Genomic DNA, 50,472 nt, shown 5'->3' with positions numbered 1-50,472 from the left:
TCTACGCCCGCCTCGACGCCAAGGGTTACTCCTCGACCGTCAAGCAGGCCAAGAAGCTGGTTGAAAAGGAAAAGCCTGAGGTTTGGGATATCCTCGACGAGGTCATCCGCGAACATCCGGTTCTCTTGAACCGCGCGCCGACGCTGCACCGTCTGGGTATCCAGGCTTTCGAACCCATGCTGGTTGAAGGCAAGGCCATCCAGCTGCACCCGCTCGTCTGCACGGCCTTCAACGCCGACTTCGACGGTGACCAGATGGCTGTTCACGTTCCGCTTTCACTGGAAGCCCAGCTGGAAGCGCGCGTGCTGATGATGTCGACCAACAACATCCTGCATCCGGCAAACGGCCACCCGATCATCGTTCCTTCGCAGGACATGGTTCTCGGCCTGTATTACCTGTCGATCATGAACCAGAACGAGCCGGGCGAAGGCATGGCCTTCTCCGACATCGGTGAGCTGCATCACGCACTTGAAAACAAGGTCGTGACGCTGCATGCCAAGATCCGTGGTCGCTTCAAGACCGTGGATGCCGATGGCAAGCCGGTTTCGAAGATCCATGAGACGACCCCCGGCCGTATGCTGATTGGCGAACTTCTGCCGAAGAACGTCAACGTGCCTTTCGACGTCTGCAACCAGGAAATGACCAAGAAGAACATCTCCAAGATGATCGACACGGTCTACCGTCATTGCGGCCAGAAAGACACGGTCATCTTCTGTGACCGCATCATGCAGCTCGGCTTTGCCCATGCCTGCCGCGCCGGCATTTCGTTCGGCAAGGACGACATGGTCATTCCTGACAGCAAGGTGAAGATCGTTGGCGACACCGAAGCTCTCGTGAAGGAATACGAACAGCAGTACAATGACGGTCTCATCACCCAGGGCGAAAAGTACAACAAGGTTGTCGACGCTTGGGGCAAGGCAACCGAAAAGGTCGCCGAAGAGATGATGGCACGCATCAAGGCTGTCGAGTTCGATCCGGAAACGGGCCGCCAGAAGCCGATGAACTCCATCTACATGATGTCTCACTCGGGTGCTCGTGGTTCTCCGAACCAGATGCGTCAGCTGGGCGGCATGCGCGGTCTGATGGCGAAGCCATCGGGTGAAATCATCGAGACGCCGATCATCTCGAACTTCAAGGAAGGCCTGACCGTTAACGAGTACTTCAACTCGACCCACGGTGCCCGTAAGGGTCTCGCAGACACCGCCCTGAAAACCGCGAACTCGGGTTACCTGACCCGTCGTCTCGTCGACGTCGCGCAGGATTGCATCGTCAACTCCAGGGATTGCGGCACCGACAAGGGCCTCACCATGACTGCCATCGTTGATGCCGGTCAGGTGGTTGCTTCGCTCGGCGCGCGTATCCTCGGTCGTACGGCTCTCGATGACATCGACAACCCGGTCACCGGCGAGAACATCGTCAAGGCCGGTACGCTGATTGACGAAGCCGACGTGGCTGCCATCGAGAAGGCTGGCATCCAGTCCGTTCGCATCCGCTCGGCGCTCACCTGCGAAGTGCAGGTTGGTGTCTGCGGCGTCTGCTACGGTCGTGACCTTGCACGCGGTACGCCTGTCAACATGGGCGAAGCCGTTGGCGTTATCGCCGCTCAGTCGATCGGTGAACCGGGCACGCAGCTCACCATGCGTACGTTCCACCTTGGTGGCACGGCAAACGTGGTCGACCAGTCGTTCCTCGAAGCGTCTTATGAAGGCACGATCCAGATCAAGAACCGCAACATCCTGCGGAACTCCGAAGGCGTTCTCATCGCCATGGGCCGTAACATGTCCGTTACGATCCTTGATGAGCGCGGCGCGGAACGTTCTACACAGCGTGTGGCTTACGGTTCGAAGATCTTCGTTGATGATGGCGACAAGGTAAAGCGTGGCCAGCGTCTTGCAGAGTGGGACCCCTACACCCGTCCGATGATGACGGAAGTGGAAGGTACCGTTCACTTCGAAGACCTCGTCGACGGTCTCTCCGTTCTGGAAGCAACCGACGAATCCACCGGCATCACCAAGCGTCAGGTCATTGACTGGCGCTCGACGCCGCGCGGTTCGGATCTCAAGCCTGCGATCGTCATCAAGGACGCGTCCGGCGCTGTTGCGAAGCTTGCCCGTGGTGGCGAAGCCCGCTTCCAGCTCTCGGTCGACGCCATCCTGTCGGTCGAGCCGGGTGCGAAGGTCTCCCAGGGTGACGTGCTTGCACGTTCGCCGCTGGAAAGCGCCAAGACGAAGGACATCACCGGTGGTCTGCCGCGCGTTGCGGAACTGTTCGAAGCCCGTCGTCCGAAGGATCACGCCATCATCGCAGAGATCGATGGTACGATCCGCCTCGGCCGCGACTACAAGAACAAGCGCCGCGTGATGATCGAGCCTGCGGAAGACGGCGTCGAGCCGGTCGAATACCTGATCCCGAAGGGCAAGCCCTTCCACCTTCAGGAAGGCGACTATATCGAAAAGGGTGAATACATCCTCGACGGTAACCCGGCGCCGCACGACATTCTGGCGATCAAGGGCGTGGAAGCTCTGGCTTCCTACCTCGTGAACGAAATCCAGGAAGTCTACCGTCTGCAGGGCGTTGTGATCAACGACAAGCACATCGAGGTGATCGTTCGCCAGATGCTGCAGAAGGTTGAAATCACCGATGCTGGCGATAGCCAGTACATCGTGGGTGACAACGTTGATCGCATCGAGCTCGATGACAACAACGACCGCCTGATCGAAGAAGGCAAGAAGCCTGCCTATGGCGAGCCGGTTCTGCTCGGCATCACCAAGGCTTCGCTGCAGACGCCGTCCTTCATCTCGGCCGCATCCTTCCAGGAAACCACCAAGGTTCTCACGGAAGCTGCGATTGCTGGCAAGACGGACACGCTGCAGGGCCTCAAGGAAAACGTCATTGTCGGCCGTCTCATCCCGGCCGGTACCGGCGGCACCATGACGCAGATCCGCCGCATCGCCACCTCGCGCGACGACCTCATTCTCGAGGAACGCCGCAAGGGTACCGGTGCAGGTTCTGCAAACCAGATGCTGCAGGACATGACGGACCAGGCTCCGGCTGCCGAGTAAGGTCAGACGGGGCAGGGGCTTTGCGGAGCCCCCCAAAGTTCGAAGCAAAACGCCCGGAGCAATCCGGGCGTTTTTGTTTGTATGGACAGAGGCCGGGCGCCTCCACCGTCGCCCGGCATTCCTGGATATGCGACAGGGCTAGTCCTGTTTCCGGATGTTGTAGCGGGTCAGGACAGAGAGGCGCCGAACAAGATCGGTCTGGCCTGCGCTGCCGGTCTTGGCATAGATCGACTTTGCGTTGCTGCGCACCGTTTCATGGGAAATCTGCAATTGCTTCGCCACTGCCGGTAGCGAAAGTCCTTTCATGATTTCCAAAGCCACGCGTGCCTCGCCTCTTGTGAGGTCGTATAGCCCCTTCAACAACGCGCTTGCGTCGGCAATGGTGCCGGTGGGCTGCGATATGAGCACGATGGCGTTGCCTTTCGGAGATAAGTCGAGCGCCGTCTTGCGCAGCGGTATGACGTGAAGAATGCAGGGTCTATCTTCACCGGCGGGGAGAGGGAAGGAACCGGCATCGTGCCCGGCCAGCGCTTTGTACAGGAGCCGGTTCACCCTCTCGTCAGCAATGGCAATACTGTCGCGTGTGGGGGCGGCGAAACATTTCTGCAGTGACAGGAAGAGATCGTTGGCCGAGAGAATGAGGCCGTTTGCCTGCAGCACGGCCGCCGGAGCGCCAATGGCATTGAGGCCGAAGGTCATCGCGTCGGCTTTCTGCCGTTGCAGCCGCGTTGCGAGCGCAAGGCTACGGGCGATGTGTGGCCTCAGTCCGGCGAGTGCAGCCATCGTATCAGGCCGGATTATGCCAGCTTCCAGCCTGTGTTCAAACAGTACCGTCATCTCCGGATGGCCGGGCGGCGCGACCTGTGTCGTCGCACCATAGCCCAGGCCGCGGGGCCTGAGGAACTCACGGACGATCGGCAGTTCGGCCCATTCATCAGGGGTGAAGACGTCGAAATCCTGCACGAAGGCGAACCGGCCTTCACGGGCAGTACGCGTAAGGCGATCATTGCGGTGATTCCAGCCTCCCGCCATGTAGTCCTTCATCAGCTCTTGAAAGTTGGGCGTGTGCAGCCAGGCCTGGTCTTCCCCCTTGCCCCAGGTGATGGCGCCGCCCCAAAAACCGAGGCGGCCGCCGGCATTTGCCAGAACCTGCGACCAGCGGTCGGGAAAAAGCGCCGCTTCATAAATGTCATCGATAATGTCAGACGATGATAAAGTATCCAACCCGACCCCGAAATTTTGCGTCGGAAATATTCTAAGCCTATGTTTGCGCGGCATTCAATCTTTTAAGAATCAATACTATTATTCAGACTGTATATTCTATAAGTGACTTAATATATTGACAAGCTTTCCAAAAGGGTCGCGTACGAACAGGCGACGTACGCCCCAGGACTCGACGGTGGGACCGTATTCTATCGGCAGTCCGGCTGCGACGATCCGGTCGCGGACCTCGTCGAAATTGTCGACTTCTATGGAGAAGTCCGGCACATCTGTGCCGGAACCGCCTTCGCGCGCAAAGCTTAGCTGCGCCGGCGCCTCAAGCGGGCTGGCATGGGTGACGATCCAGCCGTGATCCATGGCGACCGGCATGCCGAGGATATCGCCATAAAAGACCTGCGCCCGCGCGGGGTCGGAGGTAGCGATGTTGGCGACGACACGTCTGACCGCCATGGCCGAGGCTCTTCAGGCGAAGCGGATGATGGCGACTTCGCCTTCGAGCGCGCCCTGATAGGCCGAGGCGTGCGGCTCTTCATCGGGAATTTCGGTCAGCATGCCGATCTGGTCGAGATCGGCTTCGATGAAGCCTTCCTCGGAAAGCGCGTTCAGCGTTTCGCGAACGGCTGTGTCGTCATCCGGCGCCCTGAGGATGACGTGAATGTCGATACCCTCGGAGTTGTCGGTTTCGTAAGCCTTGCCGATGACGATGAAGACCATCGGCTCGTCGCGTCCGTTGTCGTTGTCGGGGAGGGTGCTCATGACGCGGTTTCCTTGATCTTTCGTTGCTGTCATCAGGGCAGGGGGAATCGGTTCCGCCCGCGGCGCGGCCATGTCCGGCCAGCCTGAGGGAATCAATAGACGGATTTTATGAAAAGCCAAAGGCCGGAGGTTAAAATCGCTGCCGTTGATGCCGACTTATGGTATAGGGAGGGGGAAATGGCGTTGCGGTGGCGTTCGTGGTCCCGGGCGCGGGCGCAAAATGCGGATTCACCCTTGACGAAAGCTGGCTAAAACAGTAGTACGCCCGCCATCGGAGCCTCTGTGGGTGCTGGCCGTTCGGTAAGCTTTTTCCCGAACATCATCTCAAACGGGTCTCCATTGCACGTAGAAGACACGAATGTTGCACGCAAGACGCCTCATCCGGTGTCCTCTGCTCTTGGTGGTCCATCCGTGAAACCGGATCGGGCCAAGTTTTGCGCATGAGGATATATGCGTGCATCGTCGCCGGCAACGGCATAGCCGCCACCCGTGAGGGTGGCTAAAGTAGTTTTTGCAAGGGATGGTTATATGCCTACCGTAAACCAGCTGATCCGCAAGCCTCGCCAGGCACAGGTAAAGCGCAACAAGGTTCCTGCCCTGCAGGAAAACCCGCAGAAGCGTGGTGTTTGCACCCGCGTTTACACGACGACCCCGAAGAAGCCGAACTCGGCTCTGCGTAAGGTTGCCAAGATCCGCCTCACCAACGGCTTCGAAGTCATCGGCTACATTCCTGGCGAAGGTCACAACCTTCAGGAACACTCTGTCGTCATGATCCGCGGCGGCCGCGTGAAGGACTTGCCGGGCGTTCGTTACCACATCATCCGCGGTGTTCTCGATACCCAGGGCGTCAAGAACCGCAAGCAGCGCCGTTCGAAGTACGGTGCGAAGCGTCCGAAGTAATTTCGGCAACAACAATTCGGCGCTGCGCGAGGTTCTCCGCGTGGTATAGCGTCAATAACATTGAGAGACAAAAAGTATGTCCCGTCGCCATAGTGCAGAAAAGCGTGAGATCAACCCGGATCCGAAGTTCGGTGATCTGGTCGTCACCAAGTTCATGAACGCCATCATGCTTCACGGCAAGAAGTCGGTAGCAGAAAGCATCGTTTACGGCGCGTTCGACGTCGTTCAGGGCAAGACGAAGCAGGAGCCGCTCGCCGTGTTCCATTCGGCCCTCGACAATGTTGCGCCGCATGTTGAAGTGCGTTCGCGCCGCGTTGGTGGTGCGACATACCAGGTTCCGGTTGATGTTCGTCCCGAGCGTCGCCAGGCCCTCGCAATCCGCTGGTTGATCACCGCTGCGCGCAAGCGCAACGAAACGACCATGATCGATCGCCTCTCCGGCGAACTCATGGACGCTGCGAACAACCGCGGCTCCGCCGTCAAGAAGCGTGAAGACACGCACAAGATGGCCGACGCTAACCGCGCATTCTCGCATTACCGCTGGTAATCTTAACCGATCGCATATCGAAAGGCAGTCCATTATGGCTCGCGAATATAAAATCGAAGACTACCGCAATTTCGGTATCATGGCGCATATCGACGCCGGCAAGACGACCACCACCGAGCGTATTCTCTATTACACCGGTAAGTCGCACAAGATCGGCGAAGTTCACGATGGCGCAGCCACGATGGACTGGATGGAGCAGGAGCAGGAGCGTGGTATCACCATCACGTCCGCTGCGACCACGACCTTCTGGAAGGGCCGTGACGGCAAGACCCGTCGCTTCAACATCATCGACACCCCCGGCCACGTTGACTTCACCATCGAAGTCGAGCGTTCGCTGCGCGTTCTCGACGGCGCCATTGCGCTGCTCGACGCCAACGCCGGTGTTGAGCCGCAGACGGAAACCGTCTGGCGTCAGGCTGAGAAGTATCATGTTCCGCGCATGATCTTCTGCAACAAGATGGACAAGACCGGTGCTGACTTCTACCGCTCGGTAGAAATGATCAAGACCCGTCTCGGCGCCACTGCCGTTGTCATGCAGCTGCCGATCGGCGCTGAGACCGAGTTCAAGGGCGTTATCGACCTGATCGAGATGAATGCTCTCGTATGGCGCGACGAGTCGCTCGGCGCCCAGTGGGACGTCGTCGAGATCCCCGAGGACATGAAGGCCAAGGCTGAAGAATATCGCGAAAAGCTGATCGAGACGGTTGTCGAGATCGACGAAGAAGCGATGGAAGCCTACCTCGAAGGCAACTACCCGGACAACGACAAGATTCGTGAACTTGTTCGCCGCGGCACCATCGACGTGAAGTTCCACCCGATGTTCTGCGGTACCGCGTTCAAGAACAAGGGCGTTCAGCCGCTCCTCGACGCCGTTGTCGACTATCTGCCTTCGCCGCTGGACATCCCGGCGATCAAGGGCATCGACGCCAAGACGGAAGCCGAAATCGAGCGTCACGCTGACGATTCCGAGCCGCTTTCCATGCTCGCGTTCAAGATCATGAACGACCCCTTCGTCGGTTCGCTCACGTTCGCACGCATCTACTCGGGCAAGCTCGAAAAGGGCACGTCTGTTATGAACACGGTCAAGGACAAGCGCGAGCGCGTCGGCCGTATGCTGCAGATGCACTCCAACAGCCGTGAAGACATCGAAGAAGCCTATGCAGGCGACATCGTTGCTCTGGCTGGCCTCAAGGAAACCACCACTGGCGATACGCTCTGCGATCCGCTGAAGCCGGTTATCCTCGAGCGCATGGAATTCCCCGAGCCGGTCATCCAGATCGCGATCGAGCCGAAGACCAAGGGCGACCAGGAAAAGATGGGCCTCGCGCTCAACCGTCTGGCTGCAGAAGATCCGTCCTTCCGCGTCAAGACCGACGACGAATCCGGCCAGACCATCATTGCCGGCATGGGCGAACTTCACCTCGACATCATCGTTGACCGTATGCGTCGCGAGTTCAAGGTTGAAGCAACCGTCGGTGCTCCGCAGGTTGCCTACCGCGAAACGATCACGCGTCAGCACGAAGAAGACTACACGCACAAGAAGCAGTCCGGTGGTACCGGTCAGTTCGCTCGCGTGAAGATCATCTTCGAACCGAACCCCGAAGGCGAAGACTTCAAGTTCGAGTCGAAGATCGTCGGTGGTGCTGTTCCGAAGGAATACATCCCGGGCGTTCAGAAGGGTATCGAAAGCGTTCTGTCTTCCGGTCCGCTGGCTGGCTTCCCGATGCTCGGCGTCAAGGCGACGCTGGTCGACGGTGCATTCCACGATGTTGACTCGTCGGTTCTCGCCTTCGAAATCGCATCGCGTGCCTGCTTCCGTGAAGCAGCCAAGAAGGCTGGTGCACAGCTTCTCGAGCCGATGATGAAGGTCGAAGTCGTAACGCCGGAAGACTATGTCGGCGACGTTATCGGCGACCTGAACTCCCGTCGTGGTCAGATTCAGGGCCAGGAAAGCCGTGGTATCGCCGTCGTCATCAACGCGCATGTTCCGCTCGCGAACATGTTCAAGTACGTCGATAACCTGCGCTCCATGTCGCAGGGTCGCGCTCAGTACTCGATGACGTTCGATCACTATTCGCCGGTTCCGTCGAACGTGGCGCAGGAAATCCAGGCAAAGTACTCCGGTCAGAAGTGATCGGGGTACGCCCCACCGAATTTTGAAGATTATTCCCGTCACGGGACAAGAATGGAGAGCCACTAATGGCAAAGAGCAAGTTTGAGCGGACGAAGCCGCACGTCAACATTGGCACGATCGGTCACGTTGACCATGGCAAGACGTCGCTGACGGCAGCAATCACGAAGTTCTTCGGCGAGTTCAAGGCGTATGACCAGATCGACGCGGCTCCTGAAGAGAAGGCTCGTGGTATCACGATCTCGACGGCACACGTTGAGTACGAGACGGCCAACCGTCACTACGCTCACGTTGACTGCCCCGGCCACGCCGACTACGTGAAGAACATGATCACCGGTGCTGCCCAGATGGACGGCGCGATCCTGGTTTGCTCCGCCGCTGACGGCCCGATGCCGCAGACGCGCGAGCACATCCTGCTTGCCCGTCAGGTTGGCGTTCCGGCCATCGTCGTGTTCCTCAACAAGGTCGACCAGGTTGACGACGCCGAGCTTCTCGAGCTCGTTGAGCTTGAAGTTCGCGAACTTCTGTCGTCCTACGACTTCCCGGGCGACGATATTCCGATCATCAAGGGTTCGCGCTTGCTGCTCTTGAAGATTCCGACAAGAAGATCGGTGAAGACGCGATCCGCGAGCTGATGGCTGCGGTTGACGCCTACATCCCGACGCCTGAGCGTCCGATTGACCAGCCGTTCCTGATGCCGATCGAAGACGTGTTCTCGATCTCGGGCCGTGGTACGGTTGTGACGGGTCGCGTTGAGCGCGGTATCGTCAAGGTTGGTGAAGAAGTCGAAATCGTCGGCATCCGTCCGACCTCGAAGACGACTGTTACCGGCGTTGAAATGTTCCGCAAGCTGCTCGACCAGGGCCAGGCTGGCGACAACATCGGTGCACTGGTTCGCGGTGTTAACCGTGACGGCGTCGAGCGTGGTCAGATCCTGTGCAAGCCGGGTTCGGTAAAGCCGCACAAGAAGTTCAAGGCAGAAGCCTACATCCTGACGAAGGAAGAAGGCGGCCGTCATACGCCGTTCTTCACGAACTACCGTCCGCAGTTCTACTTCCGCACGACGGACGTTACGGGCATCGTTACGCTTCCGGAAGGCACGGAAATGGTTATGCCTGGCGACAACGTCACGGTTGACGTCGAGCTGATCGTTCCGATCGCGATGGAAGAAAAGCTGCGCTTCGCTATCCGCGAAGGCGGCCGTACCGTCGGCGCCGGCATCGTTGCCTCGATCGTCGAGTAATCTCGACCGTTGAAATTCAGGCTGGCGGCGGTGTGAACAGCACCGCCGCCGGACTTTTGGTAAAAAGCCTGGCGGCGTTGCATTTTTAGTGCTTGAAAAATTCGGTGAAAGCGCGTAAACGCGCACTCACATTCACCGCTGGATTCGCAAGCGATTGCGGAACGCGGTGTTTTTAGCAATACAGACTACTGAAATGATTGGGGTGCGACGCGCATTCCTCTCGATTTTTGAAAATCTGCGGCGCCACGATCAATAGAAGTTCATGTGTTTCCGCGTGCGGAAACGAATAACAAAGAACAAGGACAAGACGAATGAACGGCCAGAATATCCGTATCCGCCTCAAGGCGTTCGATCACCGGATCCTCGATGCCTCTACCCGTGAAATCGTGTCGACCGCAAAGCGCACCGGCGCCAGCGTTCGCGGCCCGGTTCCGCTCCCCACCCGCATCGAAAAGTTTACTGTCAACCGCTCTCCCCACGTTGACAAGAAGAGCCGTGAACAGTTCGAAATGCGGACGCACAAGCGTCTTCTCGATATCGTTGACCCCACCCCGCAGACTGTCGATGCCCTTATGAAGCTCGACCTCGCTGCTGGCGTTGACGTGGAAATCAAGCTCTAAGACCCGGCCCGAACCATTCAAGGTAAGGGCTGAAATAACAAGGAAGGTACGTGGAGCAATCCAACGACTTCCAAACCGGAGACCGGAAACATCGTGAGATGTCGAAGGGCACTCCTTAACAAAGGCCAGAGAGGGTTTTCCCTTCAAGGCTCGCAAGAGGATGAACCAATGCGTTCAGGTGTGATTGCACAGAAAGTGGGTATGACACGCGTCTATAACGACGCAGGTGAACATATCCCTGTAACAGTATTGCGACTGGATAACGTACAAGTCGTTGCCCAGCGCACGGAAGACAAGAATGGCTACACCGCAGTTCAGCTCGGTGCCGGCCAGTCCAAGGTCAAGAACACGACGAAGGCGCTTCGCGGTCACTTTGCCGCTGCCAATGTCGAACCGAAGGCAAAGCTCGTCGAGTTCCGGGTTTCCCCCGAGAACCTGATCGACATCGGTGCAACACTGACCGCAAATCATTTTCAAACCGGCCAGCTGGTCGATGTCACCGGAACCACGATCGGTAAGGGTTTCGCCGGTGCTATGAAGCGTCACAACTTCGGTGGTGGCCGCGCTTCGCACGGTAACTCGATCTCGCACCGTGCACACGGTTCGACTGGTTCCAACCAGGATCCGGGTCGCGTCTGGAAGGGCAAGCGCATGGCTGGTCATATGGGCCAGACCCGCGTTACGACCCAGAACCTCGAAGTCGTTTCGACTGATGAAGACCGTGGCCTCATCCTCGTGAAGGGTGCAGTTCCCGGCTCGAAGGGTTCCTGGATCATCGTCCGCGACGCCGTCAAGTCGGCTGCGAAGTAAGGGAGCCTTATCATGGAATTGAACGTCAAGACCCTCGAGGGAAAAGACGCCGGCAAGGTTTCTCTGTCGGATGAGATCTTTGGCCTCGACCCCCGCCAGGACATTCTGGCCCGCATGGTTCGCTGGCAGCTTGCAAAGAAGCAGCAGGGAACCCACAAGTCCAAGAACCGGTCGGAAGTTTCCCGCACCGGTGCGAAGATGTACAAGCAGAAGGGTACGGGCCGCGCTCGTCACCATTCGGCTCGCGCACCGCAGTTCCGCGGCGGCGGCAAGGCCCACGGCCCGGTCGTTCGCAGCCACGCCCATGACCTTCCCAAGAAGGTTCGTGCGCTCGCTCTGCGTCACGCCCTGTCTGCAAAGCTGAAGGCTGAAGAACTGATCATCGTCGATCAGCTCGTCGCGTCCGAAGCAAAGACCAAGGCTCTGCTGGGCAGCTTCGCTTCGCTTGGCCTGACCAACGCTCTCGTTATCGGCGGCGCCGAACTTGATGGCAACTTCAAGCTCGCTGCTCAGAACATCCCGAACGTGGACGTTCTGCCGGTACAGGGCATCAATGTTTACGACATCCTGCGCCGTGGCAAGCTGGTGCTTTCCAAGGCTGCTGTAGAGGCTCTGGAGGAGCGGTTCAAATGACGGATCTTCGCCACTACGATGTGATCGTATCTCCTTCGATCACGGAAAAGTCGACGCTGGTATCCGAACAGAACCAGGTCGTATTCAACGTCGCCAAGAATGCTTCCAAGCCTGAAATCAAGGCTGCCGTGGAAGCTCTCTTCGGCGTCAAAGTCACGGCTGTGAACACGCTTATCCGCAAGGGTAAGACCCGTCGTTTCCGTGGGTTCGCCGGTAAGCTGAAGGACGTCAAGAAAGCCGTCGTCACGCTCGCCGAAGGTCAATCCATCGACGTGTCCACCGGACTCTAAAGGTTAGGCCCAAGCGGGCAAAGACCCAAAAGGGAACAATAAAATGGCATTGAAAAGTTTCAATCCGACCACGCCGAGCCAGCGCCAGCTGGTTATCGTGGACCGCGCTTCGCTCTACAAGGGCAAGCCGGTAAAGGCTCTCACCCAGGGCCTCAGCTCCAAGGGTGGCCGTAACAACCAGGGCCGGATCACCGTCCGTTTCCAGGGTGGCGGTCACAAGCGGACCTACCGTCTGGTTGACTTCAAGCGTCGCAAGTTCGACGTTGAAGGCACCGTTGAACGTCTGGAATACGACCCCAACCGCACCGCGTTCATCGCGCTGGTTACGTATACCGACGGCGAACAGGCTTACATTCTCGCGCCACAGCGTCTCGCTGCTGGTGACAAGGTGATCGCCTCCGACAAGGCAGTGGACGTGAAGCCCGGCAACACCATGCCGCTTCAGTACATTCCGGTCGGTTCGATCATCCACAACGTCGAGATGAAGCCGGGCAAGGGCGGTCAGATCGCTCGCTCCGCCGGTACGTATGTCCAGCTCGTCGGCCGCGATGCCGGCATGGCCATCCTGCGTCTCAACTCGGGCGAACAGCGTCTGGTGCACGGCTCCTGCCTCGCATCGATCGGCGCTGTTTCGAACTCTGACCACGCCAACATCAACGACGGCAAGGCCGGTCGTTCCCGTTGGCGCGGCAAGCGTCCGCACGTTCGCGGCGTCGTCATGAACCCGGTCGACCACCCGCACGGTGGTGGTGAAGGTCGCACGTCGGGTGGTCGCCACCCGGTTACTCCGTGGGGCAAGCCCACGAAGGGCAAGCGCACCCGTTCGAACAAGTCGACCGACAAGTTCATCATGCGCTCGCGCCATCAGCGTAAGAAGTAAGAGAGGTAGTCACTAATGGCTCGTTCAGTATGGAAAGGTCCGTTTGTTGACGGCTATCTTCTCACCAAGGCTGAGAAGGTGCGCGAGAGCGGACGTAACGAAGTAATCAAGATCTGGAGCCGTCGCTCCACGATCCTGCCGCAGTTCGTTGGTCTGACCTTCGGCGTCTACAACGGCAGCAAGCATGTGCCCGTCTCCGTTAACGAAGACATGGTCGGACACAAGTTCGGTGAATTCTCTCCGACCCGTACCTATTACGGTCACGGCGCGGACAAGAAGGCAAAGAGGAAGTAATCATGGCGAAGGCTAAGACCGAACGCCGGCTGAAGGACAACGAGGCTCAGGCCGTTGCCCGTACGCTCCGCGTCAGCCCCCAGAAACTGAACCTGGTTGCCGCTCTTATCCGTGGCAAGAAGGTTGATCGCGCTCTCGCCGAGCTCGAATTCTCCCGCAAGCGCATTGCAGGCACCGTCAAGAAGACGCTGGAATCTGCAATTGCCAATGCGGAAAACAACCACGACCTCGACGTCGACGCTCTCGTCGTCGCCGAGGCCTATGTTGGCAAGTCCATCACCATGAAGCGTTTCCACGCTCGTGGCCGTGGTCGTGCTTCCCGCATTGAAAAGCCGTTCGCTCACCTCACGATCGTTGTTCGTGAAGTCGAGGAAAAAGGGGAGGCCGCATAATGGGTCAGAAAATCAATCCGATCGGCTTCCGCCTCGGCATCAACCGTACCTGGGATAGCCGCTGGTACGCTGACACCGCAGAATACGGCAAGCTGCTGCATGAAGACCTGAAGATCCGGGCTTACCTGATCAAGGAACTCAAGCAGGCCGGTATCGCAAAGGTCGTCATCGAGCGTCCGCACAAGAAGTGCCGCGTCACGATCCACTCGGCTCGTCCGGGTCTGATCATCGGCAAGAAGGGTGCAGACATCGAGAAGCTTCGCAAGAAGCTTTCCGAGATGACCAACTCCGAAACGCACCTCAACATCGTTGAAGTGCGCAAGCCGGAAATCGACGCGACGCTGGTTGCCCAGTCGATCGCTCAGCAGCTCGAGCGCCGCGTGGCTTTCCGCCGTGCGATGAAGCGTGCTGTTCAGTCCGCAATGCGTCTTGGCGCCGAAGGCATCAAGATCACCTGCGGCGGCCGTCTTGGCGGTGCTGAAATCGCTCGTACCGAATGGTACCGCGAAGGTCGCGTTCCGTTGCACACGCTGCGTGCGGACATCGACTACGGCACGGCTGAAGCTGAAACCGCATTCGGCATCTGCGGCATCAAGGTCTGGATCTTCAAGGGCGAAATCCTTGAGCACGATCCGATGGCTTCTGAGCGTCGCGGTCTCGAAGGCGACGCACAGGGCCCTGCAAGCCGTGAGCGTGGCGATCGTGGCGATCGTCGTCGCGAAAACGCTTGATTGACGCTGGCGAAAGATAAGCTCGGAGAAGTAAGAAAATGTTGCAGCCAAAGCGTACTAAGTACCGTAAGCAGTTCAAGGGACGCATCAAGGGCGTCGCCAAGGGCGGCTTTGACCTGGCATTCGGTGAATTCGGCTTGAAGTCGCAGGAACCGAACCGCGTGAATGCACGCGAGATCGAAGCGGCCCGCCGCGCGATCACGCGTTACATGAAGCGCGCAGGTCGCGTGTGGATCCGCGTATTCCCCGACGTTCCGGTTACGGCAAAGCCGACCGAAGTTCGTATGGGTAAGGGCAAGGGTTCGGTCGATTACTGGGCATGCAAGGTCAAGCCCGGTCGTATGATGTTCGAGATCGACGGTGTGTCCGAGGAGATCGCCCGTGAGGCGCTTCGTCTCGGCGCTGCCAAGCTCTCGGTCAAGACGCGCTTCGTACAGCGCATCGCAGAGTAAGGAGCAAGGCACATGAAAGCCGATGAAGTTCGCGGCCTCAGCGCCGACCAGCTCAAGGACAAGCTCGCCGATCTGAAGAAGGAGCAGTTCAACCTGCGCTTCCAGAAGGCAACTGGTCAGCTGGAGAAGTCCTCGCGCATCAACGAAGTCCGCAAGGATATCGCCCGCGTTAAAACCATTGCCCGCCAGAAGGCGGCAGAAGCCAAGGCCTAAGGAAGAATAATATGCCGAAACGCATTCTGCAGGGCGTCGTTGTGTCCGACAAGAACGAGAAGACTGTCGTAGTTCGTGTTGAGCGTCGATTCGCTCACCCGCTGCTTCAGAAGACCGTTCGTCGTTCGAAGAAGTACAAGGCACACGACGAAAACAATCAGTATAAGGTCGGCGATGTCGTTTCCATCGAGGAATGCGCACCGATCTCCAAGGACAAGCGCTGGACGGTCGTTTCCGCCCAGGCTTAATTTCATCAGAATCGCGCCAGGTGTCTTGCACTTGGCGCGAATTCCTGTATGAAGCAGCGCAAGGACGCTCGTGACCCGAGCGTCTTTTGCTTTGATGCGCACGGAAGGTCCTTCGGGAAACCACCCTGTCACGATTTTTCCGCGCAAAAAAAGAGATATTCATAAGCTGGAGCAGGGGGCTCGCTCGGGAGAGTTTGCCCAACCGTTCCGGTAACAACAAGAAGGCGACCTGACATGATTCAGATGCAAACAAACCTCGACGTGGCGGATAATTCCGGCGCACGTCGTGTCATGTGCATCAAGGTGCTGGGCGGCTCGAAGCGCAAATATGCTTCTGTTGGCGACATTATTGTCGTTTCCATCAAGGAAGCTATTCCGCGCGGCCGCGTCAAGAAGGGCGACGTGATGAAGGCGGTTGTCGTGCGCACCGCCAAGGACATCCGCCGCGCTGACGGCAGCGTCATCCGTTTCGATAACAACGCAGCCGTTCTTATCGACAACAAGAAAGAGCCCATCGGCACCCGTATCTTCGGACCGGTTCCGCGCGAACTTCGCGCCAAGAACCACATGAAGATCATCTCGCTGGCTCCGGAAGTACTGTAAGGAGCGTATGCGATGCAGAAAATTCGTAAAGGCGACAAGGTTGTCGTATTGACCGGTAAGGACAAGGGCCGTACCGGCGAAGTAATCCAGGTTTTGCCGAAGGAAGACCGGGCCGTTGTGCGTGGCGTAAACATGGTGAAGCGTCACCAGCGCCAGACCCAGGCCCAGGAAGCCGGCATCATCAACAAGGAAGCATCCTTGCACATCTCCAACATCGCCATCGTCGACAAGGATGGCAAGCCGACCCGCGTTGGCTTCTCGGTTGTGGATGGCAAGAAGGTCCGCGTGGCCAAGCGTTCGGGAGAAGTGATCGATGGCTGATAAGTACGAGCCGCGTCTCAAGACGGAATACGTTTCCCGTATCCGTGGCGCCATGCAGGAGAAGTTCTCCTACGCAAACGTCATGATGATCCCGAAGCTTGAAAAGATCGTGATCAACATGGGCGTTGGCGAAGCGACTGCCGACTCCAAGAAGCCCACGATCGCTGCCGGTGATCTGGCTGCGATTGCCGGCCAGAAGCCGGTCGTTACCCGCGCTCGCAACTCGATCGCTGGTTTCAAGGTTCGCGAAGGCATGCCGATCGGTGCGAAGGTTACCCTTCGTGGCGCCCGCATGTACGAATTCCTTGATCGTCTGGTCAACATCGCGCTGCCGCGCGTTCGCGACTTCCGGGGCCTGAACCCGAAGAGCTTTGACGGCCGTGGCAACTTCGCCATGGGCATCAAGGAACACATTGTGTTCCCTGAGATCAACTACGATAAGGTTGATCAGATGTGGGGCATGGACATCATCGTTTGCACGACGGCGACGTCGGACGACGAAGCTCGGGCTCTGCTGACAGAGTTCAACTTCCCGTTCCGTCACTAACCGTAACGACGAGCGTAGAAAAGGAACTCCGATATGGCGAAAACAAGCGCAGTTGAAAAGAACAAGCGCCGCCGCAAGTCGGTCGCCCAGCAGGCCAGCAAGCGCGCGGCCCTCAAGGCGATCGTGATGAACCAGTCCCTTCCGATCGAAGAGCGGTTCAAGGCCACCCTGAAGCTCGCTTCGCTGCCGCGTGACGGCTCGAAGACGCGTATCCGCAACCGCTGCGAAGTAACGGGCCGTCCGCGCGCGTTCTATCGCAAGCTCAAGATGTCGCGTATCGCGCTTCGTGAGCTGGGCAATTCCGGCAAGGTGCCGGGCATTGTCAAGTCGAGCTGGTAAGGAGACGGGCACATGACCATGACTGATCCTTTGGGTGATATGCTCACCCGCATCCGCAATGGTGCTGCTCGCCGTAAGTCTTCGGTAAGCACGCCTGCTTCCAGCCTCCGCGCACGCGTTCTCGACGTGCTGCAGTCTGAAGGCTACATTCGCGGTTATTCCAAGGTCGATTTCGAAAACGGCAAGTCCGAATTCACCATCGAGCTGAAGTACTACGAAGGCGCGTCCGTGATCCGTGAGATCGGCCGCGTTTCCAAGCCGGGCCGCCGGGTTTATGTCTCGGTAAAGTCCATTCCGCAGGTCGCGAACGGCCTCGGCATCACCATCCTTTCGACCCCGAAGGGCGTGATGGCCGATCACCAGGCTCGCGAACAGAACGTTGGTGGCGAGGTTCTTTGCTCGGTCTTCTAAGACCCGAGCAAGGATCTCCATAACGAACAGACAGGATTGAATAATGTCTCGTATCGGTAAAAAGCCCGTTCCGGTTCCCGCAGGTGTGACGGCCAATGTCGACGGCCAGAAGGTTACTGCTAAGGGCCCGAAGGGTGAACTGTTTTTCGTCGCTAACGACGACATTCAGCTGAAGCTCGAAGATAACGGCGTTTCCGTAACGCCGGCTAACGGCACCAAGGAAGCTCGTTCGAAGTGGGGCATGTCCCGCACGATGATCGAGAACATCTTCAAGGGTGTTAAGGACGGCTATGAGCGCAAGCTCGAAATCAACGGCGTTGGTTACCGTGCCGCCATGCAGGGCAAGAACCTGCAGCTGGCTCTCGGTTTCAGCCACGACGTTGTGTACGAGCCTCCGGTCGGCATCACCATTGCCGTTCCGAAGCCGACGGAAATCATCGTTTCCGGCATCAACAAGCAGCAGGTTGGCCAGGTTGCCGCGGAAATCCGCGAATACCGCGGTCCCGAGCCCTACAAGGGCAAGGGCGTAAAGTACGCTGAAGAGCGTATTGTACGCAAAGAAGGCAAGAAGAAGTAAGGATCACGCGAAATGGCTAGCAGGAAAGAAGCACTTGCACGTCGCGCGAGCCGTGTGCGCCGCCAGATCAAGGCGGTTGCCAACGGCCGCCCGCGCCTGTCGGTTCATCGCTCGTCGAAGAACATCTACGCCCAGATCATCGATGACGTTGCTGGCAAGACGCTTGCGTCTGCCTCCACGCTCGAAGCCGATCTGCGCGGCTCGCTCAAGACTGGCGCCGACGTTGCAGCAGCAGCTGTTGTCGGCAAGCTGGTTGCCGAGCGCGGCGTCAAGGCTGGCGTCAAGGATGTTGTATTCGACCGTGGCGCGTTCATCTATCACGGCCGTATCAAGGCTCTGGCAGATGCAGCCCGCGAAAGCGGCCTGAACTTCTGATTTTTTTCCGCCCGGACATCGATCCGGGCGGAATTTCACCGGACCATGCGGATCTCGTCTTCGGGGCCGCTGGTCTTTTCGTTTGCCGTTCCACCCGTAAAAGAAAAAGGACAAGGACAATGGCACAGGATAAAAGAGGTTCCCGCGAAGAGCGTCAGAACCGCGAAGAGCGCGATAGCGAATTCGTCGACAAGCTGGTCGCGATCAACCGCGTTGCAAAGGTTGTTAAGGGCGGCCGTCGTTTCGGCTTCGCCGCTCTCGTCGTCGTTGGCGACCAGAAGGGCCGCGTTGGTTTCGGTCACGGCAAGGCTCGTGAAGTTCCGGAAGCGATCCGCAAGGCAACTGAAAGCGCAAAGCGCGATCTGATCTTCGTTCCGCTGCGCGATGGCCGCACGCTGCATCACGACGTCAATGGCCGTCACGGCGCAGGCAAGGTTCTGCTGCGTTCGGCCAAGGCCGGTACCGGTATCATCGCCGGTGGTCCGATGCGCGCCGTTTTCGAAACGCTCGGCGTTCATGACGTTGTTGCAAAGTCGACCGGTTCTTCGAACCCGTACAACATGGTTCGCGCGACGTTCGACGCTCTGAAGCATCAGGTTCATCCGAAGGACATCGCTGCACAGCGCGGTCTGAAGTATGCGACCCTTCAGGCTCGTCGTGCCGCTTCCGGCAACGCTTCTGAAGAATAAGGAGCTGGATCATGGCCAAGAAAACTACTGAAGCCAAGAAGACTGTTACGGTCGAACAGATCGGCAGCCCTATTCGCCGCCCGGCAATCCAGCGTCAGACGCTGGTGGGTCTGGGTCTCAACAAGATGCATCGTCAGCGTACCCTGGAAGACACTCCGGCGGTTCGCGGCATGATCCGTGCGGTCCAGCATCTCGTTCGCGTCGTTGACGAGAAGTGAGACGGAGTAACCTATCATGAAACTCAATGAAATCAGAGACAACGAAGGCGCCTCCAAGGATCGTATCCGCGTAGGTCGCGGTATCGGTTCCGGCAAGGGCAAGACCGGTGGTCGCGGTGTGAAGGGTCAGAAGGCTCGTTCGGGCGTCGCCATCAACGGCTTCGAAGGCGGTCAGATGCCCATCTACCGTCGTCTGCCGAAGCGCGGTTTCAACAACATCTTCGCTTCCGAATATGTTGTCGTATCGCTCGGCCGCATTCAGACCGCCATCGACGCCAAGAAGCTTGACGCTTCCGCAACGATCGATGCTGCTGCTCTCAAGGCTGCCGGCGTTATCCGCCGCGCCAAGGACGGCGTTCGTATTCTCGCCGACGGCGAGCTGAAGGCTAAGGTCGCTTTCGAAGTTGCCGGTGCTTCCAAGCCCGCAATCGAAAAGATCGAAAAGGCTGGCGGCTCGATCAAGCTTCTCGCAGTTGCAGCAGAAGCCGCCGAGTAATATATAGACTTCAGGCGCCCGGGGCTTGTCGCTCCGGGCGTTTGCGCTCCCTGGCCACTGTTGCTTTCGATCTAAATCGATTTATAGAGCATCAGGGAAATCTCTTCGCGGTGTGCTTCCTCGGCCCCGCTTGCGGCAGAAAGTGCTGCAGGGAGAGCCTCACAGTTCTTGAACTTCCATAGGGGAGGGGATAGGACATAAAAAACAGGGTGAGGCATGATGGCGGCGCAGAGCCGCGTTTGTCCGAAGCTCGGTTTTGACCAGTATCTTTTAGACCTTTCCGCATCGGCCGGTTGCGCTGGCTGGCAAGGGTCATTCGGAGAAATTTATGGCTTCAGCAGCGGAACAACTGGCTTCGAACCTGAATTTTTCGACCTTCGCTAAGGCGGAGGATCTGAAAAAGCGTCTCTGGTTTACTCTTGCCGCACTTCTCGTCTATCGTCTCGGCACCCATATTCCGCTTCCGGGCCTGAACCCTGAAGCCTATGCGCAGGCCTTCCGTGGCCAGGCCAACGGTATTCTCGGTCTTTTCAACATGTTTGCGGGTGGGGCTGTCGAGCGCATGGCGATTTTCGCCCTCGGCATCATGCCTTACATCTCCGCTTCGATCATCGTGCAGCTTATGACCTCGGTCGTGCCTTCGCTCGAAGCGTTGAAGAAGGAAGGCGAAGCCGGCCGCAAGATCATCAACCAGTACACCCGTTACGGCACGGTGCTGCTCGGCACGCTGCAGGCCTATGGCATTGCGGTCGGCCTCGAAAGCGGTAACGGCCTTGTCGTTGATCCGGGCTGGTTCTTCCGCATTTCCACCGTCATCACGCTGCTTGGCGGCACGATGTTCCTGATGTGGCTCGGCGAACAGATCACCTCGCGCGGTATCGGCAACGGTATTTCGCTGATCATCTTCGCGGGCATTGCCGCCGGTCTGCCCAAGGCCCTGGCCGGCACGCTGGAACTCGGCCGCACCGGTGCGCTTTCGACCCCGCTCATCCTGACGGTCGTCGTCGTTGCAATCGGCGTCATTGCCCTCATCGTCTTCGTGGAGCGTGCGCAGCGCCGTCTGTTGATCCAATATCCGAAGCGACAGGTCGGGAACCGCATGTTCCAAGGCGATACCTCGCACCTGCCGCTGAAGCTTAACACGGCCGGCGTCATTCCTGCGATCTTCGCATCGTCGCTGCTGCTTCTGCCGGCAACGGCTGCAGGCTTTGCGGGTAACACCAACCTGCCGACCTGGGCGACCTCGATCATCGCCTCGCTGCAGCATGGCCAGCCGCTGTTCATGGCGCTTTATGGCCTGCTGATTGCTTTCTTCGCCTTCTTCTACACGGCGATCGTATTCAATCCGAAGGATACGGCTGACAATCTCAAGAAGCATGGCGGCTTCATTCCGGGCATCCGTCCGGGCGAGCGCACTGCGGAGTACATTGATTACGTTCTGACCCGCATCACTGTGGTCGGCGCGATTTATCTGGTCTTCGTCTGTATCCTTCCTGAGACACTTATCGCACGTACGGGCATTCCATTAGCCCTTGGTGGTACTTCGCTTTTGATCGTTGTCAGTGTAACTCTGGATACGGTTGCGCAGATTCAGGGTCACCTGATCGCCCAGCAGTATGAAGGTCTGATCAAGAAGTCGAAGTTGCGTGGAGGAAAGAGGGGACGATGAGACTGATATTTTTGGGTCCGCCGGGTGCGGGCAAGGGAACCCAGGCCAAGCGGCTTACTGACAAGTACGGGATCCCCCAGCTTTCAACCGGTGACATGCTGCGCGCTGCGGTCAGCGCGGGCACCGAAATCGGCAAGCGCGCCAAGGCCGTCATGGACGCCGGCGGGCTGGTATCCGACGATATCGTCAATCAGATCGTTTCCGAACGTATCGAAGCTCCTGACTGTGCCAAGGGCTTCATTCTCGACGGTTATCCGCGCACCGTTCCGCAGGCGAAGGCGCTTGCCGACAACATGCGCAAGAAGAACCTGGTGCTCGACGCCGTCATCGAACTCAAGGTGGACGAAGAGGCTTTGATTCGCCGAATCGAAAATCGCGTGGCTGAAACCATTGCCGCCGGCGGCACTGTTCGCTCTGACGATAATCCGGAAGCTTTCCGCAAGCGCCTGACGGAATATCGCGAAAAGACTGCGCCGCTGTCCGCTTATTACAGCGAACAGGGCGAACTGGTGACGCTGGATGGCATGGCAGATGTCGATGCCGTCACCGAGGCCATCGAGCGCGTTCTCGAGAAAGCCTCTGCCTGATCGAAGGAATGAATGGGCGAGGACTGCGTTCTTGCCCATCTTCCTTTTCGAAAGGCGGCTGATCCCTTGGATCGCAAAAGAATCTTGGCGGAGCCGGTTGCTTTTTTGCGCTGATTCCGTTAAACACCGCGCCAACTCGCGACATCCCAAGCGACTGGCGCGGATTTCCCTTAGGGAAGGGAGATCCGGGTTCGGTCGTTTTGACTTGTCACGGACATCAATTTGAACTGGCGGTCTTGTCGGCCGCTCGAATGGAATCACCACTTGCCGGATGGCAACTGGAACCAAGGAGAAAAGACGTGGCACGTATCGCTGGCGTCAACATCCCGACTGCGAAGCGCGTTGTTATTGCGCTGACCTACATTCACGGGATTGGTCCGAAATTCGCGCAGGAAATCATGGACAAGGTCGGTCTTCCGGCTGACAAGCGCGTTCATCAGCTGACGGATGCTGAAGTTCTTCAGATCCGCGAAGCCATCGACCGCGACTACCAGGTCGAAGGCGACCTGCGTCGCGAAACGTCGATGAACATCAAGCGTCTGATGGACCTCGGTTGCTACCGCGGCCTGCGTCACCGTCGTGGCCTTCCGGTCCGCGGTCAGCGCACGCACACCAACGCCCGCACCCGCAAGGGTCCGGCGAAGGCTATCGCTGGTAAGAAGAAGTAATTTTCCGGTTCTCCGGAAAAGGGAGGCTGGTGCAGTCCGCGCCAGCCTTTCTGAGTTTGGCGAAAAGCTCGGTTACGGGCTGATTGCCGGTGTAGCCGCTGGTGTTACGGCGGTGAAGAGATCAATGAAAGGTATAAAATGGCCAAGGAAGCCGCACGCGTCCGTCGTCGCGAACGCAAAAATATCACGTCTGGCGTCGCGCACGTCAATTCGACCTTCAACAACACGATGATCACCATCACCGACGCACAGGGCAATGCTATTGCCTGGTCGTCCGCTGGTGCCAAGGGCTTCAAGGGTTCGCGTAAGTCGACCCCGTTCGCTGCCCAGATCGCTGCTGAAGATTGCGCGAAGAAGGCTCAGGAACACGGCATGAAGTCGCTTGAAGTTGAAGTTTGCGGTCCGGGTTCCGGCCGTGAATCGGCACTTCGCGCCCTGCAGGCTGCCGGTTTCATGATCACTTCCATTCGCGACGTGACGCCGATCCCGCACAACGGTTGCCGTCCGCGCAAGAAGCGCCGCGTCTGACGCGACCGTGGTTCGGAAATTCCGCCTTACCTCAGGTCTGGCGGAATTTTCGTGTATCTGGCGTGTGCGCGTCGATTTCGATCGGCGGACTTGCGCTCAAGAACCCACCGATGAACCGCTGAATTTGGTTCCTCTCGGTGTTTTCATGCTCGGTCCGTCACGATTGGATGGTGGCGGCGAACGGAAGGTTTAAAGATGATTCAGAAGAACTGGCAGGAACTTATCAAGCCGAACAAGGTCGAGTTCACCTCGTCCAGCCGCACCAAGGCAACGCTCGTTGCCGAGCCGCTGGAGCGTGGTTTCGGTCTTACCCTCGGCAACGCGCTGCGTCGCGTTCTGTTGTCTTCTCTGCGCGGCGCCGCTGTTACGGCCGTGCAGATCGACGGTGTCCTGCACGAATTCTCCTCCATCCCCGGCGTCCGGGAAGATGTGACGGATATCGTGCTCAACATCAAGGAAATCGCCATCAAGATGGATGGCGACGATTCCAAGCGCATGGTCGTGCGCAAGCAGGGCCCGGGTGCCGTAACCGCTGGTGACATCCAGACGGTTGGCGACATCGAGATCCTGAACCCCGACCACGTGATCTGCACGCTCGACGATGGCGCTGAAATCCGCATGGAATTCACCGTCAACAACGGCAAGGGTTACGTACCGGCTGAGCGCAACCGCGCGGAAGATGCCCCGATTGGCCTCATTCCGGTGGACAGCCTCTATTCTCCGGTCAAGAAAGTGTCCTACAAGGTTGAAAACACCCGTGAAGGCCAGGTTCTCGACTATGACAAGCTGATCATGACGATCGAGACCAACGGTTCGGTTTCCGGCGAAGACGCCGTTGCCTTCGCCGCTCGCATTCTTCAGGACCAGCTGGGCGTCTTCGTCAATTTCGACGAGCCGCAGAAGGAAGCAGAAGAAGAATCGGTTACGGAACTCGCGTTCAACCCGGCGCTTCTCAAGAAGGTCGACGAGCTCGAGCTGTCGGTTCGTTCGGCAAACTGCCTGAAGAACGACAACATCGTTTACATCGGCGACCTGATCCAGAAGACCGAAGCCGAAATGCTCCGCACGCCGAACTTTGGTCGCAAGTCGCTGAACGAAATCAAGGAAGTTCTCGCTTCCATGGGTCTGCACCTCGGCATGGAAGTGCCGGCATGGCCGCCTGAGAACATCGAAGATCTCGCAAAGCGTTACGAAGACCAGTACTAACAAACAAGAAGGCAGACCTCAAAGACTGCCTTTCCCCGTCAAACAGCAGGTAAGTCACCTGCATGTGCCAGGAAACGGCAGGCCTTAAAGAAGGAACCTGCGTAGAAGGAGAATAGCAATGCGCCACGGTAATTCAGGCCGCAAGCTCAATAGAACCGCCAGCCACCGCAAGGCAATGTTTGCCAACATGGCTGCTTCGCTCATCACCCATGAGCAGATCGTCACCACGCTTCCGAAGGCGAAGGAAATTCGCCCGATCGTTGAGAAGCTCGTCACTCTCGGCAAGCGCGGCGACCTGCACGCTCGTCGTCAGGCGATTTCGCAGATCAAGGATCAGGACGCTGTTCGCAAGCTGTTCGACGCGATCGCAGCACGTTACGCAAACCGTAACGGCGGCTACCTGCGTATCATGAAGGCAGGCTTCCGCCAGGGCGACAATGCCGCTCTCGCCGTCATCGAATTCGTCGAGCGCGACGTTGACGCCAAGGGCGCAGCCGACAAGGCTCGCGTTGCCGCTGAAGCTGCTGCTGCCGAAGCTGCATAAGGTTTGACGCCGTTCAGGCGTCATGAGTTAAAAAGCCGGGCGAGTGATCGCCCGGCTTTTTTGTTTGCGTTGTTTTCTGTGTTTAAGGCTGGCGATCGGGCGAATATTGGCTGATTTGACGAATAAGATCGGCAAGTGGCGCCATCAGGGCGACACGGTCCGAAGCATGATGGGCCAGCCAAAGCTTTTGCAGGTCTTCTTCATTGATCTCGCCATTCTCAATGTGTTCGAGAAGCTTTGATAGTGCGTTCCGATGACCGCTGTTCATCGTCCGGGCAATATCAGTGGGGGCGAGAGCCATCCCCATTGCCATGATGCTGAAAATCTCTGAAACAGCCGCTTGACTGGAGCCGGCAATTTTAGGGCGTTGCGAGGTTTTCGGGTTTTGGTCCGTCGGTTTCATGTTTTTGACGGGCGTTGCTGTGCATTGCCAACGGCGCGTCTTCCCCGCTTCCGCGCCATGATCGACGGCCGTACCAGCCGATAGCCCAACAGCACCACCATCATGCTGATATAAAACACCGGCTCCAGCGTGATCGATTTTCGTGCCAGCACGAAATGCAGGACGCCGACGATGAGCACGAGATAGACGAGTTTATGCAGCGTGTTCCAGCGGCTGCCGAGTTTGCGGATCGACCAGCGGTTGGAGGTGAGCGCCAGGGGAAGGAGCATGACGAGCCCCGCCATGCCGAACATGATATAGGGCCGTTTCAGGATATCACCGGCAATGGAACTGAAGACGAGGCCACGGTCCAGCACCAGATAGACGGTAAAGTGCGCCAATACGTAATAAAAGGCAATCAGGCCCAGCGCCCGACGATAGGCGATGAGGTTGATGTTGAAGAGATCGCGTAGCGGCGTCACCAGCAGGCCTAGACAGAGGAAGCGAAGCGCCCAGATGCCAAGGAGGTGTTCGAAATCCTTGACCGGGTTGAAGCCGAGGCCTCCGGTTGCGGCGAGGTAGAAATACCAGACGCCGGGAGCAAGGCCGATGACATACAGCGACCAGATGGCCGCCGGTTGGTAACGCTTCGGCAGAGAGGGTAAGGTGAAGGCGAAAGCCATGGTCAATAATTCGCCTTCAGGTCCATGCCGGCGTAGAGGCTCGCTACTTCATCGTAGCCATTGAACATCAGGGTAGGGCGGTTCTGGGTGCCAAAGAAGCCGCCTTCGCCGATGCGCTGCTCCGTCGCTTGGCTCCAGCGGGGATGGTCCACATGTGGATTGACGTTGGAATAGAAGCCGTATTCGCGGGCGTTGGAATTTTTCCAGGTCGTTTCCGGCTGTTTCTCGACAAGCGAAATGCGGACGATGGATTTGATGCCCTTGAAGCCGTACTTCCACGGCACGACAAGCCGGATCGGTGCGCCGTTCTGGTTCGGCAACGTCTCGCCATAAAGGCCGACGGCAAGGATGGTCAGGGGATGGCGGGCTTCATCGAGACGCAAACCTTCGACATAGGGCCATGACAGGGGCTGGAACAGGCCGCTCTGTCCGGGCATTTCCTCTGGCCGCACCACGGTCTCGAAGGAAACATATTTCGCGCTGCCCAGCGGTTCGACCTTGTCGAGCAGGCTTGCAAGTGGGAAGCCGATCCATGGAATGACCATCGACCAGCCTTCGACGCAGCGCATGCGGTAGGTGCGTTCCTCAAGCTGATATTTCATCAGCTCTTCGATGCCGAATTCCTGTGGCTTGGAAACGAGGCCATCCACTTTCACGGTCCAGGGTGTGGGTTTGAACTTGCCGGAATTTTCCTTGGGGTCGGATTTGCCGACGCCGAATTCGTAGAAGTTGTTGTAGCTGGTGACGGCATCAAGCGGCGTGAGTTTTTCATCCAGCTTGTAAGCGCCGGGTTTCGCCGCGAGCGGAGCGGCAACCGCCTCACTGCCCGCAAGCCCTATTGCCGCAAGGCCCGCCGCTGTGCCGAGGAAGCCGCGTCTGGAAAGGTAGATGTTTTTCGGCGTGATTTCGCTTGCCGAAATATGGGGCGGACGATAGGCGGGCATTGGAACCTCCACAAAAGCCGGGTGCATCGGCGATAAATCGATTATGATAGCCAATACGGCCGCTGCACAGATATGTTTCAGTCTGCTGCGGAAAAACAGCGCCGGGCAGACGGAAATCGCGCATTTGTGATAGGCCGTCGTCCGCTCGCCCGCGTTAAGGGAAAGGCGTACCGTACCGAACCGTACTGTTTTGCCCTAAGGTGACAGTGACAGCGCTTGCGGTTTGCGTTAGAAACACCGCAAAATAGGGCAGAGGCAGCTTCCACCGCGTTGCGGGCAGGCGCGCTTCGCCCCGAGATTGAGGAAAACACCATGCCAGCCTATCGCTCAAGAACGACAACCCACGGCCGCAACATGGCGGGCGCGCGCGGCCTTTGGCGCGCCACCGGCATGAAGGATAGCGATTTCGGCAAGCCGATCATCGCTGTCGTCAATTCCTTCACGCAGTTCGTGCCCGGCCACGTCCACCTCAAGGATCTCGGCCAGCTGGTTGCCCGGGAAATCGAGGCGGCCGGCGGTGTTGCCAAGGAATTCAACACCATCGCGGTCGATGACGGCATCGCCATGGGCCATGACGGCATGCTTTATTCGCTGCCCTCGCGCGAGATCATCGCTGACTCGGTCGAATATATGGTCAATGCCCATTGCGCCGATGCCATGGTGTGCATTTCCAACTGCGACAAGATCACCCCCGGCATGTTGAATGCTGCCATGCGCCTCAACATCCCCGCCGTCTTCGTGTCCGGTGGTCCGATGGAAGCGGGCAAGGTTGTCCTGCATGGCAAAACCGTCGCGCTCGATCTGGTCGACGCCATGGTCGCTGCCGCCGATGACAAGATTTCTGACGAGGACGTCAAGGTTATCGAGCGATCGGCCTGCCCGACCTGCGGTTCCTGTTCCGGCATGTTCACCGCCAATTCAATGAACTGTCTGACCGAGGCGCTGGGCCTGTCTCTGCCCGGTAACGGCTCGACGCTTGCCACCCATTCGGATCGCAAGCGACTTTTCGTCGAGGCCGGTCATCTGATCGTCGATCTGGCCCGCCGTTATTACGAGCAGGAAGACGAAACCGTTCTGCCGCGGACCATCGCCAACAAGGCGGCGTTTGAAAACGCCATGTCGCTGGATATCGCCATGGGCGGCTCCACCAATACGGTGCTGCATATTCTGGCTGCCGCGCACGAGGGCGGGGTGGATTTCACCATGGAAGACATCGACCGTCTTTCCCGCAAGGTTCCGTGCCTTTCGAAAGTCGCGCCCGCCAAGCAGGACGTTCACATGGAAGACGTTCACCGCGCGGGTGGCATCATGCGCATTCTTGGCGAGTTGGAGCGCGGCGGTCTGATCAACCGCGATACCCATACGGTGCATGAAGCGACGCTCGGTGACGCCATCGACCGCTGGGACATCACCCGCACCAACAGCGAGACGGTGCGCGAATTCTTCAAGGCGGCCCCCGGCGGCGTGCCGACGCAGGTTGCCTTCAGCCAGTCCTCGCGCTGGGACGATCTGGATACCGACAGCGACAATGGCGTCATTCGCTCGGTCGAGAAACCTTTCTCCAAGGATGGTGGTCTTGCCGTGCTTTACGGCAACATCGCGCTCGACGGCTGTATCGTGAAGACGGCAGGTGTTGATGAGTCCATCCTGAAATTCAACGGCCCGGCGGTCGTTTACGAAAGCCAGGACGCGGCGGTTAAGGGCATTCTGGGCAACGAGGTCAAGGCGGGCGACGTCGTCGTCATCCGTTATGAAGGTCCTAAGGGCGGCCCGGGCATGCAGGAAATGCTCTATCCGACCAGCTACCTGAAATCCAAGGGCCTCGGCAAAGCCTGCGCGCTGATCACCGACGGTCGCTTCTCTGGTGGCACGTCAGGCCTTTCCATCGGCCACGCCTCGCCGGAAGCGGCACAGGGCGGCGCCATCGGCCTCGTGCGTCAGGGTGACCTGATCGAGATCGACATTCCGAACCGCACGATCAACCTGAAGGTTTCCGACGCGGAACTGGCCTCGCGCCGGGCCGAGCAGGAAGAGAAGGGCTGGAAGCCGGAAGCACCGCGCAAGCGCAATGTCACGACGGCGCTGAAGGCCTATGCGGCCTTTGCGTCGAGCGCAGACAAGGGTGCTGTGCGGATATTGCCGGAGTAATCCTATCGCAGAGTGGGTTGGAAGGTTACGCCTGATGCGTCGCTTTCTTCCCGGAGTGCTCGAAGAGCAATACAAGCACGCTTCGTCACCCCGGAACCGATCCGGGGTCCAGCGCGATCAAGTCCTCGATCGCAAGAGACTCTTCTTACGGCGCAGACGCGCCGTGCCTGATGCCGGATCAAGTCCGGCAGGGCTGAGGAGAAAGCTCTCCACCTCCATTTAAATTGAGCCGCTCTCTGAGCGGCTTTTTGCTGTCTGAATTTGGAGTGAATTCGGCTCACAAACAGATTCAATTACTTCGCGGGATGATTCCTGGTATCCTTTCAACGTTTTGTTTTTCCATCGTAAATGTGGAGCTGACTGCAGATTGTTTCTTGCCTGGCGGTCACATTGGAGTGATGTTCGTCCAGCGACCCTTTTCCAGAAAGCAGCGATGCCTAACTTCATCACCATGAAAAGACGAACCGCACTCGCCCTCATGGCATCGCTACCCTTCGCCTCACTTGCCCGTGCCCAGAGCGCCGGGAACAACGTCCGTTCCGATCCGTTGCTGCGGGAGGCGGATGCGCTTTCCAGCCTCAAGACCGTCATCGTCAGCATCGATGGCGAGGAGATCGCTAGCCGCGCCTATCATGGTGCCGGCTTGAACGGCTCCACCAATATCAAATCGGCCTCAAAATCGATCATCTCCGCGTTGGTCGGCATGGCGATCGACCGCAAGGTTCTCCAAGGTGCGGACCAGCCGATCGCGACCATTCTGCGCGGTGAATTTCCGCAAAATCCCGATCCCCGGCTGGAGCGGATCACCGTCGGTAACCTCCTGTCAATGCAATCCGGTCTGGAGCGCATGTCCGGGCCGAATTACGGCCGTTGGGTCGCCAGCCGCAACTGGGTGCGGATGGCCTTGGGGTCGGGTTTCGCCGGAGAGCCGGGTGGCGGCATGCTTTATTCCACGGCGTCGACACATCTGCTGTCGGCGATATTGACGAAGGCATCCGGCCGTTCGACGCTTTCTCTCGCCCGAGACTGGTTTCGGCCCCTGGAAGGGTTTTCCATCGGCGGCTGGGAGCGCGATCCGCAGGGCATCTATCTCGGCGGCAACCAGATGGCGATGACCGCGCGGTCGCTGCTGGCCTTCGGTGAGCTTTACCGCAGGGGCGGCGTGACACCCGGTGGTGAGCGGTTGATTTCGCAGGACTGGATCGAGCAATCATGGCGACAGCGCACCAATTCGGTCTTCAACGGCGACGGTTACGGTTATTGCTGGTTCATCAGGGAGATGGCGGGCGAAACGGTCTATTATGCCTGGGGTTATGGCGGGCAGATGCTGTACATCGTGCCGGCAAAACGACTGTCCGTCGTGATGACCTCCCGTGAAGACGCGCCATCGGCCCGAACCGGTTATCGCGACCAGTTGCATGGCCTCATGGAGAACGTCATCCGCGCGGTGTGATCGGGTCAGAGCGGCCGGTTGATGCTCTGAAACGCCTCTCCGAGACGTTTCATGCGCTCCTCATAGGCGCCGGTAAGGCAGGCAACGTCGGCTGCACATTCCTGGCGCTTCTTCAGCCACTGGCTCTGCTCGTCGCGCAACGTGTCGCGGGCGCCCATGGCCATCAGCTGGGTTAGGATATCGAAGGTGGTGGCCATCTTCACGTCCTGATCGTTCAGGGCGCGGTTGTCGCAGATGGCCTTTTCATCCGCTGCGAGATCGGATTTCGTGCAGTCGAAACTTGCAGCACCGGCCGTTGAGAGGAGCGAGGAAGCAAAAAGGATGCCGCAGGCGAGAAGGGGCTTTTTCAAATGCATGGCTTGTCTCTGTTGAGGACTGCTGGTGCGGATGAAACCAAAATACGCCTTTGCTGGTTCCATCAGCGGAAGCCGCCGTGCCTGAAACCCACGGTCATCATCTTGCCGCTCTTTGCTTTACAGGCTTTGACGTTATAACTCCATCATACTGATGACGATGAGGAATCACATGCGAAGCGTGTTGAAGTATCTGTCCACCGGCTTTCTCGCCGCGCTCATTCTCCTGCCAGCGGGTGCCCGGGCGCAGGACAACAGGACCGTGCCGTCCAGCCACACGGAAATGCAGCTTTCCTTCGCGCCGCTGGTCAAGCGCACCGCCGGCGCGGTGGTGAATGTCTATGCCGAACGCATCGTGCAGCGGCGGTTGTCGCCCTTCGCCGGTGATCCCTTCTTCGAACAGTTTTTCGGGCAGCAAATGCCGAACCGCACGGAAAAGCAGTCGTCGCTCGGTTCAGGCGTCATCGTCACAGCCGGCGGTCTCGTGGTGACCAACAATCATGTCATTGACGGTGCTGACGACATCAAGGTGGCGCTTGCGGATGGGCGCGAATTTTCCTCCAAGGTTCTCATGAAAGATGACCGGGTCGATCTTGCCGTGCTGCAGATCGACGCCAAGGAGCAGTTCCCGGTGCTTCCGCTCGGCAATTCGGACAAGATCGAAGTCGGCGATCTGGTGCTGGCGATCGGTAACCCCTTCGGGGTCGGTCAGACGGTGACGAGCGGCATCGTCTCGGGCCTTGCCCGCAACCAGGTGACGCAGGGCGATTTCGGCTTCTTCATCCAGACCGACGCCTCCATCAACCCGGGCAACTCCGGCGGCGCGCTGATGAATATGGCTGGCGAGCTGATCGGCATCAACACTGCCATCTTCTCCAAGGGCGGCGGCTCGAACGGCATCGGTTTCGCTATTCCGGCCAATCTGGTCCGGGTTTTTGTGGCTGCTGCTGAACGGGGCGATGCGAACTTCCAGCGGCCCTATATTGGCGCGACCTTCGATCCCGTCACTTCGGATGTCGCGGAGGCGCTTGGCCTGCATCGCGCCCGGGGAGCGCTGGTCGTCAGCGTTGTCAAAGGCAGCCCCGCGGAAAAGGCCGGCATAGAGCCGGGCCAGGTGGTGACTGCGGTCAACGGATTGGAGGTGGAGCATCCCGATGCGCTCGGTTACCGCCTGACCACGGCCGGCATAGGCAAATCTGCTGAACTGACCGTCATGGACAAGGGCAAGGAAAAGAAGCTGACGATTGCACTTGACATTGCGCCCGAAACCGCTCCCCGCGACGAACGGCTGATCGAAGGCCGCAATCCGTTCGCCGGCGCGACCGTTGCCAATCTTTCGCCGAAGCTTGCTGACGAATTGCGCATGCCCTCGCAGGTCACGGGTGTCGTCATCACCGATGTGAAGCGTGGCTCGCCGGCTTATCGTGTCGGTTTTCTGCCGAAAGATGTGATCCTTTCATTGAACGGCGCAGATATCGGCTCCACGGCCGCTGTCGAAAAGGCGCTGGATGACAATCCTGGTTTCTGGCGGGTGGAAATCCTGCGTGACGGGCAGCGTATCCGGCAGTTCCTCCGATGAGCGACGATCTCTTCGCCCCGCAAGTGCCGGTGGAGGTCGCCAACCGGCGGCCTCTCGCCGATCGCCTGCGCCCGAAGACGCTGGCGGAAGTAAGCGGGCAGCCGCATCTGACGGGCGAGGAGGGCGTTCTGCGCCGCATGATCGATAGCGGCTCGCTGGGGTCGATGATCTTCTGGGGGCCGCCAGGCACTGGCAAGACGACGGTCGCCCGACTGCTTTCCGGCGAGGCGGGGCTGGCTTTCGAACAGATATCAGCGATCTTTTCCGGCGTCGCCGATCTCAAGAAGGTTTTCGAAGCGGCGCGTGCAAGGCGCATGAACGGTCGCCAGACCCTGCTTTTCGTCGACGAAATTCACCGTTTCAACCGTGCGCAACAGGACAGTTTTCTGCCTGTCATGGAGGACGGCACCATTATTTTGGTGGGTGCGACCACCGAGAATCCCTCGTTCGAACTGAATGCCGCTCTGTTGTCGCGGGCTCGTGTCCTGACATTTCGGTCGCATGACGAGGACAGTCTCAGCGAGCTTCTGAAGCGCGCGGAGGAGGCGGAGCAGAAGCCCCTGCCACTGACGGAGGATGCACGTGCAAGCCTGATCCGCATGGCCGATGGCGACGGTCGCGCGGTGTTGACGCTTGCCGAAGAAGTCTGGCGCGCGGCGCGGAAAGATGAAACCTTCGACACGGAAGGGCTCACGCGCATCGTGCAACGCCGTGCGCCCGTCTACGACAAGAGCCAGGACGGCCACTACAATCTCATTTCCGCGCTGCATAAGTCGGTGCGTGGATCGGACCCGGATGCAGCACTTTATTATCTCGCCCGCATGTTTGATGCCGGCGAGGACCCGCTCTATATCGGCCGGCGGCTGGTGCGCATGGCGGTGGAAGATATCGGCCTTGCAGATCCGCAGGCGCTCGCCGTCTGCAATGCTGCCAAGGATGCCTATGATTATCTTGGTTCACCGGAGGGTGAACTTGCGCTGGCGCAGGCCTGCGTCTACCTCGCCACCGCTCCGAAATCGAATGCCGTCTATACCGCCTTCAAGGCTGCGATGCGCGCCGCGAAGGAAAATGGCTCGCTTGTTCCGCCCAAACACATCCTGAATGCACCGACCAAGCTGATGAAGGGCGAGGGATATGGTGACGGCTACCGTTACGATCATGACGAGCCGGACGCTTTTTCGGGTCAGGATTACTTCCCGGAAAAAATGGGGCGGACCACCTTTTACGATCCACCGGACAGAGGTTTCGAACGCGAAATCCGCAAACGTCTCGACTGGTGGGCGAAACTGCGTCGCGAGCGGGAATCGCGTTAGCCCTCATCTTCACAAAATGATTCAGGCGCTTGCCAAAAAGAGTCGCGAAACTGCGCTATCGCATTGTTTTTTCAAATAAGTCAGGATGCCTTGCGCTGAGGCGCGGCCTGCGGCTGCGCCGGCAGCATCTTGACCGATGATTCCGCCAGGCCGTTATGCCCGTCGGCATCGATCACCAGATGCCAGTGCATCGTTTCGGGGATGGCGATCCGGATTGGCGACTTTTTCGCGACGCCGCCAAGATATTTGAAATCGAGCAATTCGGTGAAGCGCTGGAAATTCGCGCCCGTCATCAACCGGACATTGTTGATGGCCGAGAGAGATACTTCAATGATCGTGCCCGCCCGCAATTCCTTCAGGTCATAATGCGTGTAGCGGAAATTCGGCCGTGCCATCGCGCGCCTCCAAGTACCGGTATTGTGGCAAAAGAGGATAGGGAGGCAGGGTTAACGCTGCCTTTAAATTCGAGCGGTTTTCATCGAATTACTGGCTGTCCCGCCGGCGGCCAATGGCGATGGTGAGTATTTCAGGCCGTGTTCGACGCCCATGAAGATAATACCAACGTATAATGGGCGTATTTAATCATAATAAATTTTTTCCCCTTAGCATCGGCTGGTCGAAGTGCACTCATCGGCGTTGGGGGGAATATGAAAAACGTCACTATATCTATGCGCCTATATGCGCTCGTCGCATTGTTTCTGGCAATCCTGACCGCAGCGCTGACATTCAGCCTGTTCGAAACCTTTGGCGAGATGGAACGCGAGCGCAAAGCCGGGCTTGCGGCGATGAACGAAACGGCCGTCGCTATTCTCGATCAATATTATCGCCTGGAACAAAGCGGCAGCTTGACGCGGGAGGCGGCACAGCAGCAGGCCAAGGTCACAATCGCGGCCATGCGGTATGGCAACGGCAGCGGCTATTTCTGGATCAACGATATGCACCCCAAAATGGTGATGCATCCGATCAAGCCGGAAATGAACGGAACCGATCTTACCGCCAACAAGGACCCGAACGGCAAGGCGCTGTTCGTTGAGTTCGTGAATACGGTCAAGGCGGGCGGTCAGGGCTTTGTCGATTATTACTGGCCGAAACCGGGTGCCCCGGAGCCGGTGGAAAAATTCTCCCATGTCTCCGGTTTCGCACCCTGGGGCTGGATCGTGGGTACGGGCGTTTATGTCGACGACCTCGAAGCGGTGTTCTGGAGCGACGCGTATTTCAACATCGGCCTGTGCATCTTGTCCGGCCTTGTCGTCATTGCCGTGGCCGCCGCCGTCGTGCGTGGCGTCACTCGACCGATCGATCTCATCCGGCAGAGCATGAAGCAGATCGCCGACGGCGACGGCACCGCCGAAATCCGCTTCGCCGATCGCCGGAACGAAATCGGCGCGATTGCCAAGACGTTGCTGGTGCTGCGTGACAGCGTCAATGAGCGCAGCGCCCTGCAGGCGCGTGAGGCCGACCAGCAGCGGGCACTGGAGGAAGCGCGTCGGGGCAACGAGATGGTCCTTCGTTCCGCATCCGAGCGGCAGGCCCATGCCATGGAGCGTCTGGGGGAGGCGCTCGAGGCGCTTGCCAATGGGGATCTGACTGTTTCGCTGACAGATATCGGCGACGACTACGAAAAGCTACGCACGGACTTCAATCGGGCCGTGGGTGCGCTCCATGGCGCCATCGAAGCGATTTCCCGGACCGGTCATGTCGTCAATGACAGTGCTGCAGATATCAGCGGCGCGACCGGCAATCTCTCGCGCCGGACCGAACAGCAGGCGGCGGCGCTGGAGGAAACGGCCGCAGCGCTTGACGAGATTACCGCCACGGTGCGCACCGCATCCGAACGGGCCAATGAGGCGCGGCAGATGGTGCAGGACACGAAAAGCAGCGCCGGCCGCTCAGGCGAGATCGTGCGCAACGCGGTCGATGCCATGGGCCGCATCGAGGAATCGTCAAAGCGGATCGGACAGATCATTTCCGTCATCGACGAGATCGCCTTCCAGACCAACCTGCTGGCGCTGAATGCCGGCGTGGAAGCGGCGCGGGCCGGCGAGGCCGGACGTGGTTTCGCCGTGGTGGCGCAGGAGGTGCGCGAACTGGCGCAACGCTCCGCCAATGCCGCCAAGGAGATCAAGACCCTTATCAATCGCTCGGCGGAGGAGGTCGGCGGCGGCGTCGCACTCGTCCGCTCCACGGGCGATGCACTGGAAGAAATCGTGGCGCTCGTAAACCGGGTCGAAGGTCACGTGAATTCCATCGCCACTGCGGCGCGGGAGCAGGCCACCGGCCTCCAGGAGATCAACACCTCCGTTAATCACATGGACCAGATGACACAGCAAAACGCGGCCATGGTGGAAGAAACGACCGCCGCCAGCCAGACGCTCGCCGAGGAAAGCCGCCAGTTGCGCTCGCTTCTGTCGCGCTTCGAACTTGGACATGATGCCGAGCGCGAGGTTTCGCGGGCGGCCTGACTTCAGGCGTCTCGATCTGATGAAGGGCGCGGTTCCGGCTGCGCCCTTTGTTTTGGGCCATCAGAACCAGCCATTCGTTATTTCCCGCAACCAATAAGGTTTCGTTTACCTCATTTCTTTAAAATTTGACCTGTATTGCCGCGGATAGCGGCCGCTGAAGGTACAGGTTCTCGTATGGCGTATGTTTCCCTTCCGCGTCGTCTTGTGACGTTGCTGATGATTTCCACGGTCATGGTGTCGTGTTCGGCGGAGGGCCTCGTGCCACCGGCGGAGGTGGACGGCACCACACGCGTGAGCGCAATCCGTTCGTCGCGGCAACAGGGCTACAGCGCGCCGGCAGGTGCCTTCCGTCAGGTTGAGCGGGCCGGACAGAGCAACGATTATCCCACGGCCATATCGCAGCCGATGCCGGAGCCTTATGCTTCGCAGGATCCGCTGCTGCAAACGCGCCAGGCAGGGCAGGGTTATTCCACCCTCGATGCACAGCATCAGGCACGCATGGCGGCTGGCGGTCATGGCAATCTGCCGGTGCAGGCGACGCAAAGCCAGGAGATACCCCCGCAGCAAATGGCCAGCAGCCAGATTGCCGAGGGCGAAGGCGGCGTGAACATGGATTCCATGCTCGGCGTGGAGCCGGTGCGGGGACTGGCAGAGGAACAGGATGCCGAGATTGCCGAGGGGGCTTCGGCCCAGCCGGTGGTGGACGGCATCGGCACCGACAATCCGGTTGCGGTTTCTCCGGCGCGGCGCCAGTCCGGGCTCATTCCGCCGCCGCCACCCGGATCGTCCTCCCGCCGCCAGCCGGTGGAAGAGGTGGCCATGCTCATGCCGAATGATCCGACCGTTCGCGGCGGACTTCAGAGCGACCGGTCCCTGCCGCCCGGCATCATGCCGTCTTCGGAGGTTGCCTGCCGCGCCGAGCTTCGCCGTATGGGTGTCGCTTTTCGTGACGTCGCCCGTATTGCCGACGGGCCGACCTGCGGCATCGATTACCCGATCGAACTCAGCGGTCTCGCCAGCGGCGTCGCAGTTCGTCCGGCGGTGAAGCTCAATTGCCAGGTTACGCTTGCCTTTGCGAAATGGGTGAAGTTCGAACTCGTACCGTCCTCGCGTTTCCGCTATCTCTCCGGCGTCGGCCGCATAACGCCGATGGGTGGTTATTCCTGCCGCAAGATGAATTCCCGTTCCAGCAATCCGTGGTCGGAACATGCGCGGGGCAACGCCATCGATATCGGCACCATCACGCTGAAGAACGGCAAGGAAATCGATGTCCGTAAGAAGAGTTTCTTCGCTTTCCGCGAAAAGGCACTGCTGAAGGCCGTCAGATCGGATAGCTGCAAATATTTCTCCACCGTTCTCGGGCCGGGCAGTGATCCCAACCACTGGAACCATTTTCACTTCGACCTGCGTACCCGCAAGTCAGGTTACAGGCATTGCGATTAAGTCGCGCCGTTGGAGGTTGGCGGCTGAGTTTGAAAGCGTCTCCTCCGTCATGCTCGGGCCTGTCCCGAGCATCTGCAACGCCGCTATTGGCGATACGTCGGCAGATCCTCGGCACAAGGCCGAGGATGACGTCGAACACGGAGTGTGGCTTGTCATAGGGCTGCCGCCGATGACATAGGCGAAGGATTTTTGGATATGGTCGGAATGACGAAGCTTGAGGATGTTTCGCTGCCGCTAGCTCGATAATCGCTCGCCACATTCCCACAAAAAAAGACCGGCCCGAAGGCCGGTTGAAGAAGACAGCCTTATCGGGGGGGATATCGGCGTCTTTGCAAGGGCATGAAATGGGAAGCGATCCCACAGAACGGTCCATCCGGCGCGGATTTGCGGCAAAAGACGTCGCGCCGTACTGACCTGCGGCCAACATGGCTTGCCGCCCTTTTCTGATACGCTATGAGCGTCACATGTTTGTGACAACGGCCTTCGGGAGGCTGCCTTCATGCCCCCAGTTTCAGAGATAATGATCTTCGCTGCGGCACTTGCTGCTGCGGGTGTGGTTGCAGGCCTTCTGGCCGGCCTGTTCGGTATCGGCGGCGGCGCGGTGCTGGTGCCGGTTTTTTACCAGGTCTTCGGACTTCTGGATGTGCCTGAGGCGGTGCGCATGCATCTTTCGCTCGGAACGTCTCTCGCCATTATCGTGCCGACGTCCATCCGCTCGTTCCTGACGCATCGCCAGAAGGGCGCCGTCGATATCGAGCTTCTGAAAGGCTGGGTCGTTGCCGTGCCGCTTGGCACCGTTCTCGCCTCTATCGTTGCAGCCTATGCCTCGAGTGTGGCGCTGCGCCTGATCTTTGCCTTCATCGCGCTCGCGCTTGCCTTCCGGATGATCTTCAACCGGGCGAGCTGGCATCTCGGTTCCGATCTGCCGCCAAACCCGGCCCGTTTTCTGGTGGGCACCGGCATCGGGCTGTTTTCCGGGCTGATGGGCGTGGGCGGCGGGGTGATGAACAACACCTTCATGACGCTTTACGGGCGCAGCATTCATCAGGCGGTTGCCACCTCTTCCGGTGTCGGCGTGTTGATTTCGCTGCCGGGGCTTGCGGGTTACATCTGGGCCGGCTGGGGCGATGCGGGGCTGCCGCCATTTTCCACCGGCTTCATCAACTGGATCGCCGTGGTGCTCCTGATCCCCATTACTCTTGTCATCGCACCCTATGGTGCACGGCTGGCGCATGCGCTCAGCAAGAAGCAGCTGGAGCGGGCCTTCGGCGTGTTTCTGGTTTTCGTCGCAGCGCAGTTTTTCTATAGCGTCTACGGCTGATTTTCCGCTCCCGCCGAACGCAGTGTTCAGTCCGCCGGGCTGGCATTTGCAACCTCTGCGGTCTATATGGCGTTCATCTTACTCGGTTTTTCGAAAGAATTCGCCATGAATGCCATTGTTTCGATACGGAATCTGACCAAATCCTACGCAAATGGCTTCCAGGCGCTCAAAGGTGTCAGCCTCGATATCCGGGAGGGGGAGATACTCGCTCTTCTCGGCCCCAATGGCGCCGGCAAGACGACACTGATCTCGATCATCTGCGGTCTCGTCAATCCGGGTGACGGTTCGGTGCTGGTTGGTGGGCACGATGTGGTGAAGGATTTTCGCCAGACCCGCGCCCTCATCGGCCTCGTGCCGCAGGAACTGACGACCGACCAGTTCGAGACGGTTTGGAACACCGTCAGCTTTTCGCGCGGACTACACGGACAGAAGAAGAATCCGGAGCTGATCGAAAGCATCCTCAAATCCCTGTCGCTCTGGAACAAGAAGGACAACATGCTGCGGGAGCTTTCCGGCGGCATGAAGCGGCGTGTGCTGATTGCCAAGGCGCTGGCGCACGAGCCGAAGGTCCTGTTTCTCGATGAGCCGACGGCGGGTGTGGATGTGACCCTGCGCCGCGACATGTGGAATGTGGTCTCCGAGCTGCGCGCCAGGGGTGTCACCATCATTCTCACCACGCATTACATCGAGGAGGCGGAAGAAATCGCCGACCGGGTGGGTGTCATCAATGGTGGCCAATTGCTGCTGGTGGAAGAAAAGACGGCATTGATGAAGAAACTCGGCCGCAAGCAGCTTTTTCTTGAGCTTTCCCAGCCGGTGGAGACTTTGCCGGAAAGTCTCGCGCCCTTCGGCCTCACGCTTTCCGAAGATGGCTGCACCATTACCTATGAAATCGAGGATAATGGCGAGCAGGGCCGCATTGCCGATGTCCTGAGCGCGCTTTTCGCCGCCAACATCCATTTCAAGGATATTTCCACGCGGCAGAGTTCGCTCGAAGATATCTTCGTTTCGCTGGTGGGAGGCCAGAAATGAATTTCGAAGCCATCAAGTCCATCTACCTGTTCGAAATGGCGCGCACCCGCCGCACCCTGCTGCAAAGCGTGGTCTCTCCGGTCATTTCCACCTCGCTCTATTTTATCGTGTTCGGCACAGCGATCGGTTCGCGGATTCAGGAGGTTGGTGGGGTTTCCTATGGCGCTTTCATAACGCCCGGCCTCATCATGCTGACGCTTCTGACGCAGTGCATCGGCAACGGCTCCTTCGGCATCTACTTCCCGAAATTCACCGGCACCATCTATGAAATCCTCTCCGCACCGGTGGCGATGACGGAAATCCTTGTCGGCTATGTCGGAGCGGCGGCGACAAAGGGGCTGATGATCGGTACGATCATCCTGATAACCGCGTCGTTCTTCGTGGATATAAGCATCGCCCATCCGTTCATGATGATCCTGTTTTTTGTGCTGACGGCTGTGAGTTTCAGCCTGTTCGGCTTCATCATCGGCATCTGGGCAACGAATTTCGAGCAGTTGAACCTCATTCCCATGCTGGTGGTGCCGCCGCTGACCTTCCTCGGCGGCAGCTTTTATTCCATCGACATGCTGCCACCCTTCTGGCAGACGGTCAGCCACTTCAATCCGGTGCTTTATCTCATCAGCGGCTTCCGCTGGAGTTTCTACGAGATCGCTGACGTCAATCCCGTCATCAGCCTGGCTATGATCACGCTGTTTCTGACGCTATGCCTCGGTGTTGTCGGCTGGATGTTCAAGACAGGGTATCGGCTGCGCAACTGATCCAGAAACGCTTTCCTGAAAATTGGACGCCCGGTCTGCGCCGGGCGTTCTCGTATTCAAAGCACAACGCGAGCGCAGGTCAGGCCACCTGCTTCTGCGCCACTTCCTCGACAACCTCACCCTCGAGATAGGAAACGAGGTCCTTGATCGTCACGACCAGCAGGCCGTGGCGCTCGGCGAAGACCTCGAGCTGGGGCAGGCGGGCCATGGTGCCGTCGTCATTGGCGATTTCGCATATCGTGCCGGAGGGGAACTTCCCGGCGAGACGGCAGAGATCAACGGCAGCTTCGGTATGGCCCGTGCGTCCGAGAACGCCCTGCGGGTTGGCGCGCAGCGGGAAGATATGGCCCGGGCGAGCGAAATCCTCGGGGCGCGAGCCTTCCGATACCAGCGCGCGCACGGTCTTTGCGCGGTCGGCGGCGGAAATGCCCGTCGTGGTGCCGGGAATGTAATCCACCGACACGGTGAAGGCCGTCTTGAGGGATTCGGTATTGCGCGAAACCATCAGCGGAATGTCTAGCGCGTCGAGGCGCTCTCCGGGCATGGCCACGCAGATCAGCCCGCGTGCATGGTTCATCATGAAGGCGATCTGTTGGGGGGTGATGCTGTCGGAGGCGGCGATGATATCGCCTTCGTTTTCGCGGTCTTCGTCGTCAACCACAATCACCATCTCGCCGCGGGAAATGGCGTTAATGGCGTCTTCAATTCTGGCAACTGTCATTCTATTTCAAGCCTTTCAAGGGTTATGCCGTTTTGCGGCATTTTCGCGCTTCGAGAAGCGCCAAATATCCCTTGGGCGAACAATGCAATACGAAGCCCGCTAACGCGCAGGCGTCCCATGCCTTGTCCTCTTCCATCCGGACTATACCGTCGGCTCCGGCCTCTCACCGGATCTGCTGACCTTCCGGCTTTGGAAACCGGAAGCGCTCGCGGGCTCCGGGAAAGTCCCGATACCGCCGGTGGGGAATTGCGCCCCGCCCTGAGAACAGCAACAACTTAAATTATCAAATGCGAGGGAATCAAGGGGCAATGGCCCGCCGCAGCCCTTGCGCGTGAAAAGAATATCCCGATTGCAGACGCGACGAGGAATTTCCTTTCCGGTACCAAGACGTGAGAAAACTCCCCGAAATGAATCTCGAGGCGGCAGTGCTCACCGATCCCGCAACCGCAATTCGTCGGTCTGCATCTGCAGCGAACCAAGCGTTGACAAAAAGCTCATGCCAAGCAGGCTCTGGCCCAATTGGCCATCCTGGGCGACGAGGGCGGGGATGTTGCGTCGTACGATCGGGCCAATGCTGATTTCCGACAGCGTGACGGGTGCTGCTGCCGTGCGGCCATTGGCGGTCATTACCGGTACGGTATAGCGAAGATTTGTGGTGTCGATGCCGATTGCGGTCGCATCCGCATTTGCGAGCACCACGGAGCTGGCGCCTGTATCGACCAGCATGTGGACTGTCCTGCCCTCAATCCCGACATTCGCTTCGAAGTGGCCGCTCATGGATTTGTGCAGCACGATTTCCTGCTCGCCTGCCGATGTCGTCACCACGACGGCGCGGCCGGGCATCAGACCGCCGAGCAGCCGGTCGCCGAAGGATTGCAGGTCGTAGCGATAGAGATAGAGCGAGACGAGGCCGAGGATGATGACGAGCCAGACGGCGAGCTGCCGGATGACGGTGCCGAAGTTGCCGCGTCTTCCCGCCAGAATGCCGGCCGACAGCAGCCCTGCGATGGGCAGAAGATAAAGGACCTGGGCAAACTGATCATTATCGATGCCGAGCGTTCGGCCACCATTGTGATTAACGACGAGCAGGCCAAGGCCGACGGCCAGCAGAAGGAGAACGATGGTCAGTCTGTTCATGCGGTATGTGTCTCCTTGGCGGACTCGGACAGATTTGCCAATCTTTGCGGCAGCGCGCGCATGATCAAGCGGCGCGTCTCGTCGCTATAACCCGTCCAGCCGCCGATTTCATCCAGCGTGCGGCCGCAGCCGATGCAGAGAGTGTGGGTCGTGTCGAGGCGACAGATCTGGACGCAGGGTGTTTCCATGGTGATCTATATCAGGCCCTCATGCCGCAAGGGCAAGTGCGACGAGAATCACGATCTCCGTGATCTGCTGGCAAGCCCCAATGGTATCCCCGGTATGGCCGCCGATCTTCCTCTCGCACAGCCTGCCGAACAGCATGGCCGCGATGACCGCCACCGCCAGCACAAGCGCGATCTCAAACAGTGGCAGCGCGTGCAGCGTGAACAATATGAAGAGAAGAAGCCCGGCGGCCAGCGCGATGTTGCGCTCGCTTTCTACGGGCTGGCCGGCATTGACGGCGATGCCGGAGGTCTTGGCGGCGGGCAGGGACTGCCAGTGCCACACCATCAGCGCGCGGCTCGTGACAAGCGCTGCAATCAGACAGGCGGCAGCGGTTTTGCCCGGCAGGGTTATGATCAGCGAGGCGAGTGCAGTGGCGCGGAGCGCGAAGGAAAGAACCATGGCAATGGTGCCATAACTGCCGATACGGCTGTCCTTCATGATTTCAAGCATACGCGCCTTGTCCCTGCCGCTGCCGAAGCCATCGGCCGTGTCGGCAAGCCCGTCCTCATGCAGCGCGCCTGTCATGAGCGCCGTCAGGCCGATGGCGAGCCACCCGGTGAGCTGCGGAGAGGCATCGAAGCGCGCAAACACGACAACCAGGAAAGCGGCGGGCAGGGCGATCAGCAGTCCCGCGGCGGGGAAGGCACGGGCGGCCCGGCCCATCGACACGCCCGAGTCGCCTTCGAAGAATCGCGAAGGGACGGGCAGGCGGCTCAGAAAGGCGAGGGAATGCATGACATCTGTTATAAAATCCCGGGCCTTCATGCTCTCTCCGTTGCAGTCGCTGCATTTCCGGTTGTTCCGCGGCGCATCCGCTATTATGAGAGGCGCAACAAAGACCGATTTGCCGGAAAACACAAGTTTCCGGACGCATGAGCCGATGCGAAAGCCAAACCGGCTATGAGAGAGACTGATATCATGAGCATGAGCGGATTGCCCTTCGATGATTTCCGCGCGCTGCTGCGCGAGCTTCCCGGCCCGGACACGCACGCGCTTGTTGCGGCGAAGGAGCGCAATGCGCAGCTGACGAAACCTGCCGGTTCGCTCGGCCGTCTCGAAGAAATCGCCATGTGGCTTGCCGCCTGGTCCGGCCGTTCGCCTGCCGTCAACCGTCCGCTGGTGGCAATCTTCGCCGGCAATCACGGCGTGACCCGCCACGGCATCACGCCCTATCCGACGTCTGTGACCCAGCAGATGGTGGAAAATTTTGCCGCCGGTGGCGCGGCGATCAACCAGATCTGCGTGGCCAATGATCTCGGCCTGAAGATTTTCGATCTGGCGCTGGATTACCCGACCGGCGATATCACCTGTGAACCGGCGCTTTCGGAGCGTGACTGCGCCGCCACCATGGCCTTCGGCATGGAGGCGATTGCCGGCGGCACCGATCTTCTCTGCGTCGGTGAAATGGGCATCGGCAATACCACGATAGCGGCTGCGATCAATCTTGCGCTTTATGGCGGTACGGCGGAAGAATGGACCGGTCCGGGCACCGGTTCGGAAGGTGACGTCATGGCCCGCAAGATTGCCGCGGTTAAGGCGGCGGTAGAGTTCCACAAGGACCACCTGTCCGATCCGCTGGAAATCATGCGTCGTCTCGGCGGACGCGAAATCGCGGCGATTGCAGGTGCCATTCTTGCTGCGCGCGTGCAGCGCATTCCCGTGCTGATAGATGGTTATGTGGCAACGGCCGCCGCGGCGTTGCTGAAGGCTGCCAATTCCTCTGCGCTCGATCATTGCCTTATCGGCCATGTCTCGGGTGAGCCGGGCCATCTGGCAGCCATCGAAAAGCTTGGCAAGACACCGCTTCTGGCGCTTGGAATGCGTCTTGGCGAAGGCACCGGTGCGGCCCTTGCCGCCGGCATCGTCAAGGCCGCCGCCGCCTGCCATTCCGGCATGGCCACGTTTGAGGCAGCAGGTGTCGACACACGCATCACCGCGCCCACCAATCATTGAGGCTGAAGATGGACGCGACGCCGCACATGCCACCGCCAGAACCGGTCTTTCGTAAAGAAAAGGGCTGGCGGCATCTGTTCGCTGCCGCGCGCTATTCCCTGCAGGGGCTCGGTCGGCTTTGGCAGGAAGCTGCCTTTCGTCACGAAGTTCTTGCCTTCTGCGTCGGGCTTGGCCTGCTTCTGGTCGTGGGCGCGCCGTTTGCGCATCTTCTCGTTTTCACGGTGTTGATGCTGCTTTTATTCTCGGTGGAAGCGCTCAATACCGCCATCGAGGAACTGGTGGACCGCATTTCGCCGGAAATTTCCTCCGTGGGCCGGCACGCCAAGGATCTCGGCTCCTTTGCCGTCTTCTGCCTGCTGATGGCGAACGGATTTTTCGTGCTGTATTCGCTGGTGACGACGCTGTTCTTCTGAGGTTGCCAGCTTCAAGGCATTTCCAGGTGGAAAGCCGGGCGACGCCTTCCTGTGGGCGCCTTAAGCGAAGGACCGTCGGCGTGGCTGGATGGCATGGGTTTCTTCGACCGCCGGCAGGCTCTGGAGCACGCGTTTCGCGGGCAGGATGGCGATGCCTTCCGTGCCCTCACGCAGTTTGGATTTCAGAATGAACTGGCCGTCATGCTTGGCGAGGATGGCCTGAACGATGGGCAGGCCAAGGCCTGTTCCCTGCTCGGCGCTCTTGATCGCGATTGATCCCTGACCGAAGGCTGACAGCACCACCGGAATTTCCTCCTCTGGAATGCCTGGGCCATTGTCCCTGATCGACACATATTGGCCGCCGCCGGCCGTCCAGCCCGCCTTTACGAGAATTTCTCCACCCTGCGGGGTGAACTTGACGGCGTTGGACAGCAGGTTGAGGACTACCTGGCGGATCGATTTTTCGTCCGCCCAGACCTGCGGCAGGCTGTTTTCAAACTGCTGGGAGATCCTGATGTTCTTGGCGCGGGCGCGAAGCTGGATCATGCCGATGCAATCTTCGGCGATTTCCAGCATCGAGATCGCTTCTTCGTTCAGGTCATAACGGCCCGCCTCGATGCGCGACAGGTCGAGGATTTCGTTGATGAGATCGAGCAGATGCTGGCCGGAGCGGTGGATATCGCCGGAATATTCCTTGTAGAGCGGATTGTTGAGCGGCCCCAGCACCTCCGAAGACATGACCTCGGAGAAGCCGAGAATGGCGTTGAGGGGCGTGCGCAGCTCGTGCGACATGGAGGCGAGAAAGCGCGACTTGGCCAGATTGGCCTCTTCCGCGCGTCGCCGCGCCTCGTCGGAAACCGAATTGGCGACTTCGAGCTCGGCGATCAGGTCGTCCTTTTCCGTCTGCGAGGAGAGGAGCTTGATGCTGGTCTGGTAAAGCCGGCTGGTGATGCGGTGGCAGAACAGGATCGCCATGCCGAACATCAGCGCAAGACCGACATCGAATGGATCGCGCGAGAAGACAGAGGTGACGCACAGAGCCGCCAGCACCGGCAGGAAAGTCATGAAGGTTGCCCGCCGCAGCATGAAATTGGCCGTGGCGGTAAGCGAGAGCGCGATCAGCAGCGTCGAGCCCTTGAAGAAAAGCACGAGCGTCGGGTCATTACGCGTTGGCTCCGCCAGCGCGAACATCGCCCAGATGCACCCGATGACGATCTGCATTCCGAGAAAAAGATTTTTCCAGTGCAGGAGGTTTTCGGCGGTGATTTCCTGTTTTGCAGCCCGTTTGGCGAGCATCAGCGAAATGGCGTGGAAACTCAATGCAGCCAGCGACCAGATGATGAGGCTGATATCGCGGGTTATGTAAACGCCGATGATGGAGGCAAGCACGATGAAAAGCGGCATGATCATCGCGCCCTGCAGGGTCTCGGCGATGTGCATGGTCAGCATCTCGCGTTCATAGGCGTCGCTTGCGCCTGCACCTTGCTGCAAGCGTTCACGCGTCGTCTTCACCGCGTCGAAAACCGCCTTGTTGCGATGTTTTTTCGAGCGGTCGACGATGATCTTGTCGGTGGACGTGCTGACGCTTTTACTCATTGTTACAACGCAGGGTGACATGAACCCTTGCAGACTACGCCCAAAATCTTAAGAAGATGCTGCCGTGAAAGGATTTGTTTGCCATCTCTGACAAGGGTTTGTTGTTACATGAGACGAAATGGAGGCAGGCGCGGGGGTTTTTCCGCAGTCCGCGACGGCGGCCTGTTCCTTGCTACGGTTTTTCTAGGGGTTCTGATTGCAGCCAAGCTCGATCATATCAACAGCGAAACCTATGGCGGCCGCTTCTTCGTGATTGATGGCGACACGCTCTCCAAGGGCAAGGAACGTTTCCGGCTGCTCGGCATCGATGCGCCGGAGCTTGCGCAGACATGTCTGCGCGGGGGCGAAAGCTGGCCATGTGGCGAGGAGGCGCGCCGTGTTCTGCAACGGCTGGCCGCGCCAGCGGATTTCTCCTGCTCCGGCAGTTCCAGAGATCGATACGGGCGACTGCTCGTCTATTGTTCCGCCGGCGGCAGGGATGTGTCGTCGGACATGGTGTCGGCCGGTTTTGCCGTCGCGTCGGGATATTTCCAGTTTTCGAGCGAGCAGGAAGCCGCGCGCAGGCAGGCGCTCGGCATCTGGGCGGGAGAATTCGAAAAGCCCTCGCAGTGGCGGAGGGATCACCGTGCCGCGGATATGGAAACGCCGGCGGCGGGTTTCCTCACCATCGTCCGCCATCTTCTGGGGTGGGATCATGGCTGAAGGGGAGAGGGTTGGGCCAGTGCATGATGATGGGCTGGACGGGCTGCGCGATGAGATTGCCCGCTGTCGTCTCTGTCGCGACATGCCGCTCAAGGGAATGGCTGACCGCCTGCCGCATGAACCCCGGCCCGTGGTCGTCATGTCGGCAAGAGCACGCATTCTGATTGCCGGGCAGGCGCCAGGGCTGCGCGTGCATGAAACGGGCCTGCCATTCAACGATGCTTCCGGCGACAGGCTGCGCCAGTGGCTGAATGTCGACCGGGAGACATTTTACGATCCGGATCGTTTCGCCATCGTTCCCATAGGGTTCTGTTTTCCCGGTTATGATGACAAGGGAAGCGACCTGCCGCCACGGCGGGAATGTGCGCCGCACTGGCGCACGCGGGTCATGGCGGCGATGCCGCAGGTGGAACTGATCCTCGCGATCGGCCAATATGCGCAGGCTTTTCACCTGGGTGAAAGACGATGCAAAACCATGACCGAAACGGTGCAAAACTGGCGCAGCTATCTTCACGCCAATTCCGGCCCCGGCGTTCTTCCTTTGCCGCATCCGAGCTGGCGCAACACGGGGTGGCTGAAAAAGAACCCGTGGTTTACGGAGGAACTGTTGCCGGTTCTGCGACAACATGTGGAAATGCGGCTTTGGTGAAACAATTTTCTGTTTTTCCGCAAAAATTAGTGTATTGAAAGGAAATTAATTCAGGAGGGTAGACGCATTGGATCGCCTAGACCGTAAGATTTTGCGCATTCTGCAAGAGGATTCCACGCTGGCTGTTGCCGATCTGGCGAAGAAGGTCGGCCTTTCCACGACGCCCTGTTGGCGGCGTATCCAGAAGATGGAAGAAGACGGCGTCATCCGCCGGCGCGTGGCCCTGCTCGATCCGGTCAAGGTCAATACCAAGGTCACGGTTTTCGTCTCCATCCGCACCGCCTCCCATTCCATCGAATGGCTGAAGCGCTTCTCCGAAGTGGTTTCCGAATTCCCGGAGGTTGTCGAATTCTACCGTATGAGCGGTGATGTCGACTATCTGCTGCGCGTCGTCGTGCCCGATATCGCCGCCTATGATGCTTTCTACAAGCGGATGATCGCCAAGATCGAAATCCGCGACGTCTCCTCCGCCTTTGCGATGGAGCAGATCAAATATACGACGGAACTGCCGCTCGATTACATGCTGCTGGATAATCCTAAATCCGGCGAAGAGTGATCCGTCGCCGGTCAGTTTTTGATCAACGCCCTTTCCGGCCGCCGGGGAGGGCGTTTTAATTCGTGGGTGGTTTTTTGGGCGTCGGTCGGGCCTGCCAGGGCTGATACTGTCGGAAGGTCCGTCCGGTAGCTGCCGCAGAGGCACGACAATTCTATTTCGCCGGTAACGGCAAATTCGCACATTCAATTCTCTCAGCGCCCTCTGCGCGCAAACCAGGATTTTGATAAAATCGCTCGAATATCTACGCTTTTACTGTCGAAGAATGGAATAGCGAGGGATATCCATATGCTGACACGACGCGGAACATTGGGACTGATTGCAGGTGCGACCGGGGCGGTGTTTCTGCCGCATATCCGGCGCGCGAGCGCCGCAACCACGGCGTTGCGGATTGGCTGGCAGAAGAATGGCGTGATAGCGCTCGCGAAGAGCCAGGGCGCGCTCGAAGCGCTGCTGAAGGATCGCGGCATCGAGGTCAAGTGGTCTGAATTTTCCTCCGGGCCGCCGCTTCTTGAAGCGCTGGGTGCCGGTGCGCTGGATATAGGCCCGACCGGCGATGTGCCGCCGCTTTTCGCGCAAGCCGCCGGCGGCAATCTGCGTTATGTCGGCACCTACAAGGCGGCGGCAGGCGGATCGGCGATCCTCGTGCAGAAGGATTCGCCGCTGAAGACGCTCCAAGACCTGAAGGGCAAAAAGGTCGCCTTCAAGCGCGGCTCCAGCGCCCATAATGTCACCGTCAAGGCGTTGCGAAAGGCGGGGCTGACCTTGGCCGACATCACGCCCGTCGATCTTGCCCCGCCGGATGCGGCGGCCGCCTTCCGAAGCGGCAGCATCGATGCCTGGTCGATCTGGGATCCTTATTTCGCCGTGGCGGAGAAAGAGCCGACGACGAGGGTTCTCTCGACAGCCGAAGGCATCGTCGATCCGTGGAGCTACTTCCTCGCCAATGGCGATTTTGTTGAAAGTAATCCCGATCTCGTGCCGCTGATCCTGAAGGAACTGGCGAATGTGGGTGCGAAAGCGCAGACCAACATCGACGCGACAGCCAAGTCGCTGTCGGCCATCACCGGTGTCCCCGAGGATGTCACGAAGGTTTCGCTGACGCGCCCCGGTGCCGACCTCGGACGGGTCTCGCTGGTTCCGGATGAAGCCATCGCCTATCAACAGGCGCTTGCGGACGAGTTCTACGATCTGAAGATCGTGCCGAAGAAGCTCAAGGTGGCGGATATCGTCTGGCGTCCCAAGGCGAGTTGATGGGCGGAAAGTGGAGTCTCTTCAACCGGCTGGCGGATGTTGCTCAGAGGTTGATTCAGGCCGTTGTTGTTAAATGTGAGGCGATTGGATGCCGCTTGTTTCTTCTCCCCGTGGGGGAGAAGTCCGCGGCAGCGGGATGAGGGGCGAGGGTAGAGATAGACTGAGAGCCAGCCCCTATCCGACCTTCGGCCACC

At 59.0% G+C, this 50,472-nt stretch carries 59 protein-coding genes, 1 pseudogene and 1 riboswitch; of the genes and pseudogenes, 47 read left to right on the top strand and 13 right to left on the bottom strand.

What is annotated here, in order from left to right:
- The coding region (locus tag AGR2A_RS12105; RefSeq protein WP_080822944.1) for a DNA-directed RNA polymerase subunit beta' at window positions 1-3,062 on the top strand (3,062 nt) is incomplete at its 5' end.
- A gap of 138 nt (window positions 3,063-3,200) precedes the next feature.
- Here AGR2A_RS12105 and AGR2A_RS12100 read toward each other — a convergent pair.
- From AGR2A_RS12100 to AGR2A_RS12090, 3 genes are all read right to left on the bottom strand, one after another.
- Window positions 3,201-4,286: a helix-turn-helix transcriptional regulator gene (locus AGR2A_RS12100; RefSeq protein WP_034495656.1), complete on the bottom strand. Its 1,086-nt coding sequence runs from the start codon at window positions 4,284-4,286 to the stop codon at window positions 3,201-3,203.
- Window positions 4,287-4,382: 96 nt separating this feature from the next.
- Window positions 4,383-4,733, bottom strand: a complete 351-nt coding sequence (locus tag AGR2A_RS12095) for a VOC family protein (protein WP_072494602.1) — start codon at window positions 4,731-4,733, stop codon at window positions 4,383-4,385.
- A 12-nt stretch (window positions 4,734-4,745) separates the two neighbouring features.
- The gene (locus AGR2A_RS12090) at window positions 4,746-5,039 is read right to left on the bottom strand and encodes a hypothetical protein (RefSeq protein ID WP_003523731.1); all 294 of its coding nucleotides are present in this window, start codon (window positions 5,037-5,039) and stop codon (window positions 4,746-4,748) included.
- A gap of 528 nt (window positions 5,040-5,567) precedes the next feature.
- On the opposite strand from AGR2A_RS12090, the gene rpsL reads away from it, so the two are divergent.
- The 31 genes and pseudogenes from rpsL to rplQ all read left to right on the top strand — a co-directional run bounded on the left by rpsL (window position 5,568) and on the right by rplQ (window position 25,201).
- Complete coding sequence (rpsL, locus tag AGR2A_RS12085) at window positions 5,568-5,939, top strand: 30S ribosomal protein S12 (protein WP_003507760.1); 372 nt, start codon at window positions 5,568-5,570, stop codon at window positions 5,937-5,939.
- 76 nt (window positions 5,940-6,015) lie between these two features.
- On the top strand, window positions 6,016-6,486 hold the full coding sequence (gene rpsG / locus AGR2A_RS12080; RefSeq protein ID WP_004442621.1) for a 30S ribosomal protein S7: 471 nt from the start codon (window positions 6,016-6,018) through the stop codon (window positions 6,484-6,486).
- 34 nt (window positions 6,487-6,520) lie between these two features.
- Entirely contained in the window at window positions 6,521-8,620 is a 2,100-nt protein-coding gene (gene fusA, locus AGR2A_RS12075) for an elongation factor G (RefSeq protein WP_004442619.1), read from the top strand.
- A 65-nt stretch (window positions 8,621-8,685) separates the two neighbouring features.
- Window positions 8,686-9,860: pseudogene (gene tuf / locus AGR2A_RS12070) on the top strand (elongation factor Tu).
- 311 nt (window positions 9,861-10,171) lie between these two features.
- The gene (gene rpsJ / locus AGR2A_RS12065; RefSeq protein WP_003507767.1) at window positions 10,172-10,480 is read left to right on the top strand and encodes a 30S ribosomal protein S10; all 309 of its coding nucleotides are present in this window, start codon (window positions 10,172-10,174) and stop codon (window positions 10,478-10,480) included.
- 168 nt (window positions 10,481-10,648) lie between these two features.
- Window positions 10,649-11,290 (top strand): 50S ribosomal protein L3, encoded by a 642-nt coding sequence (gene rplC, locus AGR2A_RS12060; RefSeq protein WP_004442604.1) that lies wholly within the window; start codon window positions 10,649-10,651, stop codon window positions 11,288-11,290.
- Between the two features lie 12 nt (window positions 11,291-11,302).
- Window positions 11,303-11,923 (top strand): 50S ribosomal protein L4, encoded by a 621-nt coding sequence (gene rplD / locus AGR2A_RS12055; RefSeq protein WP_003495173.1) that lies wholly within the window; start codon window positions 11,303-11,305, stop codon window positions 11,921-11,923.
- Window positions 11,920-12,213 (top strand): 50S ribosomal protein L23, encoded by a 294-nt coding sequence (locus tag AGR2A_RS12050; RefSeq protein ID WP_003521003.1) that lies wholly within the window; start codon window positions 11,920-11,922, stop codon window positions 12,211-12,213. The genes rplD and AGR2A_RS12050 overlap by 4 nt, the downstream gene beginning before the upstream one ends.
- Window positions 12,214-12,256: 43 nt before the next feature.
- Window positions 12,257-13,093, top strand: coding sequence for a 50S ribosomal protein L2 (gene rplB, locus AGR2A_RS12045; protein ID WP_003521004.1), 837 nt, complete (start codon window positions 12,257-12,259; stop codon window positions 13,091-13,093).
- A gap of 15 nt (window positions 13,094-13,108) precedes the next feature.
- On the top strand, window positions 13,109-13,387 hold the full coding sequence (rpsS, locus tag AGR2A_RS12040; RefSeq protein WP_003507772.1) for a 30S ribosomal protein S19: 279 nt from the start codon (window positions 13,109-13,111) through the stop codon (window positions 13,385-13,387).
- A gap of 2 nt (window positions 13,388-13,389) precedes the next feature.
- A complete protein-coding gene (gene rplV, locus AGR2A_RS12035) occupies window positions 13,390-13,779 on the top strand; it encodes a 50S ribosomal protein L22 (RefSeq protein ID WP_003521005.1) in 390 nt (129 codons plus the stop codon).
- The gene (gene rpsC, locus AGR2A_RS12030) at window positions 13,779-14,510 is read left to right on the top strand and encodes a 30S ribosomal protein S3 (RefSeq protein ID WP_004442600.1); all 732 of its coding nucleotides are present in this window, start codon (window positions 13,779-13,781) and stop codon (window positions 14,508-14,510) included. Before rplV ends, rpsC begins: the two co-directional genes overlap by 1 nt.
- 38 nt (window positions 14,511-14,548) lie before the next feature.
- On the top strand, window positions 14,549-14,962 hold the full coding sequence (gene rplP / locus AGR2A_RS12025; RefSeq protein WP_003495190.1) for a 50S ribosomal protein L16: 414 nt from the start codon (window positions 14,549-14,551) through the stop codon (window positions 14,960-14,962).
- A 12-nt stretch (window positions 14,963-14,974) separates the two neighbouring features.
- Window positions 14,975-15,175, top strand: coding sequence for a 50S ribosomal protein L29 (gene rpmC, locus AGR2A_RS12020; protein ID WP_003495193.1), 201 nt, complete (start codon window positions 14,975-14,977; stop codon window positions 15,173-15,175).
- A gap of 11 nt (window positions 15,176-15,186) precedes the next feature.
- Entirely contained in the window at window positions 15,187-15,423 is a 237-nt protein-coding gene (gene rpsQ / locus AGR2A_RS12015; protein WP_003495195.1) for a 30S ribosomal protein S17, read from the top strand.
- A 234-nt stretch (window positions 15,424-15,657) separates the two neighbouring features.
- Complete coding sequence (gene rplN / locus AGR2A_RS12010; RefSeq protein WP_003495199.1) at window positions 15,658-16,026, top strand: 50S ribosomal protein L14; 369 nt, start codon at window positions 15,658-15,660, stop codon at window positions 16,024-16,026.
- Window positions 16,027-16,038: 12 nt separating this feature from the next.
- Complete coding sequence (gene rplX, locus AGR2A_RS12005; RefSeq protein WP_003521006.1) at window positions 16,039-16,347, top strand: 50S ribosomal protein L24; 309 nt, start codon at window positions 16,039-16,041, stop codon at window positions 16,345-16,347.
- Complete coding sequence (gene rplE / locus AGR2A_RS12000; RefSeq protein ID WP_003495201.1) at window positions 16,340-16,894, top strand: 50S ribosomal protein L5; 555 nt, start codon at window positions 16,340-16,342, stop codon at window positions 16,892-16,894. The genes rplX and rplE overlap by 8 nt, the downstream gene beginning before the upstream one ends.
- Window positions 16,895-16,927: 33 nt before the next feature.
- Entirely contained in the window at window positions 16,928-17,233 is a 306-nt protein-coding gene (gene rpsN, locus AGR2A_RS11995) for a 30S ribosomal protein S14 (RefSeq protein WP_004442591.1), read from the top strand.
- A gap of 12 nt (window positions 17,234-17,245) precedes the next feature.
- The gene (gene rpsH / locus AGR2A_RS11990) at window positions 17,246-17,644 is read left to right on the top strand and encodes a 30S ribosomal protein S8 (protein ID WP_004442588.1); all 399 of its coding nucleotides are present in this window, start codon (window positions 17,246-17,248) and stop codon (window positions 17,642-17,644) included.
- 43 nt (window positions 17,645-17,687) lie between these two features.
- Complete coding sequence (rplF, locus tag AGR2A_RS11985) at window positions 17,688-18,221, top strand: 50S ribosomal protein L6 (RefSeq protein ID WP_003495204.1); 534 nt, start codon at window positions 17,688-17,690, stop codon at window positions 18,219-18,221.
- A 12-nt stretch (window positions 18,222-18,233) separates the two neighbouring features.
- Entirely contained in the window at window positions 18,234-18,596 is a 363-nt protein-coding gene (gene rplR, locus AGR2A_RS11980; protein ID WP_003507787.1) for a 50S ribosomal protein L18, read from the top strand.
- 119 nt (window positions 18,597-18,715) lie between these two features.
- A complete protein-coding gene (gene rpsE, locus AGR2A_RS11975; protein ID WP_004442585.1) occupies window positions 18,716-19,285 on the top strand; it encodes a 30S ribosomal protein S5 in 570 nt (189 codons plus the stop codon).
- An 11-nt stretch (window positions 19,286-19,296) separates the two neighbouring features.
- Window positions 19,297-19,503: a 50S ribosomal protein L30 gene (gene rpmD, locus AGR2A_RS11970; protein WP_003495212.1), complete on the top strand. Its 207-nt coding sequence runs from the start codon at window positions 19,297-19,299 to the stop codon at window positions 19,501-19,503.
- 16 nt (window positions 19,504-19,519) lie between these two features.
- Window positions 19,520-19,999, top strand: a complete 480-nt coding sequence (gene rplO, locus AGR2A_RS11965) for a 50S ribosomal protein L15 (RefSeq protein WP_003521009.1) — start codon at window positions 19,520-19,522, stop codon at window positions 19,997-19,999.
- A 328-nt stretch (window positions 20,000-20,327) separates the two neighbouring features.
- Entirely contained in the window at window positions 20,328-21,668 is a 1,341-nt protein-coding gene (gene secY / locus AGR2A_RS11960) for a preprotein translocase subunit SecY (protein WP_004442582.1), read from the top strand.
- On the top strand, window positions 21,665-22,255 hold the full coding sequence (locus AGR2A_RS11955) for an adenylate kinase (RefSeq protein WP_003507790.1): 591 nt from the start codon (window positions 21,665-21,667) through the stop codon (window positions 22,253-22,255). Before secY ends, AGR2A_RS11955 begins: the two co-directional genes overlap by 4 nt.
- 299 nt (window positions 22,256-22,554) lie before the next feature.
- On the top strand, window positions 22,555-22,923 hold the full coding sequence (rpsM, locus tag AGR2A_RS11950) for a 30S ribosomal protein S13 (protein ID WP_003516122.1): 369 nt from the start codon (window positions 22,555-22,557) through the stop codon (window positions 22,921-22,923).
- Between the two features lie 138 nt (window positions 22,924-23,061).
- A complete protein-coding gene (gene rpsK / locus AGR2A_RS11945; RefSeq protein WP_003495225.1) occupies window positions 23,062-23,451 on the top strand; it encodes a 30S ribosomal protein S11 in 390 nt (129 codons plus the stop codon).
- A 195-nt stretch (window positions 23,452-23,646) separates the two neighbouring features.
- Window positions 23,647-24,657, top strand: a complete 1,011-nt coding sequence (locus AGR2A_RS11940) for a DNA-directed RNA polymerase subunit alpha (RefSeq protein ID WP_003495228.1) — start codon at window positions 23,647-23,649, stop codon at window positions 24,655-24,657.
- A gap of 118 nt (window positions 24,658-24,775) precedes the next feature.
- A complete protein-coding gene (gene rplQ / locus AGR2A_RS11935; protein WP_003521014.1) occupies window positions 24,776-25,201 on the top strand; it encodes a 50S ribosomal protein L17 in 426 nt (141 codons plus the stop codon).
- A gap of 82 nt (window positions 25,202-25,283) precedes the next feature.
- Here the strand turns inward: rplQ and AGR2A_RS29035 are convergent, their stop codons facing one another.
- Genes AGR2A_RS29035 through msrP form a run of 3 tightly spaced genes read right to left on the bottom strand, consistent with a single transcriptional unit; the run spans window position 25,284 to window position 27,210 of the window.
- Window positions 25,284-25,604 (bottom strand): hypothetical protein, encoded by a 321-nt coding sequence (locus AGR2A_RS29035; RefSeq protein WP_004442573.1) that lies wholly within the window; start codon window positions 25,602-25,604, stop codon window positions 25,284-25,286.
- Entirely contained in the window at window positions 25,601-26,266 is a 666-nt protein-coding gene (gene msrQ, locus AGR2A_RS11930; RefSeq protein WP_037092979.1) for a protein-methionine-sulfoxide reductase heme-binding subunit MsrQ, read from the bottom strand. The genes AGR2A_RS29035 and msrQ overlap by 4 nt, the downstream gene beginning before the upstream one ends.
- Window positions 26,267-26,268: 2 nt before the next feature.
- The gene (gene msrP / locus AGR2A_RS11925; protein WP_022556528.1) at window positions 26,269-27,210 is read right to left on the bottom strand and encodes a protein-methionine-sulfoxide reductase catalytic subunit MsrP; all 942 of its coding nucleotides are present in this window, start codon (window positions 27,208-27,210) and stop codon (window positions 26,269-26,271) included.
- Window positions 27,211-27,522: 312 nt separating this feature from the next.
- Between msrP and ilvD the strand changes: the two genes are divergently transcribed.
- Window positions 27,523-29,358 (top strand): dihydroxy-acid dehydratase, encoded by a 1,836-nt coding sequence (gene ilvD, locus AGR2A_RS11920; RefSeq protein ID WP_072494600.1) that lies wholly within the window; start codon window positions 27,523-27,525, stop codon window positions 29,356-29,358.
- 451 nt (window positions 29,359-29,809) lie between these two features.
- Window positions 29,810-30,811, top strand: coding sequence for a serine hydrolase domain-containing protein (locus AGR2A_RS11915; RefSeq protein ID WP_072494940.1), 1,002 nt, complete (start codon window positions 29,810-29,812; stop codon window positions 30,809-30,811).
- Between the two features lie 5 nt (window positions 30,812-30,816).
- Here the strand turns inward: AGR2A_RS11915 and AGR2A_RS11910 are convergent, their stop codons facing one another.
- The gene (locus tag AGR2A_RS11910) at window positions 30,817-31,167 is read right to left on the bottom strand and encodes a lysozyme inhibitor LprI family protein (protein WP_004442563.1); all 351 of its coding nucleotides are present in this window, start codon (window positions 31,165-31,167) and stop codon (window positions 30,817-30,819) included.
- 169 nt (window positions 31,168-31,336) lie between these two features.
- Here AGR2A_RS11910 and AGR2A_RS11905 point away from each other — a divergent pair, with 169 nt between their 5' ends.
- Window positions 31,337-32,743, top strand: a complete 1,407-nt coding sequence (locus AGR2A_RS11905; RefSeq protein ID WP_022556525.1) for a DegQ family serine endoprotease — start codon at window positions 31,337-31,339, stop codon at window positions 32,741-32,743.
- Window positions 32,740-34,056: a replication-associated recombination protein A gene (locus tag AGR2A_RS11900; protein ID WP_035211375.1), complete on the top strand. Its 1,317-nt coding sequence runs from the start codon at window positions 32,740-32,742 to the stop codon at window positions 34,054-34,056. Before AGR2A_RS11905 ends, AGR2A_RS11900 begins: the two co-directional genes overlap by 4 nt.
- 80 nt (window positions 34,057-34,136) lie before the next feature.
- Here AGR2A_RS11900 and AGR2A_RS11895 read toward each other — a convergent pair whose 3' ends face one another.
- On the bottom strand, window positions 34,137-34,451 hold the full coding sequence (locus AGR2A_RS11895; RefSeq protein WP_004442557.1) for a DUF1883 domain-containing protein: 315 nt from the start codon (window positions 34,449-34,451) through the stop codon (window positions 34,137-34,139).
- A gap of 252 nt (window positions 34,452-34,703) precedes the next feature.
- On the opposite strand from AGR2A_RS11895, the gene AGR2A_RS11890 reads away from it, so the two are divergent.
- The 5 genes from AGR2A_RS11890 (at window position 34,704) to AGR2A_RS11865 (ending at window position 41,072) form a co-directional block, all read left to right on the top strand.
- Window positions 34,704-36,518 carry a methyl-accepting chemotaxis protein gene (locus AGR2A_RS11890; protein ID WP_072494599.1) on the top strand — a complete coding sequence of 605 codons (1,815 nt, stop codon included), beginning with the start codon at window positions 34,704-34,706 and terminating at the stop codon, window positions 36,516-36,518.
- Window positions 36,519-36,692: 174 nt separating this feature from the next.
- The gene (locus tag AGR2A_RS11885; protein ID WP_072494598.1) at window positions 36,693-37,961 is read left to right on the top strand and encodes an extensin-like domain-containing protein; all 1,269 of its coding nucleotides are present in this window, start codon (window positions 36,693-36,695) and stop codon (window positions 37,959-37,961) included.
- 499 nt (window positions 37,962-38,460) lie between these two features.
- On the top strand, window positions 38,461-39,282 hold the full coding sequence (locus tag AGR2A_RS11875; protein ID WP_072494597.1) for a sulfite exporter TauE/SafE family protein: 822 nt from the start codon (window positions 38,461-38,463) through the stop codon (window positions 39,280-39,282).
- A gap of 105 nt (window positions 39,283-39,387) precedes the next feature.
- Window positions 39,388-40,314 (top strand): ABC transporter ATP-binding protein, encoded by a 927-nt coding sequence (locus AGR2A_RS11870; protein ID WP_072494939.1) that lies wholly within the window; start codon window positions 39,388-39,390, stop codon window positions 40,312-40,314.
- Window positions 40,311-41,072, top strand: coding sequence for an ABC transporter permease (locus AGR2A_RS11865; protein ID WP_072494596.1), 762 nt, complete (start codon window positions 40,311-40,313; stop codon window positions 41,070-41,072). Before AGR2A_RS11870 ends, AGR2A_RS11865 begins: the two co-directional genes overlap by 4 nt.
- 79 nt (window positions 41,073-41,151) lie before the next feature.
- On the opposite strand, the gene ribB is transcribed toward AGR2A_RS11865, so the two are convergent.
- The 4 genes from ribB to AGR2A_RS11845 form a co-directional block, all read right to left on the bottom strand.
- On the bottom strand, window positions 41,152-41,793 hold the full coding sequence (ribB, locus tag AGR2A_RS11860; RefSeq protein ID WP_004442547.1) for a 3,4-dihydroxy-2-butanone-4-phosphate synthase: 642 nt from the start codon (window positions 41,791-41,793) through the stop codon (window positions 41,152-41,154).
- A 120-nt stretch (window positions 41,794-41,913) separates the two neighbouring features.
- Window positions 41,914-42,063, bottom strand: a riboswitch (FMN riboswitch).
- Window positions 42,064-42,222: 159 nt separating this feature from the next.
- The gene (locus AGR2A_RS11855) at window positions 42,223-42,930 is read right to left on the bottom strand and encodes a TIGR02281 family clan AA aspartic protease (protein ID WP_072494595.1); all 708 of its coding nucleotides are present in this window, start codon (window positions 42,928-42,930) and stop codon (window positions 42,223-42,225) included.
- Window positions 42,927-43,118, bottom strand: coding sequence for a DUF1289 domain-containing protein (locus AGR2A_RS11850; RefSeq protein WP_006697635.1), 192 nt, complete (start codon window positions 43,116-43,118; stop codon window positions 42,927-42,929). Before AGR2A_RS11850 ends, AGR2A_RS11855 begins: the two co-directional genes overlap by 4 nt.
- A 19-nt stretch (window positions 43,119-43,137) precedes the next feature.
- Window positions 43,138-43,923, bottom strand: coding sequence for an adenosylcobinamide-GDP ribazoletransferase (locus AGR2A_RS11845; RefSeq protein ID WP_072494594.1), 786 nt, complete (start codon window positions 43,921-43,923; stop codon window positions 43,138-43,140).
- Between the two features lie 153 nt (window positions 43,924-44,076).
- On the opposite strand from AGR2A_RS11845, the gene cobT reads away from it, so the two are divergent.
- Window positions 44,077-45,111, top strand: a complete 1,035-nt coding sequence (cobT, locus tag AGR2A_RS11840) for a nicotinate-nucleotide--dimethylbenzimidazole phosphoribosyltransferase (protein ID WP_004442543.1) — start codon at window positions 44,077-44,079, stop codon at window positions 45,109-45,111.
- A gap of 8 nt (window positions 45,112-45,119) precedes the next feature.
- Window positions 45,120-45,524 (top strand): diacylglycerol kinase, encoded by a 405-nt coding sequence (locus tag AGR2A_RS11835; protein ID WP_004442540.1) that lies wholly within the window; start codon window positions 45,120-45,122, stop codon window positions 45,522-45,524.
- A 60-nt stretch (window positions 45,525-45,584) separates the two neighbouring features.
- Here AGR2A_RS11835 and pdhS2 read toward each other — a convergent pair whose 3' ends face one another.
- Window positions 45,585-47,120: a two-component system sensor histidine kinase PdhS2 gene (gene pdhS2, locus AGR2A_RS11830; protein ID WP_035211364.1), complete on the bottom strand. Its 1,536-nt coding sequence runs from the start codon at window positions 47,118-47,120 to the stop codon at window positions 45,585-45,587.
- A 108-nt stretch (window positions 47,121-47,228) separates the two neighbouring features.
- On the opposite strand from pdhS2, the gene AGR2A_RS11825 reads away from it, so the two are divergent.
- The 4 genes from AGR2A_RS11825 (at window position 47,229) to AGR2A_RS11810 (ending at window position 50,278) form a co-directional block, all read left to right on the top strand.
- The gene (locus AGR2A_RS11825; RefSeq protein ID WP_072494593.1) at window positions 47,229-47,822 is read left to right on the top strand and encodes a thermonuclease family protein; all 594 of its coding nucleotides are present in this window, start codon (window positions 47,229-47,231) and stop codon (window positions 47,820-47,822) included.
- Window positions 47,815-48,471, top strand: coding sequence for a uracil-DNA glycosylase family protein (locus AGR2A_RS11820; RefSeq protein WP_072494592.1), 657 nt, complete (start codon window positions 47,815-47,817; stop codon window positions 48,469-48,471). Before AGR2A_RS11825 ends, AGR2A_RS11820 begins: the two co-directional genes overlap by 8 nt.
- Before the next feature lie 67 nt (window positions 48,472-48,538).
- Complete coding sequence (locus AGR2A_RS11815) at window positions 48,539-49,027, top strand: Lrp/AsnC family transcriptional regulator (protein WP_003507846.1); 489 nt, start codon at window positions 48,539-48,541, stop codon at window positions 49,025-49,027.
- Window positions 49,028-49,312: 285 nt separating this feature from the next.
- Window positions 49,313-50,278 carry an aliphatic sulfonate ABC transporter substrate-binding protein gene (locus AGR2A_RS11810; protein ID WP_072494591.1) on the top strand — a complete coding sequence of 322 codons (966 nt, stop codon included), beginning with the start codon at window positions 49,313-49,315 and terminating at the stop codon, window positions 50,276-50,278.
- The last annotated feature ends 194 nt before the right edge of the window (window positions 50,279-50,472 follow it).

The sequence above is a fragment of the Agrobacterium genomosp. 2 str. CFBP 5494 genome (genome assembly GCF_900013495.1).
GTDB lineage: Bacteria > Pseudomonadota > Alphaproteobacteria > Rhizobiales > Rhizobiaceae > Agrobacterium > Agrobacterium pusense.
Note: the sequence above shows the minus strand (reverse complement) of the source record. Positions and strands in the feature narration are given on the sequence as shown.

What these genes read in the sequence shown, in the direction of transcription:
- rplB (WP_003521004.1), top strand. Translation starts at nt 12,257, where the DNA reads ATGGCATTGAAAAGTTTCAATCCGACCACGCCGAGCCAGCGCCAGCTG.
- rplP (WP_003495190.1), top strand. Translation starts at nt 14,549, where the DNA reads ATGTTGCAGCCAAAGCGTACTAAGTACCGTAAGCAGTTCAAGGGACGC.
- ribB (WP_004442547.1), bottom strand. Translation starts at nt 41,793, where the DNA reads ATGACAGTTGCCAGAATTGAAGACGCCATTAACGCCATTTCCCGCGGC.
- AGR2A_RS11895 (WP_004442557.1), bottom strand. Translation starts at nt 34,451, where the DNA reads ATGGCACGGCCGAATTTCCGCTACACGCATTATGACCTGAAGGAATTG.
- rplD (WP_003495173.1), top strand. Translation starts at nt 11,303, where the DNA reads ATGGAATTGAACGTCAAGACCCTCGAGGGAAAAGACGCCGGCAAGGTT.
- AGR2A_RS11845 (WP_072494594.1), bottom strand. Translation starts at nt 43,923, where the DNA reads ATGAAGGCCCGGGATTTTATAACAGATGTCATGCATTCCCTCGCCTTT.
- pdhS2 (WP_035211364.1), bottom strand. Translation starts at nt 47,120, where the DNA reads ATGAGTAAAAGCGTCAGCACGTCCACCGACAAGATCATCGTCGACCGC.
- AGR2A_RS11910 (WP_004442563.1), bottom strand. Translation starts at nt 31,167, where the DNA reads ATGCATTTGAAAAAGCCCCTTCTCGCCTGCGGCATCCTTTTTGCTTCC.
- AGR2A_RS11810 (WP_072494591.1), top strand. Translation starts at nt 49,313, where the DNA reads ATGCTGACACGACGCGGAACATTGGGACTGATTGCAGGTGCGACCGGG.
- rplX (WP_003521006.1), top strand. Translation starts at nt 16,039, where the DNA reads ATGCAGAAAATTCGTAAAGGCGACAAGGTTGTCGTATTGACCGGTAAG.
- rpsE (WP_004442585.1), top strand. Translation starts at nt 18,716, where the DNA reads ATGGCACAGGATAAAAGAGGTTCCCGCGAAGAGCGTCAGAACCGCGAA.
- rplC (WP_004442604.1), top strand. Translation starts at nt 10,649, where the DNA reads ATGCGTTCAGGTGTGATTGCACAGAAAGTGGGTATGACACGCGTCTAT.
- rpsH (WP_004442588.1), top strand. Translation starts at nt 17,246, where the DNA reads ATGACCATGACTGATCCTTTGGGTGATATGCTCACCCGCATCCGCAAT.
- secY (WP_004442582.1), top strand. Translation starts at nt 20,328, where the DNA reads ATGGCTTCAGCAGCGGAACAACTGGCTTCGAACCTGAATTTTTCGACC.
- AGR2A_RS11825 (WP_072494593.1), top strand. Translation starts at nt 47,229, where the DNA reads ATGAGACGAAATGGAGGCAGGCGCGGGGGTTTTTCCGCAGTCCGCGAC.
- AGR2A_RS11890 (WP_072494599.1), top strand. Translation starts at nt 34,704, where the DNA reads ATGAAAAACGTCACTATATCTATGCGCCTATATGCGCTCGTCGCATTG.
- AGR2A_RS11865 (WP_072494596.1), top strand. Translation starts at nt 40,311, where the DNA reads ATGAATTTCGAAGCCATCAAGTCCATCTACCTGTTCGAAATGGCGCGC.
- rplE (WP_003495201.1), top strand. Translation starts at nt 16,340, where the DNA reads ATGGCTGATAAGTACGAGCCGCGTCTCAAGACGGAATACGTTTCCCGT.
- rplN (WP_003495199.1), top strand. Translation starts at nt 15,658, where the DNA reads ATGATTCAGATGCAAACAAACCTCGACGTGGCGGATAATTCCGGCGCA.
- cobT (WP_004442543.1), top strand. Translation starts at nt 44,077, where the DNA reads ATGAGCATGAGCGGATTGCCCTTCGATGATTTCCGCGCGCTGCTGCGC.
- rplR (WP_003507787.1), top strand. Translation starts at nt 18,234, where the DNA reads ATGGCTAGCAGGAAAGAAGCACTTGCACGTCGCGCGAGCCGTGTGCGC.
- rpsN (WP_004442591.1), top strand. Translation starts at nt 16,928, where the DNA reads ATGGCGAAAACAAGCGCAGTTGAAAAGAACAAGCGCCGCCGCAAGTCG.
- AGR2A_RS11820 (WP_072494592.1), top strand. Translation starts at nt 47,815, where the DNA reads ATGGCTGAAGGGGAGAGGGTTGGGCCAGTGCATGATGATGGGCTGGAC.
- AGR2A_RS11870 (WP_072494939.1), top strand. Translation starts at nt 39,388, where the DNA reads ATGAATGCCATTGTTTCGATACGGAATCTGACCAAATCCTACGCAAAT.
- AGR2A_RS12050 (WP_003521003.1), top strand. Translation starts at nt 11,920, where the DNA reads ATGACGGATCTTCGCCACTACGATGTGATCGTATCTCCTTCGATCACG.
- msrQ (WP_037092979.1), bottom strand. Translation starts at nt 26,266, where the DNA reads ATGGCTTTCGCCTTCACCTTACCCTCTCTGCCGAAGCGTTACCAACCG.
- rpsG (WP_004442621.1), top strand. Translation starts at nt 6,016, where the DNA reads ATGTCCCGTCGCCATAGTGCAGAAAAGCGTGAGATCAACCCGGATCCG.
- AGR2A_RS11940 (WP_003495228.1), top strand. Translation starts at nt 23,647, where the DNA reads ATGATTCAGAAGAACTGGCAGGAACTTATCAAGCCGAACAAGGTCGAG.
- rplF (WP_003495204.1), top strand. Translation starts at nt 17,688, where the DNA reads ATGTCTCGTATCGGTAAAAAGCCCGTTCCGGTTCCCGCAGGTGTGACG.
- AGR2A_RS11900 (WP_035211375.1), top strand. Translation starts at nt 32,740, where the DNA reads ATGAGCGACGATCTCTTCGCCCCGCAAGTGCCGGTGGAGGTCGCCAAC.
- AGR2A_RS11835 (WP_004442540.1), top strand. Translation starts at nt 45,120, where the DNA reads ATGGACGCGACGCCGCACATGCCACCGCCAGAACCGGTCTTTCGTAAA.
- AGR2A_RS11955 (WP_003507790.1), top strand. Translation starts at nt 21,665, where the DNA reads ATGAGACTGATATTTTTGGGTCCGCCGGGTGCGGGCAAGGGAACCCAG.
- AGR2A_RS12095 (WP_072494602.1), bottom strand. Translation starts at nt 4,733, where the DNA reads ATGGCGGTCAGACGTGTCGTCGCCAACATCGCTACCTCCGACCCCGCG.
- rpsQ (WP_003495195.1), top strand. Translation starts at nt 15,187, where the DNA reads ATGCCGAAACGCATTCTGCAGGGCGTCGTTGTGTCCGACAAGAACGAG.
- rplQ (WP_003521014.1), top strand. Translation starts at nt 24,776, where the DNA reads ATGCGCCACGGTAATTCAGGCCGCAAGCTCAATAGAACCGCCAGCCAC.
- rpsK (WP_003495225.1), top strand. Translation starts at nt 23,062, where the DNA reads ATGGCCAAGGAAGCCGCACGCGTCCGTCGTCGCGAACGCAAAAATATC.
- rpsC (WP_004442600.1), top strand. Translation starts at nt 13,779, where the DNA reads ATGGGTCAGAAAATCAATCCGATCGGCTTCCGCCTCGGCATCAACCGT.
- AGR2A_RS11905 (WP_022556525.1), top strand. Translation starts at nt 31,337, where the DNA reads ATGCGAAGCGTGTTGAAGTATCTGTCCACCGGCTTTCTCGCCGCGCTC.
- AGR2A_RS29035 (WP_004442573.1), bottom strand. Translation starts at nt 25,604, where the DNA reads ATGAAACCGACGGACCAAAACCCGAAAACCTCGCAACGCCCTAAAATT.
- rplO (WP_003521009.1), top strand. Translation starts at nt 19,520, where the DNA reads ATGAAACTCAATGAAATCAGAGACAACGAAGGCGCCTCCAAGGATCGT.
- AGR2A_RS11855 (WP_072494595.1), bottom strand. Translation starts at nt 42,930, where the DNA reads ATGAACAGACTGACCATCGTTCTCCTTCTGCTGGCCGTCGGCCTTGGC.
- rpsL (WP_003507760.1), top strand. Translation starts at nt 5,568, where the DNA reads ATGCCTACCGTAAACCAGCTGATCCGCAAGCCTCGCCAGGCACAGGTA.
- rpsS (WP_003507772.1), top strand. Translation starts at nt 13,109, where the DNA reads ATGGCTCGTTCAGTATGGAAAGGTCCGTTTGTTGACGGCTATCTTCTC.
- AGR2A_RS11875 (WP_072494597.1), top strand. Translation starts at nt 38,461, where the DNA reads ATGCCCCCAGTTTCAGAGATAATGATCTTCGCTGCGGCACTTGCTGCT.
- rplV (WP_003521005.1), top strand. Translation starts at nt 13,390, where the DNA reads ATGGCGAAGGCTAAGACCGAACGCCGGCTGAAGGACAACGAGGCTCAG.
- rpsJ (WP_003507767.1), top strand. Translation starts at nt 10,172, where the DNA reads ATGAACGGCCAGAATATCCGTATCCGCCTCAAGGCGTTCGATCACCGG.
- AGR2A_RS12090 (WP_003523731.1), bottom strand. Translation starts at nt 5,039, where the DNA reads ATGAGCACCCTCCCCGACAACGACAACGGACGCGACGAGCCGATGGTC.
- fusA (WP_004442619.1), top strand. Translation starts at nt 6,521, where the DNA reads ATGGCTCGCGAATATAAAATCGAAGACTACCGCAATTTCGGTATCATG.
- rpmC (WP_003495193.1), top strand. Translation starts at nt 14,975, where the DNA reads ATGAAAGCCGATGAAGTTCGCGGCCTCAGCGCCGACCAGCTCAAGGAC.
- AGR2A_RS11850 (WP_006697635.1), bottom strand. Translation starts at nt 43,118, where the DNA reads ATGGAAACACCCTGCGTCCAGATCTGTCGCCTCGACACGACCCACACT.
- AGR2A_RS11915 (WP_072494940.1), top strand. Translation starts at nt 29,810, where the DNA reads ATGAAAAGACGAACCGCACTCGCCCTCATGGCATCGCTACCCTTCGCC.
- msrP (WP_022556528.1), bottom strand. Translation starts at nt 27,210, where the DNA reads ATGCCCGCCTATCGTCCGCCCCATATTTCGGCAAGCGAAATCACGCCG.
- rpmD (WP_003495212.1), top strand. Translation starts at nt 19,297, where the DNA reads ATGGCCAAGAAAACTACTGAAGCCAAGAAGACTGTTACGGTCGAACAG.
- AGR2A_RS11885 (WP_072494598.1), top strand. Translation starts at nt 36,693, where the DNA reads ATGGCGTATGTTTCCCTTCCGCGTCGTCTTGTGACGTTGCTGATGATT.
- ilvD (WP_072494600.1), top strand. Translation starts at nt 27,523, where the DNA reads ATGCCAGCCTATCGCTCAAGAACGACAACCCACGGCCGCAACATGGCG.